Origin of the sequence: Micromonospora sp. LH3U1, assembly GCF_028475105.1 — a bacterium.
Lineage (GTDB): Bacteria > Actinomycetota > Actinomycetes > Mycobacteriales > Micromonosporaceae > Micromonospora.
In genome coordinates, this window is sequence record NZ_CP116936.1 from 2,402,186 (window position 1) to 2,458,514 (window position 56,329).

Below are 56,329 nucleotides of genomic sequence, written 5' to 3' on the forward strand. Positions count from 1 at the left end.
TCCGGTTCCCCACGTGATGTCCTTTGAAATCCCGCCCGGCGCTGCCGGCGGTTGTCGGTTGGTCGACCGTCAGAGCGGCACGTCCTGTAGGTCCGGTCGGGCCTGATCAACAGCCCAGCGGAGCCTGGCGGCGTGCATCGCCCGGATCATGTCCGGCCAACTGGGCGGCCGATAGCCGGTGGCGTGCGCGAGGGCGTCCGCGTGCATCGACCGGTCGCAGGCGAACTCGTCGTCCGGCACGATCTCGCCGGGCCACGTGTACACGTCGGCGATCAGCCGGAGCAGGTCGTACTTCGCGATCGGTTCGGCGGCCACGTGGTACAGCCCGGTCAGTTCCGGACGGGGCAGAATCACCGTGCGCAGCAGGCGGGCGAATTCGACGGTCGTGACGCCGCTGTAGATGGCTCTGGTGAAGCCGCGCACCCGCCCACGCTGCGAGAGAAACCAGTCCAGCAGGGAGCGGTTCGTGGAGAGCTCGTGTCCGATGATCGAGGTGCGCAGTGTCAGCGCCGAAGCCCCGGTCGCCTCGCCCAGCAGCTTGGACCGTCCGTAGAGGTCGGGCGGGTCGGGCAGGTCGTCCTCGACGTAGCCGCCACGCCGGCCGGAGAAGACACAGTCGGTGCTGACGTGGATCAGGCGGCTGCCGAGGTGCGCGCAGGCGTCGGCCAGCAGATGGGGAAAGAGTGCGTTGAGCGTGACCGTCTGCACCGCGTCCTGCACGTCCGGCCGTTGCTTGATCACGCCCACGCAGTTGACGACGACGTCCGGCCGTAGGTCGTCGATGAGCTGTCGGACCTGTCCGAAGCGGGTCGCGTCGACGGCCGGGGTGATCCGGGTGAGCAGACGCTGGGGGTACGACCCCGCTCGGTCGTCGATGCTGCGGGCAACGCCGTGGACGTCAAGGTCCGGATCGTCGCTGAGCTCGCGCAGGACCGCGTGGCCGAGCATGCCCGTGACGCCGACGACGAGGACCCGTCGCACCGCTCGCGGCTCCTCGTGGGGGTCGCTGCGTCGACGCGGCACCAGGTCCGGTCGTCTGCCGCCGGTACCGGTGCTCATGCCGTTACGACCGCCGCCGCGGCGGCCTCGACCTGCGCGCGCACCTCGGGCAGCGTCAGCAGCAGCGACTCGATCTCCGGTACGGACAGCCGGCGGGCGTTGTGGGAGTGGAAGTCGGCGAGGTTGCCACCGTCGACGTCCCCCTCCTCGAAGTAGAGGGAGTAGTTCAGGTCGCGGCTGTCCACCGGCACCCGGAGGAACTCGCCGAGATCCTCGACGTGGGCGAGTTCCTCGCGGCTGGCCAAGGTCTCGTAGAGCTTCTCGCCGTGCCGGATGCCGAGCACGTTGAACTTCGCCGGCACCCCGAACAGGTTGCACAGCGCGGTGGCCAGGTCGCCGATGGTGCAGGCGTCGGCCTTGCGGATGAAGACGTCACCCGGCTGGCCGTGGTGGAACGCGTGTTCCACCAGGTCGACCGACTGGGCCAGTGACATCAGGAAGCGGGTCATCGACGGCTCGGTGACCGTCGGTAGTCCGCCCCGGCGGATCTGGTCGATGAACAGCGGAATCACCGAGCCGCGCGAGTACATGACGTTGCCGTAGCGCACACAACAGACCCGCGTCCGGGCCGCGGGGTTGTTGCGGGAGTGCGCCTGCGCGACCTTCTCCATCAAGCCCTTGGTCATGCCCATCGCGTTGACCGGATAGACAGCCTTGTCGGTGCTCAGCAGCACCAGCGCCTCGACGCCGACGCGCTCGCATGCGTCCACCACGTTCGCGCTGCCGAGCACATTGGTGCGGACGGCCTCGAGTGGGAAGAACTCACAGGAGGGAACCTGCTTGAGCGCGGCCGCGTGGAAGACGAACTCCATGCCCCGGGCGGCCTTGAGCACGCTGTCGTAGTCGCGGACGTCACCGACGTAGTAACGGACCCGGTCATCGCCGAGGCGATGCCGCATCGCGTCCTGTTTCGACTCGTCGCGGCTGAGGACCCGTACTTCTGCGGCGCCGGCGTCCAGCAGCCGGGAGACCATCGTCTGGCCGAAGGATCCGGTGCCACCGGTGATCAGAAATCGCCTGTCCGAAAGCGAGGAAACCACATCTTCTCCTGAATGTTTCCCGTCCGGCCATCGTCGGGAAATCGGATTCTCGTCGAACGCGACGATACAGTCGCATAAGAGGCGCCGTGAGCTCTTCCATCAAAGGGAGATCGAGTCATGTTTCGCTTCCATTGTCGACTCGCGAATCGGATTAAATGTGAAAGTCGGAGTTGGCGATCGGGAAGGTGATATGCGTACTGCATGCCAAAAGTTGCTCTCCACGCGGCGCAGTCGCGCGCCGATGCCTCCGGCCCGGCGACCGGCCGGAAAAAGCTCTCGGCCGTCACGACCCGACGAACCTACGATCGCTGGAAGCGGCTTTTCGACGTCCTTGGCGCCCTTCTCGTCCTGCTGCTCGGCGCACCCCTGATGGCCGTGGTCGCCCTGGTGGTGCTGGTGGCGCACGGGCGCCCGGTGCTGTTCCGACACACCCGGCCAGGGCTGCACGGTGAGCTGTTCGACGTGGTCAAGTTCCGCACGATGCGTCACCCCGACCCCGCCCGAGGTCTGGTGGACGACGCGGATCGCCTCACCCGGGTGGGCCGGTGGCTGCGGGCCAGCAGCCTGGACGAGCTGCCCGAGTTCTGGAACGTGCTGCGGGGCGAGATGAGCGTGGTGGGTCCCCGCCCACACCTCGTCCAGTACCTCAGCCTCTACAACCCGGAACAGGCCCGACGGCACGAGGTGCGACCGGGAATCACCGGGCTGGCCCAGGTGCGCGGCCGCAACGCGCTGGACTGGGGCGCGAAGTTCGCCTACGACGTCGAGTACGTCGACCGACGGTCGTTCCTGTTCGACCTGAGGATCGTCCTGGCCACGGTCTGGGTGGTGCTCAGCCGCCAGGGAATCTCCGCGCCGGGCGCGGCCACCTGGCACGAGTTCACCGGCAACCCGCCGGTGCAGGCGCCGGCCGGTGACGACGACTCCGCGCACCGGCGATGAACCGCGTCCTGCTGCTGGGCGCCGGGGGATTCCTGGGCCGGCACATCCGCCTCGGGCTGGCCGCCCACACCACGGTCCGGTCGATCACCCGCGCGGAATGCGACCTGGTCCGGATGGAGTTGCCGGATCTGATCGCGTTGGTGGCGCGGGAGCGACCGGACGTGGTGGTGACCGCGGCGGGTCGGATCGTCGGCTCCGGGTACGACTTCGTGCAGGCGCACGTCGTGACGACCGCGAAGCTGATCGAGGCGGTGGCCGCCGCCGCACCCGCGGCCCGGCTGATCCGGATCGGCTCGGCGGCCGAGTACGGTGCGGTGCCGCACGGCCTCGCCGTCAGCGAGGAATACCCGGGAATCCCCGTGAGCGAGTACGGGCTCAGCCACCTTGCCGCTACCCGGTTGGCGGAGCTGGCGGGCCGGGCCGGCCGGGTCGACACGATGGTGTTGCGGATCTTCAACCCGGTCGGGCCGGGGATGCCGCCGGGCAACGTGCTCTCCCGGGTGACCGCGATGGTGCGGTCCGCGGTGGCCGCCGGAGCGGACGACATCGCGGTGGGCCTGCACGACACCTACCGGGACTTCGTCGACGTGCGGGATGTCGCGGCGGCGGTCCTCGCGGCGGCCCGCTGCCGGCCAGGGCCGGAACGGGTTTTCAACGTGGGCAGCGGGAGAGCCGTGGCAACGCGTGACGTCGTCCGGCTGCTGGCCGACGTGGCCGGCTTCCCCGGTGGGATCCGGGATGGAAGCTTCGCGCCGGACGCCAGCCGATCCGCCACGGTGGCCTGGATGTGCGCCGACATCGAGCGCGCCCACCGTGTGCTCGGATGGGCTCCGGTGTGCGACCTCAGTGAGTCACTGGGCACGCTGTGGCAGGCCGACGGCGAGCCGTCCGGACGCCCCGTCGCTGGCACAGCGGCGAGGTGAGGCCGATGCGGATCGGCCTGCTCACCCAGTGGTTCGAGCCGGAGCCGGGCCCCGCCGCGCTCCCCGGGATGCTCGCCACGGCCCTCGCCCGCCGAGGGCACGAGGTCCAGGTGCTCACCGGCTTCCCCAACTACCCGACCGGTCAGTTGGCGCCCGGCTACCGGATGGCCCGCCGCCTCGACGAGGCCGACGGGACGACGCGGATCCGCCGGGTGGCCCTCTATCCCAGCCATGACCGTTCCGCGCTGCGGCGGATGGCGAACTACGGCTCCTTCGCCGTCTCCGCGCTGGTGTCCGGCACGCCGGCGCTACGCGGACTGGACGCCCTGTGGGTCGGGAACTCGCCGATCAGCGTCGCCCTGCCGATGTGGTTCACCCGGTATGTGCAGCGGGTGCCGGTGCTGCTGCACGTGCTGGACCTGTGGCCCGACAGCGCGCTGGCGAGCGGCTTCCTCGGCACCGACCGGGTGTCCCAGCTGATCGAGCGAGGAATGGCCGGCTGGTGCGGTGGGATGTACCGCAGCGCCGCCCGGGTCGCCCATGTCTCGCCCGGCGCCGCCGACCTGCTCGCCAGCCGGGGTGTGCCCAGGGAAAAGCTCGTCCACATTCCGGTGTGGGCCGACGAGACACCGCGTACGGGCGCCGCGAACCTGCGAGCGGAACTGGGGCTCCGCGAGGACCAGGTGGTGCTGGTGTACGCCGGTACGCTCGGCGAGGCGCAGGGGCTCGACTCGCTGATCGACGCCTGCGCCCGGATCAGCGACCCCCGGTTGGTCTGCCTGATCGCCGGCTCCGGCACCACCGAGGATCGGCTGCGCCGCCGGGTCGAGGAGGTGAATGCCACAAATGTGCGCTTCCTCGGGCAGCTACCCCGGGACCGGATGCCCGCGCTGATGGCCACCGGCGACGCGCACTACGTGAGTCTGCGACGCGGCGGCATGTCGGCGTACACGATGCCGAGCAAGGTGCAGGCCACCCTCGCCGCCGGGCGCGCGCTGCTGGTCGCCGCGGAAGGGGACGCCGCTGCCGTGGCACGTGACAGCGGTGCGGGGATCACCGCTCGGCCGGGCGACCCCGACTCGATCGCCGATGCCCTGCGGGAACTCTGCGAACTGGGCCGGGAGAAGCTTGAACTGCTCGGTCAGGCCGGTCGGGTGCACTACGACCGGGTCTTCTCGGTCGCCGCCGGTGCCGAGCGGGTCGAGCGGGCACTGGGCGAGGCGGTGGAGATCCACCGGCGGCGATGACCACCCGCCGCGCTCGGTGTGGGGTCAGCGCCAGTCGTCGCCCGCCGTGAGGCGCGCGCCGAGCAGCGCCTCCAACGGCATGGATTCGCCGTCGCGGCCACCGCGGCCGATCACCAGCGGGGGCGGGGACGGTTCGGGTGCGGCGCCGAACAGCAGCGAGCGCAGGCTGGCCGGCACGGTCAGCAGGTAGAAGTGCCCCCGGGTATCGACCGCGCGGGTGCGGGCCCGATCGATGTACCAGCCGGCGAGGCCGGTGCGGTAGCGGTACCGGCCGTCGTAGGACGTCACGGTGAGCCGCACCGTGCGCAGCCCGCGCCCGGCCGCTTCGGCGGCGAAACGCGCGACCAACTCGGCCGCCGTGGCCTGCTCGCGGGCGCGGGCGCGGGCATCCGCGTCGGCGTGTGCGCGCACCGCCCGTTCCCGCCGCCCCCGCCAGTCCTGGTCGTCCCGCTCACCCACGAGGCTGACGGTACGCGACCCGCTCAGAACCCCCGCCGCCGCGCGAGCCGATTTCGCCGTCGCTGTCGCTGCTCCCGGTCGGTCATCCGCAGATCGTGGACAGTTTCCGTCAGCCGCCAACGGAAACTGTCCACGATTCGTAGGGTGCCGGCGCCCGACCAGTCGGTCAGGCCAGTCCGGCGCGGCGCAGGGCCTCCGCCATGGCGTCGTTGGCCGGTGGGGGAGCGCTCTGCCGCTGCTGCCGGCCGCGCCCGCCGCGTTCGGCCTGCCCGCCGCGACCACCCTGCCCGCTCTGCCCGCCGCGACCACCCTGCGGTCCGCGCTGCGCCGGGCCGCCGCGCCCCTCCTGGCTGGTCCGGCCACCACCATCACCGCCGGCGGCCGGCTCATCATCGAGGCGCAGGGTCAGCGAGATGCGCTTACGGGGTACGTCGACGTCGAGCACCCGGACCTTGACCACGTCACCGGACTTCACCACCTCGCGGGGGTCCTTCACGAAGGTCCGGGACAACGCTGAGACGTGTACCAGGCCGTCCTGGTGGACCCCGACGTCGACGAACGCGCCGAACGCGGCCACGTTGGTGACCACGCCCTCGAGCACCATGCCCGGCGTCAGGTCACCGATCTTCTCCACCCCTTCGACGAAGGTGGCGGTGCGGAACTCCGGGCGGGGATCGCGGCCCGGCTTCTCCAACTCGGCGAGGATGTCGGTGACGGTGGGCAGGCCGAACCGGTCGTCGACGAAGTCGGTGGCCCGCAGCCCGCGCAGGATCCCGCTCCTACCGATGACCGAGCGCAGGTCCTGGCCGGTGGTGGAGAGGATCCGGCGCACCACCGGGTACGCCTCCGGGTGCACGCTGGACGAGTCCAGTGGGTCGTCGCCGTCGGGGATCCGCAGGAAGCCCGCGCACTGCTCGAACGCCTTCGGCCCGAGCCGCGCCACCTTCTTCAGTTCGGTACGCGACCGGAACGGCCCGTTGGCGTCCCGGTGCAGCACGATGTTCTCGGCCAGCCCGGCGCCGATCCCGGAGACCCGGGTCAGCAGCGGCGCGGAGGCGGTGTTGACGTCCACCCCGACCGCGTTGACGCAGTCCTCCACGACCGCGTCCAGCGACCGGGACAGTTTCACCTCGGACAGGTCGTGCTGGTACTGGCCGACCCCGATCGACCGCGGGTCGATCTTGACCAGCTCGGCGAGCGGGTCCTGGAGCCGCCGGGCGATGGAGACCGCGCCGCGCAGCGACACGTCCATCCCGGGCAACTCCTGCGAGGCGTACGCGGAGGCGGAGTAGACCGACGCGCCGGCCTCGGAGACCATCACCTTGGTCAGGTTGAGCTGCGGGTGCCGCTTGATCAGGTCAGCGGCCAGCTTGTCGGTCTCCCGGGAGGCGGTGCCGTTGCCGATCGCGACCAGCTCCACCCCGTGTGCCCCGGCCAACCGGGCGAGGGTCTCCACCGACGCGTCCCACTGCCGGCGGGGCTCGTGCGGGTAGATCGTGTCGGTGGCGAGCACCTTGCCGGTGGCGTCCACCACGGCCACCTTCACACCGGTCCGCAGGCCCGGGTCCAGGCCCATCGTGGGCCGGGTGCCGGCCGGTGCGGCCAGCAGCAGGTCACGCAGGTTCGTGGCGAAGACCCGCACCGCCTCCTCCTCGGCCGCCTGCCACAACCGCATCCGCAGGTCCGCGCCGAGGTGGATGAGGATCCGCGTACGCCACGCCCAGCGGACCGTGTCCGCCAGCCACCGGTCGGCCGGACGGCCGGCGTCGGACACCCCGAACCGGCCGGCGATGGCCGCCTCGTACCGGCTCGGACCGGTCGGGACGGCGTCCGCCGCACCGGCCTCCTCCGACTCCATGGTCAGGTCGAGCATGCCCTCCTTCTCGCCCCGAAACATGGCCAGGATCCGGTGCGAGGGCAGCTTCGGGTACGGCTCGGAGAAGTCGAAGTAGTCGGCGAACTTGGCGCCGGTGGTCTCCTGACCCTCGCGTACCCGGGAAGCCAGGCGCCCCCGCGACCACATCTGCTCGCGCAGCGTGCCGATCAGGTCGGCGTCCTCCGCGAAGGTCTCGATGAGGATCGCCCGCGCGCCCTCCAGCGCCGCGGCGGCGTCGGCGACGCCCCTCTCCTCATTGACGAACCCGGCGGCGGTGGCCCGTGGGTCCTGGCTGGGGTCGGCCAGCAGCGTCTCGGCCAACGGCGCCAACCCGGCCTCGCGGGCGATCTGCGCCCGGGTCCGTCGCTTCGGCTTGTACGGCAGGTAGATGTCCTCCAGCCGGGACTTCGAGTCGGCGGCCATGATCTGCGCCTCGAGGGCCTCGTCGAGCTTGCCCTGCCCGCGGATCGACTCCAGCGCCGCCGCCCGCCGCTCGTCCAGCTCGCGCAGGTAGCGCAGTCGCTCCTCAAGGGTGCGCAGCTGCGTGTCGTCGAGCAGGCCGGTGGCCTCCTTGCGGTAACGGGCGATGAACGGCACGGTGGCGCCGCCGTCGAGCAGGTCCACGGCCGCCCGCACCTGACGCTCGGCCACGCCGAGCTCGTCGGCGATCCGCTGATGAACAGACTGGGTCACGATCTCGATCCGCCTTCGACTCGATCCGCCTTCAAAGAGCGGGTACCGCCTGCATTCTGCCGGGCGGCCCCGGCCGCTGTCGCCGCGCCCGGCCGGGTTGATCCGTCTCGGCCGGCGGCGATCCCGTCGGGCCTGCGCTAGCGTGGCGATCATGGAAACTGCTGCGGAGCCGCGCGCCCGGCGGCTCTTCGGCGGCAGCGCCCGGGCCCTCGGCGACCTCACGGCCAACCCGTTCCGCGCCGACCGGGACCGGATCGTCGGCTCGCCGTTCTTCGCCCGCCTCGGCGGTGTCACCCAGGTGATCAGCCCGGTCGGCTCCGGGCTGCTGGTGCACAACCGACTCACCCACAGTCTCAAGGTCGCCCAGGTGGCCCGAGCGGTCGCCGAGCGGCTGGGCGCCGACGAGCGCTCGCGGGACCTGCTGGACAAACTCGGCGGCTGCGACCCCGACGTGGTGGAGGCCGCGGCGCTCGCCCACGATCTCGGCCACCCACCGTTCGGGCACCTGGGGGAGCGGGTGCTGGACCGGCTGGCCCGTCAGCGCCTCGGCCTCGCCGACGGTTTCGAGGGCAACGCGCAGTCGTACCGGATCGTCACCAGCACCGAGATCCGTGGCGCGGCCACCACCGGGCTGGACCTGACCGCCGCGGTCCGCGCGGCGATGCTGAAGTACCCGTGGACGAGACTGGACTACCCCGACCCGCACCCACGCACGATGGACCCGCCGCCACGCGGAGCCACCCCGCCACCGGACGACCCGGAGAGCGGCTCGTTGAAGTTCGGCGCGTACCGGACCGAGCTCGACGACCTGCGGCAGGCCCGGGAGCCGTTCGCCGGCCGCATCCCGGACTGGCAGCAGACCGTGGAGGCGTCGGTGATGGACACCGCCGACGACATCGCGTACGCCATCCACGACGTGGAGGACTTCTACCGGGTCGGTGTGCTCCAACAGGGTTCGGTCTCCGCGGAGTTGATGGCCTGGCAGCGCGAGAGCGGGCACTTCCGGGCGATCACCGACGCGGCGCTGGCCACGGCGGCCCGGCGCCCCGGCGCGGCCATCGAGCGGCTGCGTCGGCAGCTGCACCGCAAGGACGCCTGGATCGCCGACGACGACGCGTTCGCCGCCGCCGTCGAGCACGTCCGCGAGGAGTTGGTCGACGGGCTGCTGGCGATGCCGTTCGACGGCTCGATCGAGGCCGAGCAGTACGTGGCGCGGTTCTCCGCCCGCTGGTCCACCCGGTTCGTCCAGGCGATCACGGTGACCGACCAACCGTCGGTGCGCTCCGGGTACGTGCTGCTGGGCTGCGCGCAGTGGCACGAGGTGCAGGTGCTCAAGTTCGTCCACCACCGGTTCGTGCTCGCCCGCCCGGATCTCGCCCTGCACCAGCGCGGCCAGGCCCGACTGCTGGGCACCCTGGTCGAGGCGCTCTGGGAGTGGCTGCTCGACCCGGAGGAGGAGTCCCGACTGCCGCGTCGGCTGCACGACCTGGTCGAGTTGGCCGAGGCGGAGCTGCACCCGCGTACCCCGGACCGGATCGGTCGAGCCCGGGGGCGGGCCATCGTGGACTTCGTCGCGCAGCTCACCGACGGTCAGGCGGTGGCCATGCTGGACGCGCTCTCCGGTCGGTCCGGTGCCCTCTGGACCGACGCGTTCGTGCTCTGACCGGCCTGCCCCGTCAGGCGATGGCCTGCCACCAACCGTCGACGGCGGGCGGCTCGTCGACCACCACCCGCTCGCCGGGGCGGGGCACGGCGAGCCGCACGTCGCGGGCCTTCGCCTCGGCCCACAGCCGGTTGACCGGCTCGGACCAGTCGTGCAGGGCCAGGTTGAACGTCGCCCAGTGCACCGGGACGAACAGCCCGCCGCGCAGGTCGACGTGGGCGTCGACCGCCTCCTCGGGGAACATGTGGATCGTCGGCCAGGCCCTGTCGTACGCGCCGATCTGCATCAGCGTCACGTCGAACGGCCCGTGCTCGGCGCCGATCGCCGCGTACCCGTCGAAGTAACCGGAGTCGCCGGTGTAGAAGACCTTGCGTCGGGCCCCTGCCACCACCCACGAGCTCCAGAGCGTGCCGTCGCGCCGCAGCCCCCGGCCGGAGAAGTGCTGGGCGGCGGTGGCGGTGATCTCCAGCCCGGCGACCTGGTGCGACTCGGACCAGTCCAGCTCGATGATGCGCTCCGCGGGTACGCCCCAGCGGTCCAGGTGCGCGCCCACCCCGAGCGGCACCAGGAACGGTGCGGACTGCCCGGCGAGCAGCTCCCGCACGGTGGCCATGTCCAGGTGGTCGTAGTGGTCGTGCGAGATCAAAATGGCGTCCAGCGGGGGCAGCTCGTCGAGGCGTACCGGCGGCTCGTGCAGCCGGCGGGGGCCGACCATGCCCGAGGGGGAGCACCGCTCGCTCCACACCGGGTCGAGCAGCACCCGCCGGCCCTCGATCTCGATCAGCGTCGAGGCGTGGCCGTACCAGACGATGTTGAGCTCGTCGGTGTTGGCGGCCTGCGGTGCGCTGGGGCGCAGCAGCGGCACGGGTGCGGTCGGGCGCCGCTTCTGCTTGCCGAAGATCAGCTCGCGGAGCAGGTTGCGGCCCGGGTCGGCGACCATCGTCCGGGTGCCGGCCCGGTTGTGGAAGGTGCCCTCGCGGAACTGGGGCGACCGGGCCGCCCGTTCGGCCCGGGCCCCGCTGAGCCGGCCACCGAGCGCCGCGGGGATGTCCCGGGCGACCCAGGCCAGGCCGGCCAGCGCGGCCAGCCCAGCCGCGCCCCGCATCCGCCGTCCGAGTGACCGTTCGACGTCCGTGCTCTGCGTTCGTGCCATTGCCGTCCCTCCGCCGTGTCCGCTCTACACGGTAGTCACCCGGGCCGACCTGTGCCCCGGCGGTCGGCACGCCGGGTCGGTCGCCGGCAGCGGCGACCGACCCGGGACGGTTCGAGGCGTGGCCTAGCCGCCGTTGCTGGGGCGCCGGGCGGTGATCCGGAACGTCGTGCCCACGCCCGCGATCCGGTCCACCGCGGCCAGGAACCTGGGGCCCATGGCGGCCCGCGCCTGCACCGCCGGGTGGGTGGCGCCGAAGTCCTCCGGGTTGGCCTGCCCGTCGGCGAAGAGCGCGTAGGTGAGCACCGCCGCACCCGAGCGGTCGAAGATCACGCCGGCCTCGTGTCGGGCGTCGGCGTACCAGCCGGCCTTGGTGGCGATCCGCGCCCGCTCGTCGGAGGACATGGTGCGCCGGATGCCGTCGGTGAACGCCACCGGGGAACGCAGGATGCCCAGCAGGTACGACGTCGAGGCGGGGGAGAGCAGCGTGCCGCCGACCAGGGCGCGCAGCAGGTCGTGCGTCTCGCGCGGAGTGCTGGTGCCGAGGAAGAACCGGTTGGGGTTGGCCACCGGCTGGACCTGGGTGTTCGGGAAGCCCTTGGCGACCAGGATGGAGTTGATCTCGGCGGCCGGGGCGACCAGCCCGCACAGCCGCACCGCCGTGTCGTCCGAGACGGTCAACAGGTTGGCCAGCACGTGCCCGACGGTCACCAGGCTCGGATACGCGCCGTCCAGGCTGAAGATGCCGTCACCGCCCGGTACGACGATCGCCGCGCTCACCTCGACCTGCTGGTCCAGGGTGAGCAGCCCCCGGTCGACCTTGTCGAGCACGGCCGTGGCGACCGCGATCTTGTTGACGCTGTACGCCTCGATCCGCCGGTCCGCGTCGGCCGCCACCGCGACCACCGGCGGGCCGGCCGGATCAGCCACGCTGACGTACGCCTGCCAGTTGCCGCCGGCCTCGGTGCTGTGCTTGCTGAAGACGGTGGCGACCCGGCGGGCGGCCCGGGCGGGGTGGTCGGGGCGGCCTCGGTGGCCTCGGCGGCGCTCGCCGGGGCAGCGGCCCCGAGCACCGTGCCGGCGGTGGCCACCGTGCCCAGCCCGAGTGCCGTTCTGCGGTTCAGTCGCATGGTCAATCGTCTCCCCCATAGTGGCGCGCCGGAGCGCTTGCCGGACCACCACACTAGGCGAGTTGATCGATCCACAGTGCCCCCGAACAGTCCCGAACAGCTCCGAACAGGTCAGCCGAACCGTCGGCGCAGTGCGGCACCGACCGCGCCAGCCGGCCCGGACACGAGTTGCCGCAGGTCGGGCAGGTGACCGCCGCGTACCGACTCACCGGCCGGGTTCGGGGCGAAGACCGAGCCGTCGTTCGCGGCGACCGACCGTCCACTCAGGCCGGCCAGCCGCATCAACGGCCCGACGAGGATGTCGTAGACGCCCGGCAGCACGGTGAACCCGACCCGCATCACCACGTTGAACCGGCCCACGGACACCTCCCGGCGGGGACGGTCCACACAGTTCACGATGGCCCGGGCCACCCGCTGCGGGCTGGCGACCGGCGGCGGAGGTCGCCCGACTCGGCCCAGGTAGTTCGCCGCCTGCTGGTACACCGGTGTGTCCACGCTGCCCGGGTTGACCAGACACAGCCGGATCTCCGGGCTGTCGCGCAACTCCTGCTGCACTGTGCGGACCAGACCCTGCAACCCCCACTTGCTCGCCACGTACGCGCTCATGTTTGGGGCGGTGATGTGGCCGAGCACCGAGCCGGTGAGGACGACCGTGCCGACCCCGGTGGCCCGGAAGTGCCGCAGGGCCACCCGCACCGAGCCGGCGGCGCCGAGCAGGTCGGTCCGCACCACCTGGTCGAAGACCCGCCCGGGCAGCTCGTCGAAGCGACCGTAGGCCATCACCGCCGCCGTGTGCACCCAGACGTCGACGCGGCCGAAGCGGTCGATCGCCGCGTCCGCGAGCGCGTCCAGCGCGCCCGGCTCGGTGACGTCGGTCGGTACGGTCAGCACGTCGGCCTCGGCGCACTCCGCGCGTACCTCGGCCAGGGTGCTGGTGGCGCGGGCGGCGAGGACCAGGCGGTCCCCGCGCTCCGCGAACGCCCGGGCTGTCGCCCGACCGATCCCGCTGGTCGCGCCGACGATCACCACCACCCGGCTCACGGTGCCCGCTGCAATCCTGACTGCGGGGCTCGCAACCCCGGCTCACTCCTCGCACTCATGGTTCGAGCACGACCTTGATGCAGCCGTCCTCCTTCTTCTGGAACATCTCGTACGCCTGCGGCGCCCGGGCCAGCGGCAACCGGTGGGTGCGCAGGTCCTCCACGCCCAGCGGGTCGTCGTCGCGGGCGAGCAGCGGCAGGATCTCGTCGGTCCACCGGCGCACGTGGCACTGCCCCATCCGCAGCTGAATGCCCCGGTCGAACATCTCCATCAGCGGCATCGGGTCGGCCTCGCCGCCGTACACGCCGGAGATCGACACGGTGCCACCGCGGCGGACCGCCTTGACCGCGGCGTGCAGAGCGGCGAGCCGGTCCATGCCGACCCGGTCGGTCATCGTCTGGGCCAGCTTGTCCGGCAGCAGCCCGACGGCGGCGTGGGCCAGCTTGCCCACTGGCGAACCGTGCGCCTCCATCCCGACCGCGTCGATCACCGCGTCCGGGCCACGCCCATCCACCAGGTCGATCAGCGCGCCCGGCACGTCGGACAGCTCGCGGACGTCGAGCACCTCGATGCCGTGCCGGCGGGCCAGCTCCAGACGCTCGGGCACCAGGTCCAGCCCGATCACCCGGCCAGCGCCGAGGTGGCGGCCGATCCGCGCGCAGAACTGCCCGACCGGGCCCAGCCCGAACACGGCCAGGGTGCCGCCGGGCGGGGTGTCGGCGTACTTCACGGCCTGCCAGGCGGTGGGCAGAATGTCGGAGAGGTAGAGGTAGCGCTCGTCGTCGCCGGCCTGCGGGATGACGATCGGGCCGAACTGGGCCTGCGGGACGCGCAGGTACTCGGCCTGCCCGCCGGGCACCGAGCCGTAGAGCGAGGTGTAGCCGAACAGCGCCGCGCCCTTGCCCTCGCCGGTGACCTGGGTGGTTTCGCACTGGGCGTAGAGCTGGCGCTCGCACATCCAGCAGCTGCCGCAGGCGATGTTGAAGGGCACCACCACCCGGTCTCCGGGCTTGAGTCGGGTCACCCCCGGCCCGACCTCCTCGACGATGCCCATCGGTTCGTGGCCGAGGATGTCGCCGGGCTTCAGGTACGGTCCCAGCACCTCGTACAGGTGCAGGTCGGAGCCGCAGATCGCGGTCGACGTGATCTTTACGATCGCGTCGGTCGGTTCCTCGATCCGAGGGTCCGGCACCTCCTCGACCCGTACGTCCCGCTTGCCCTGCCAGGTCAATGCCTTCATGTCGGTCTTCTCTCCCTCGGTCGCTGCCTTGACTGCTACCCGGGGGAAGGGCGTTGAACCGGTTGTCGGTGCTCGCGGTAGACGGGGCGCCGCATTCAAACGTCACCGAGGTTGATCGACTCGCCTTTCATGACGTCGGCCGATCACTGCGTCTCGGACACCCCGACTGCACGGATGTCGAGTGGATCTTGTCCGTGTCAGACGCACTCGACCGGGAGGGGGTGGTCGGAACGACCACCCCCTCCCGGTGGATCAGGTGCTGGTGCAGCTCAGCGTCGGTGGGGAACCGGGCGAGCCGTTCGCGATGAACCCGAAGGTGGTGCGGGCGCCGGGTGCGAGTGAGCCGTTGTAGCTCGCGTTGGTCACGGTGGCCGTGCTGCCGCTGGTGGTCAGGGTGCCGCTCCAGACCTGGCTGATGCTCTGGCCGCTGGGCAGCGTCCAGCTCACCCGCCAGCCGCTGGTGGTGCTGGCCCCGGTGTTGGCCACGCTGACGTCAGCCTGGAAGCCGCCCTGCCAGCTGTTGGTGACCTGGTAGGTGGCGGTGCACCCGCTCCCGCCGGGCGGCGGCGTGGTCGGCGGCGGGGTGGTCGGGGGTGGGGTGGTCGGCGGCGGCGTCGTGTCGCCGGTGATCCGGTAGGTCACCATCGACCGGGCCGGCACGGTGGCGTTGAACGCTCCGTTGCTGATCCCGACGGCCGACTGTGGGGTCATGCCGTTGGAGTTGTTGGTCAGGTAGCCGGTGGCGGTTCCGCTCGTCACGCTGTTGCGCAGCGTGAACGCGGTGGACTGCGCGCTGTTGCCGGCGTTGAGTGCGACGACCACCACCGAGCCGTCGGTGTTGCGGTACGCCGACAACCGCAGATTGCTGTCGGGGGAGCTGGCGCCGATCCGGGCGGCGCCGGGGCGGATGTAGCGGCTGTATCCGGCCATCGCCCAGAGCCGCTTGGACACGTTGTAGTTGCTGCCGTTGCCCTGGATGAAGGCCCGGGTGTTGTTGGTGGACACCCCGTACCAGTAGACGTATCCGTTGACGTTGCCCGCGGTGAGAGCGGTGTGCAGGGAGTTGGCGACGGTGAACCCGTCGATGCCGCTGCCGTCGTCCCAGTTGGTGTTCCACGAGCTGGAGCTGCCGCCGGGGGACCACTCGGACATCCAGGTGCGCTTCCCGCCCACCGAGAGCGGCGAGGTGGGCGCGCTGCTGTAGTGGTGGCCGGTGTGGGTGGTGACCCAGCGGTTCGCCTCCGAGTCAGCCATGATCGCCGAGGCGTAGGAGCGTTGGTCGTTCCAGCCCACCGGGTCGCAGCAGGCGAGCTTCAGGCCGGCCGCACCGGCGAGCGGCCCGATGATCTTGGTGAACTCGGCGGCCTGCGTTGGAGTGAACCGCATCGAGGAGTAGTCGGTGGTGTAGTTGGGCTCGTTGGTGAACCCCAGGTCGGTGATCGGGATGCCCTCCTGGGCGTAGTACCTGGTGTACTGGATCAGGTAGTTCGCGTACGCCCGGCGCCAGTCACCGCTGCCGCAGGATGCGCCCTGCAGGCCGCACAGCGAGCCTCCGTTGGCCTCGTCGCCGTTGGTCTTCATGTAGCCCGGCGCGCTCCACGCGTTGGCGTAGAAGCGGTCCACGCCATACTCCTGGGCCTTCTTGGACAGCCACACCTGGCCGTCGTCGTCGCCGTTCCAGACGTAGCGCGGGGTCGCGTTCGGGCCGCCCGGGTTTGTCGGCTGGATGGAGCTGCCGGTGGAGCTGATGCCGTTGCGCAGGATGCTCAGGCCCGCGCCGGTGCTACGGCTGAACAGCAGATCGAGCACCTGCTGCTGGTTGGTCGTGGACATGGACCGGATGACGCTGGTCCGGCCGAACGCCTCCGAAATGCCGAAGCCGTCGATCGGTTGGTAGCTGGTGGTGCCGTCGATGGTGGCGGTCGTGGCGGCGTACGCCTGGGGTTGGTGCAGCACGACGGCGGCGCCGGCGCAGATCAGGGGCACCGCCGCGGCGGCGAGCCAGCGTCTGGGGATACGGAGCATGGTGGTGGGTGCCTTCCCGTGCGCGCGGTGCCCGACCTGGGCCGGGGCACCCGCTGGGTGGTGGGTGCGCCTGCCGGCGACGGACGGCGGGGCGGACGGTGCGTCATGTCGCCAGACGGCAGGATCCCGTCAGTGTTATCGATAACATTTCCATCCGTCAATCGATGTACGGCGATTCCTGGAAGCGCTCCCACTACTTTCGCGAGCCGGACACACAAACGCCGAGACCGCCGCACCCCGATGGGGGGTACGGCGGTCTCGGCGCGGATCGTGGCGGGGGACCCCGCCGCCGGCTCAGGAGCCCGGGGTGTCGCCGCGGATGGCGGTCGCCTTGAGGTAGTCGCGGTTGAGTCGACCGATGGTGTTCAGCGGGATGCCCTTCGGGCAGGCCGGCGTGCACTCACCGGCGTTGGTGCAGCCGCCGAAGCCGGCCTCGTCGTGCGCGTCGACCATGCCGATCACCCGCGTGTACCGCTCCGGCTGGCCCTGCGGCAGCAGCGAGAGCTGGGTGAGCTTGGCGGCCGTGAAGAGCATGCCGGAGCCGTTCGGGCAGGCCGCCACGCACGCACCGCAGCCGATGCAGGCCGCCGACTCGAAAGCGGCGTCCGCATTGGCCTTGGCCACCGGGGTCGAGTGCGCCTCGGGCGCGCTGCCGGTCGGCGCGGTGACGTAACCACCGGCGGCGATGATCCTGTCGAAGGCGTTCCGGTTGACCACCAGGTCCTTGACGACCGGGAAGGCGCTGGCCCGCCACGGCTCGATGTCGATCGTCTCGCCGTCCTTGAACTGCCGCATGTGCAGCTGGCACGCCGTGGTGCCGCGCTGCGGCCCGTGCGCGTCACCGTTGATCATCAGGCCGCACATGCCGCAGATGCCCTCGCGGCAGTCGTGGTCGAACGCCACCGGGTCCTCGCCGGAGAGGATCAACCGCTCGTTGAGCACGTCGAGCATCTCCAGGAACGACATGTCCGGGGACACGTCGTCGACCGGGTAGGTCACCATCCGACCCTTGTCCTCAGGGCCCTTCTGGCGCCAGATGCGCAGGGTCAGGTTCACTTGTAACTCCGCTGCGTGGGGTGGACGTACTCGAACTTCAGGTCTTCCTTGTGCAGCACCGAGGGCTCGCCCTCGGCGGTGAACTCCCAGGCCGCCACGTACGCGAACCGGTCGTCGTCGCGCTGCGCCTCACCGTCGGGGGTCTGGTGCTCGGCCCGGAAGTGGCCGCCGCAGGACTCCTCGCGGTGCAGGGCGTCGATGCACATCAGCTCGGCCAGCTCGAAGAAGTCGGCGACCCGGCCAGCCTTTTCCAGCGACTGGTTGAGTTCCTCGCCGGTGCCGGACACCTTGACCCGCTGCCAGAACGCCTCACGCAGGGCGCGAATCTCGTCGATCGCCTTGCGCAGCCCGGCCTCGCTGCGCTCCATGCCGCAGTGCTCCCACATGATCTGGCCCAGTTCCCGGTGGAACGAGTCCACGGTCCGGTCGCCGTTGATCCCGAGCAGCCGCTGGACGCGGTCCTCGACGTCGGTGCGCGCCTCGACGGCCGCCGGGTGGCTGGCGTCGACCTTCTCCAACGGGCCCGAGGCCAGGTAGTTGGCGATGGTGGTCGGCAGCACGAAGTAGCCGTCGGCGAGGCCCTGCATCAGCGCCGAGGCGCCGAGCCGGTTCGCGCCGTGGTCGGAGAAGTTCGCCTCACCGATCACGAACAGGCCGGGGATGCTCGACTGGAGGTCGTAGTCGACCCACAGGCCGCCCATCGTGTAGTGCACGGCGGGGTAGATCCGCATCGGCACCTCGTACGGGTCCTCGCCGGTGATCCGCTCGTACATCTCGAAGAGGTTGCCGTACTTGGCCTCGATGGCCTTGCGGCCCAGCCGGTTGATCGCGTCGGCGAAGTCGAGGTAGACGCCGAGCTTGGTCGGCCCGACGCCCCGGCCCTCGTCGCAGACGTTCTTCGCGGCGCGGGAGGCGATGTCGCGGGGGACCAGGTTGCCGAAGGACGGGTAGATCCGCTCCAGGTAGTAGTCCCGCTCGTTCTCGGGAATGTCCCGGGGGGCGCGGTCGTCGCCCTTGGTCTTCGGCACCCAGACCCGGCCGTCGTTGCGCAGCGACTCGCTCATCAGGGTCAGCTTCGACTGGTGGTCGCCGGAGACCGGGATGCAGGTCGGGTGGATCTGCGTGTAGCACGGGTTGGCGAAGTACGCGCCCTTGCGGTGCGCCCGCCAGGTGGCGGTGACGTTGCAGCCCTTGGCGTTGGTGGAGAGGTAGAAGACGTTGCCGTAGCCGCCGGAGGCGAGCACCACGGCGTCGGCCATCTCGGTGCTGATCTCGCCGGTGACCATGTCCCGGACGACGATGCCCCGGGCCTTGCCGTCCACGATGACCAGCTCCAGCATCTCGTGCCGGGTGTTCATCTCCACGTTGCCCAGGCCGATCTGCCGCTCCAACGCCTGGTACGCGCCGAGCAGCAACTGCTGGCCCGTCTGGCCCCGGGCGTAGAAGGTGCGCTGCACCTGGGCGCCACCGAAGGAGCGGGTGTCCAGCAGTCCGCCGTACTCGCGGGCGAACGGCACACCCTGGGCCACGCACTGGTCGATGATGTTGACCGAGACCTCGGCGAGCCGGTGCACGTTCGACTCCCGGGAGCGGAAGTCGCCGCCCTTGACGGTGTCGTAGAACAGGCGGTGCACGGAGTCACCGTCGTTGCGGTAGTTCTTCGCCGCGTTGATGCCGCCCTGAGCCGCGATGGAGTGCGCCCGGCGCGGGCTGTCCTGGTAGCAGTAGGACTTGACGTGGTAGCCCTGCTCGGCCAGGGTCGCCGCGGCCGAGCCGCCGGCCAGGCCGGTGCCGACCACGATCACCGTCATCTTGCGGCGGTTGGCGGGGTTGACCAGCTTGGCCTCGAAGCGCCGGGTCTCCCAACGCTTCTCGACCGGGCCGGCGGGAGCCTTGGTGTCGGCGATCGGGTCGCCCTCGGTGAAGAGTTCCATGTCAGGACACCAATCCGGTGAGTACGGCGAACGGGACCGCCAGGTACCCGGCGCAGAGCACCACGGCGAAGATCAGCGCTGCGGCGCGCGCTCGGCGCTCACCGCGTGGCGTCTGCTGACCGAGGCTGCGGAACGCGCTGAACGCGCCGTGGCGCAGGTGGAAGCCCACCGTGACGATGGCGAGGGTGTAGAAGAGCGTGACGTACCAGCGCTCCGGCGCGAAGTCGGCGACGACGTTGCCGTACGGCTTGCTGGCGTCACCGACCGGGTTCAGCGTGCCGGTGGTGAGGTCCAGGATGTGGTAGATCACGAAGAGCAGGATGATCACTCCACCCCAGCGCATCGTGCGGGCCGCGTAGCTGCCGTTGACCTTCTTGCGGTGGGCGTACCTGACCGGGCGGGCGGCACGGGCACGCCGGGCCAGCACGGTGGCGGCCACGATGTGGGCGACGACGGCCACCACCAGCACGGTGCGCAGGATCCACAGGAACCAGACGCCGGGCAGTAGCGGCTTGCCGATGTCGCGCAGCCAGTGCGCGTAGTGGTCGAACGACGTTCCCCCCGTGAACACCTTCAGGTTCCCGAGCATGTGAGCGATGAGGAACAGCGCCAGCAGGATGCCCGTCACCGCCATGACGGCCTTGAGGCCGACGTTCGAGCGGATGGGCGACCGAGTTTTCGTGATTACCACATGACCGACGCTAGGAGCACTCTGATCAGTCGTCCAATGCATCAAACTCGCAGTGTTGATAGCCGTAAGCTATTTAGATGCAGCTCCATCAGCTCCGGTACTTCGTTGCGGTGGCCGAAGTACGACATTTCACCCAAGCCGCCGACATCGTCGGCATAACTCAGCCGTCTCTCAGTAAGCAAATTCACGCACTGGAGGCCGACCTCGGGGCGCCGTTGTTCGAGCGGCTAAGGGGCAACATCGCGCTCACCGCGGCGGGTGAGGTGCTGCTGCCGTTGGCCACCCGGATCCTCGCCGACGTGGAGACCGCGACCCGGGAGGTCCAGGAGTTGGTCGGGCTGCGCCGGGGCCGGGTCCGGCTCGGGGCCACCCCGAGTCTGGCCACCTCGCTCGCCCCGCCGGTGCTGCGCCGGTTTCGGGACGCGCACCCCACCATCGACCTTCGCGTCGAGGAGGGCGGGTCCCAGGACCTGGTGCGCGACCTTCTCCGCGGCGACCTCGACCTGGCCCTGATCATCATGCCGGCCGAGGGGGCCGACCCGGGTCTGCGCGTCGACCCGATCCTGCGCGAGAGCCTGGTGGTGGCCTCGGTGGGGGAGGTCCCGACCGCGTCGGCGACCGGGGAACTGCGCATCACCGACCTGCGGGACCAGCCGATGGTGATGTTCCGCGAGGGCTACGACCTGCGCGACGCCACCATCCAGGCGTGTCGGGAGGCGGGCTTCGAACCGACCTTCGCGGTGGATGGCGGCGAGATGGACGCGGTGCTCAGCTTCGTCGAGGCGGGGCTCGGCATCGCCCTGGTGCCGGGCATCGTGCTGGCCCGCCGCCCAGGCGTGCGGATCACCCCCCTCGCCCCGCCCGGGGTCCGACGAACGATCGCGGTGGCCCGCCGGCGCGACATCGTGCCCACCCACGCCGGCCGGGAGCTCCGCCGGATCCTGCTCGACTACGTCCGCGCCGCAGTCGAACTCCCCCCGGCGTCGAACCCGTCCCCACCCCGCCCACGGCCTCCCCCGCCCCGCCTCCCCTCCCCCCGCCGCCCCCGCCCCACCCCCGCCGCCCCGCCCGCCGCCCCCGCCCCACCCAGGCGCGTCGATCTAGGGCATATCGTCGCCCCTGGAGATCAATAAGCAGCGATCTGCCCTAGATCAGCGCGGCGAGGGGGCGGGGGAGGGAGGAGAGGGGAGGGGAGGGGAGGGGGAGGGCGGGGTTAGGGGTTTTCGGCTTCGTCCATTGCTCGGTAGATGCGCTGCTCTGAGACGGGGTAGGGGGTGCCCAGCGCCTGGGCGAAGACGTTCACCCGTAGCTCCTCGATCATCCAGCGGATCTGCCGGACGGCCGTCTCCTGCCGACGTGCCGGCGGGAGGGCGGCGAGCAGGTCGGCGTACTCCTTCTGCACCACCGCGACCCGGTCCTGCTGCTGGCGGTCCCGCTGCGGGTTGCCGCCCAGCCGGTCCAACCGGCGCTCGATGGCGGTGAGGTAGCGCAGCAGGTCGGGCAGGCGGGCGTACCCGGTTTCGGTGATGAAACCGGCGTGCACCAGCCCGGCGAGCTGGCTGCGGATGTCGGCCAGCGCGGCCACCACGGCGAGGTTGCGGGTGGCGCCGAGCCGCTGCTCGACCGCATACCCGGCGGCGAGGACCTTGCGCACCCGGTCCATCACCTCGACCACGGTGTCGACCAGGTCGGCGCGGACCTTCTCGCGCAGCGCCGCGAAACCGTCGGCGTCCCACGCCGGCCCACCGGCGGCACCGATCAGCCGGTCGATGGCCGCGCCCGCCGCGTCCTCGATCAGCTCCTGCACTCCGCCGTGCGGGTTGCGGCTGAGCGCCAGCTTCGCCTCGTTGTTCAGCCGCCCCTGCAGGAACCGCGCCGGGGACGGCACGGTGAGCCGCAGCAGTCGGCGGGTGCCGGCCCAGTGCGCCGCCTCCGCCTCGGCGGGGGAGTCGAACACCTTCACCCCGACCGCGGCGCCCTCGTCGACCAGCGCCGGGTACGCGGTCACCGCGTAGCCGGCGCGGACCTGCTCGATGGTCCGCGGCAGTGTGCCGATGCTCCACTCGCGCAGCCCGGTCCGGGCGATCTCCGGCGCGGCGGCCGCCACGACCTGGCGTACCTCCTGGCGGAGTTGGCGTTGCAGGGCCGGCAGGTCCTTGCCCTCGGCGACCGGCTTGTCCTCGTCGTCGAGCACCCGGAAGGTGACCCGCAGGTGGGCCGGGAGTTTGGCCGGCTCCCACGCGTCGCGGGGGACGGTGACGCCGGTCATCCGGCGCAGCTGCCGGGTGAGTGCGTCCAGCAACGGCTCCTCGCCGGGGGTGATCGCCGCCAGGGCGGCCCGGGCGAAGTCCGGTACGGGGACGAAGTTGCGGCGCACCGCCTTGGGCAGCGAGCGGATCAGCGCGATCACCGTCTCCTCGCGCAGCCCCGGCACCTGCCAGTCGAAGCTCTCCGCCGGCACCTGGTTGAGCAGCGGCAGCGGGATGTCCACGGTGACGCCGTCGGTCGGCGTGCCCGGCTCGAACCGGTACGTCAGTGGCAGCGTCACCCCCTGGGTCTGCCACTCGTCCGGGTAGTCGTCCTCGTCGACCCCCGGCCGGCCGTCGTTGACCAGCACGTCACGGGTGAAGGTGAGCAGGTCGGGCCGTTCCCGGCGGGTCGTCTTCCACCAGCTGTCGAAGTGCCGGCCGGAGGACACGTCGGCCGGGATCCGCTGATCGTAGAAGCCGAAGATCGTCTCGTCGTCGACCAGGATGTCCCGGCGTCGGGCCCGGCTCTCCAGCTCCTCGATTTCGGCGAGCAGTCGCTTGTTGTCCGCCCAGAACTGGTGATGGGTCTGCCAGTCGCCCTCGACGAGGGCGTGCCGGATGAACAGCTCCCGGCTCAGCGTCGGGTCGATCCGCCCGAAGTTGACCTTGCGGGAGGTGACCAGCGGGACGCCGTACAGGGTGACCTTCTCGTAGGCCATCACCGCGGCCTGCTTCTTCTCCCAGTGCGGCTCGCTGTAGCTGCGCTTGACCAGGTGCTGCGCGAGCGGCTCGACCCACTCCGGCTCGACCCGGCCGGCGATCCGGCCCCAGAGCCGAGAGGTCTCCACCAACTCGGCGGCCATCACCCAGCGCGGCGGCTTCTTGAACAGCGCCGAGCCGGGGAACAGCCCGAACTTCGCGCCGCGCGCGCCCAGGTACTCGTGCTTCTGGGCATCCTTCAGGCCGACGTGTGACAACAGGCCGGGTAGCAGCGACTGGTGCACCTTCGGGGTGTCGATCTCCTCCGGCAGGTCGGCACCGCCGCGGCGACTCGCACCTCCGGCAGCGTCCGTGTCGCCCGGGGTGTCGCGCGCCGGCCGCCCGCCACGCCGGTCACCCTCCTGCGGGGTACGCAGCACCTGGCGCAGTTGGCTGACGATGTCCTGCCACTCGCGGATCCGCAGGTAGTTCAGGTACTCCGCCTTGCACATCCGGCGGAACGCGCTGGAGGAGAGCTCCCGCTGCTGCTCCCGCAGGTAGCGCCAGAGGTTGAGGAAGGCGACGAAGTCCGACTCCTTGTCGGCGAACCGGGCGTGCGCCTGGTCCGCCTGGGCCTGCTTCTCGGCCGGCCGCTCGCGCGGGTCCTGGATGGAGAGCGCGGCGGCGATCACCAGCACCTCGGTGGCGCAGCCGTTGCGCTCGCCCTCGACCACCATCCGGGCCAGTCGCGGATCGACCGGCAGTTGCGCCAGTCGACGGCCCAGCGCGGTGAGCCGCTTCGCCGGGTCCGCCTCGGTCGGGTCCAACGCGCCCAACTCGTGCAGCAGGTTGACGCCGTCGGTGATGTTGCGCTTGTCCGGCGGGTCGATGAACGGGAACGCGGCGAGGTCGCCGAGCCCGATCGCGGTCATCTGGAGGATGACCGACGCCAGGTTGGTGCGGAGGATCTCCGGGTCGGTGAACTCGGGCCGGGAGAGGAAGTCCTGCTCGTCGTAGAGACGAATGCAGATGCCGTCGGACGTACGGCCACAGCGGCCCTTGCGCTGGTTGGCCGATGCCTGGGAGATCGGCTCGATCGGCAGCCGCTGCACCTTGAGTCGACTGGAATAGCGGGAGATGCGCGCCGTGCCCGGGTCCACCACGTACTTGATGCCGGGCACGGTCAGCGAGGTCTCCGCGACGTTGGTGGCGAGCACCACCCGGCGTGAGCTGTGCGCGGCGAAGACCCGGTGCTGTTCGGCGCTGGACAGCCGGGCGTAGAGCGGCAGGATCTCGGTGCCGAGCAGCGAGCGCTTGGTCTGCACCAGCTTGCCGAGCGCGTCGGCGGTGTCGCGGATCTCCCGCTCACCGCTGAGGAAGACCAGGATGTCGCCGGGGCCCTCGGCGGCCAACTCCGCGACGGCGTCGCCGATCGCTTGGACCTGGTCGCGGACGTTCTCCTCGTCACCGTCGCCGTCCTCCTCGCCCTCGGCGAGCTCGACGAGCGGCCGGTAACGCACCTCCACCGGGTAGGTGCGGCCGGAGACCTCGACCACCGGCGCCGGTACGCCCTCCGGCTCGTCGGCGGTCGGCGGCCCGGCGAAGTGCCGGGCGAACCGGTCGGTCTCGATGGTCGCCGACGTGATGATCACCTTGAGGTCGGGCCGTCGGGGCAGCAGTTCCCGCAGGTACCCGAGGATGAAGTCGATGTTGAGGCTGCGCTCGTGTGCCTCGTCGATGATCAACGTGTCGTACTGGCGCAGCATCCGGTCGGTCTGCACCTCGGCCAGCAGGATGCCGTCGGTCATCAGCTTGACCAGGCTGCGCTCGCTGACCTGATCGCTGAAGCGCACCTTGTAGCCGACCACGTCACCCAACTCGGTGCCCAACTCGTCGGCGATCCGGTCGGCCACCGTCCGGGCGGCCAACCGCCGGGGCTGGGTGTGCCCGATCAGGCCGTTCACCCCGCGCCCCAACTCCAGGCAGATCTTGGGCAGCTGGGTGGTCTTGCCGGAGCCGGTCTCGCCCGCCACGATCACCACCTGGTGATCACGGATGGCGGCGGCGATGTCGTCCTTGCGCTCACTGACCGGCAACCCCGCCGGGTACGTGATCACGGGCACCGCCGCCCGGCGGGTGGCGAGCCGCTGCTCGGCCCGGACCAGTTCGGCGGTGATCTCGGTCAGTGCCGCCTCCCGGCGCTGCGGGTCGCGCAGCTTGCGGGCACCGTCGAGGCGCCGCTGGAGCCGGCGCTGGTCGCGGAACATCAGTGGGGTGAGGCGGCTGTGCAGCTCGCGAACCGTGTCGGTCGCGGCGGATGCGGCTGGATTCTGCATGTCGTACGCAAGGATAGGCAGCCCGACGCCGTACCGCCCGTGGGTTACCGCCCGGCCGGTCCTTCGGCGGCCTCGGGACCTAGAGTTGGCGGCCGACGTCGAGCGCTGGGGGCCGGGATGGAGATGCGGGACACCGATCGGGCCTTGGTGCAGGCCGCCACGGCGGTCGCCAAGCTGCGCTGCCGCAGCCAGCACCACACTGTCGCGTCGGCGGCCCGGACCGCCGACGGGCGCGTCTTCACGGGCGTGAACGTCCACCACGTCACCGGGGGATCCTGCGCGGAGCTGGTCGTGATCGGCACCGCGGCGACTCAGGGCGTGACGGCCCTGGAGACGATCGTCACGGTCGCCGACCGGGGTCGCGAGATCAGCGAGCCGTGCGGCGACTGCCGGCAGGTGCTGCGGGACTACTTCCCGTCGCTGCGGGTGATCGTCGGCGAGGTGGACTCTCCGCGGGTGGTCGAGATCGGGGAACTGCCCGGCTGACGTCAGTCCCCGGAGGCCGCCTCCAGCATCGAGCGAGGCATCGGCACGCCCTCGAACCGCAGGTTGCCCTCCGGGACCAGCCAGCTCGTCACGTGTGCGACCAGGCGTCCGGCCCGAACGGCCGGGTCGTTGGCATAGAGAGTGCGCGCGTCGTCCGGGGCGATGGAGAGCACCACGAAGCCCCGCAGCTGGTCGTCGTCGGGGTGCAGGAACGGCCCGGTCGCGAGCACCAGCCCCTGCTCGACGAGCCCGGCCTGGTGGGCCAGGTGCGCGTCCTGCAACCGGTCGATCGCGTCCTGCGGCAGCTCCGGCGGGTCCGACGGCCGGACCAGGAGGACGACCGTGTGCTGGTCGAATCGCATGCTCACACCCTATGGCGCGAATCTTCCTCTTCTGGGTGTCATCTGCCATCTGTCCGCCATGTCATCGTCCGCGAATCTCATTCTCATATCGAGGGTCGGGAGCGACTGGGAGGTTCGGCATGGTCACCAGACGACTGCTGCTCGCGGCGGGTGCCGCCGGCGGCGCTGCGGTTCTCGTCCCGGGCGGGACGGCGTCGGGCCGGGCGCTCGCCGCGGCGGCACCGCTGGACGTCGGCGAGATCCCGAAGTACGTCGCGCCGCTGCGGATCCCACCGGCCATGCCGGCGGTGGCGAACGGACCGGAGCGCGACGAGTACGCGATCGCGGTACGACAGTTCCACCAGCAGATCCTGCCGCCGTCGTGGCCGCGCACCACCGTGTGGGGTTACGGCTCCATCGCCCACCCCGGCAGCTTCGGCTACCCGGCGCCCACCATCATGGCGCGGGTGGGTCGCCCGGTACGGGTGACCTGGGTCAACCAGCTCGTCGACGACCGGGGCGCCTACCTGCCGCACCTGCTGCCGGTGGACCCCACCCTGCACTGGGCCAACCCGGCCGGTGGCATCGAGCACCGGGACCGCCACGGGCAGTGGGACGGCAGCCCGCAGGGGTATCGCGGCCCGGTGCCCCAGGTGGTGCATCTGCACGGCGGGCACAGCTCTCAGGAGAGCGATGGGCACTCCGAGGCGTGGTACCTGCCGGTGGCCCGAGACCTGCCGCCCGACTTCGCCGTGTCCGGCAGCGCGTACCGCGATTTTCGGTCCCGGTTCGCCGAGCGGTCCGGCCTGCGCTGGGCGCCGGGCTCGGCCACCTTCGAGTACGCGAACGACCAGCGCTCCTGCACCCTTTGGTACCACGACCACGCGCTCGGGCTCACCCGGGAGAACGTGTACGCCGGGCCGGCCGGGTTCTACCTGCTCGGCGGTGGGGACGAGCTGCCGGCCGGAGTGCTGCCCGGCCCGGCGCCAGGCCGCGATGATCCGCCGAACGCCTCGTACCACGACATCCCGCTGATGATCCAGGATCGCAGCTTCACCGCGGACGGCGAGTTGCGCTACCCGACTCGGTACTCCGGCGGCGGCGACGGGCCGCCGACCTGGGTGCCCGGGTTCTCCGGCTCCACCATGGTGGTCAACGGCCGTACCTGGCCCACGCTGACGGTGCAGCGTCGCCGCTACCGCTTCCGGCTGCTCAACGCCTGCAACAGCCGGTTCCTGCTGCTCAGCGTGGCCGCGAACGCCACCGCGCGGCCGGCCCGGCCGGTGCTGCCGGTCTGGCAGATCGGCAGCGACGGCGGCTTCCTGCCGGAGCCGGTGCCGCACGAACGCGTGGCACTCGGCCCCGCCCAGCGGGTCGACGCGATCGTCGACTTCACCGACGTGCCGGTCGGTACCGAGCTGTACCTCGTCAACGAAGGGCCGGACGGGATGTACGGCGGCGGTCGGCCCGGGGTGGACTTCGACCCCGCCGACCCGCACACCACCGGGCAGGTTCTGTGCTTCGTGGTCACCGACGCGGCCGACGTCGACCCGAGCGTCCCACCGGAGCAGCTACGGCTGCCGTCACACCCTCGGCTCGGACCGGCCCAGCGGGTACGCCGGCTGTCGCTCAACGAGCGGAGGTCCGGCGGGTCGATGGTCATGCTGCTCGGCGTCCTCGACGAGCGTGGCCGGGGCCTGCCGTTGCGCTGGAGCGACCCGGCGACCGAGCAGCCCACCCTCGGCGACACCGAGGTGTGGGAGGTGCGCAACTTCACCCGGCACGTGCATCCGGTCCACCTGCACCAGGTCCAGTTCGAGCTGCTCGGCCGAGGGCGTTCGGGCAGGTCGCAGCCCGGCCCCGGGGACCGGGGGTGGATGGACACGGTGCTCGCGTACCCGTGGGAGGTGACCCGGATCAAGGCGCACTTCGACCTGCCGGGTCGCTACGCCTGGCACTGCCACCTCTTGGAACACGAGGACAACGAGATGATGCGACCGCTGAACGTACTGCCGCGCGGTGGTGCGGCGGCCGGGGACGGCGGCTCGTTGGGCGTGCCCCCGGAACCCGGGACGGTATCGACCGACGCCGGTTAGGCCACTTTCCGCAGGTCGGTTAAGGTTAGGCGAACCTAAGCTCGATCATGCAGGAGATTCGTGACCGCCCTCGCCAGCCGGCCGACCCGGAGTCGGGTCAGCACTCGCACCGGTCGCCGGGCAGCCGTCACCGTCGGGGCCGCACTGGTGCTGCTGCTCGCCGTGCTGGCCAGCTTCGCGCTCGGCAGCCGGCAACTCGGCATCGACCAGGTCTGGCACGCTCTCGTCGCGCCGGACGGCGGCGACGCCAGCACGATCGTCCGCGAGCTGCGGATGCCGCGTACCGCCCTCGGCCTCGCCGTCGGGCTCGCGCTCGCCGTGGCTGGCGTGCTGTTCCAGGCACTCACCCGCAACCCCCTCGCCGAGCCCCGCATCCTCGGCATCAGCGCGGGCGCGTCGTTCGGCGTGGTGCTCGCCATCTCCGTCTTCGGCATCGGAACGCTCGCCGGGTACGTCTGGTTCGGCATCGCCGGTGCGCTGATCGCCGGGCTGCTGGTCTTCGCCATCGCCACCCGGGCCCGCGAGGGCGCCAGCCCGGTCACCCTCGCCCTGGTCGGCGCGGCCCTCGACGCCAGCCTCGCCTCCGGGGTGTACGCGCTGCTCAGCATCGACGCCCGCACCTTCGAGGAGTACCGGTTCTGGGTGGTCGGCGGGCTGGCCGGCCGTGACCTGTCGGTCGTCGCGCAGGTGCTGCCCTTCGTCCTCGTCGGGTTGCTGCTGGCCGCCCTCGTGGCCCGAGGTCTGGACGCGCTGGCCCTCGGCGACGACGTGGCCCGCGGTCTCGGCCACCGGATCGGCCTGGTCCGCCTCGGTGGCGGCCTAGCCGCCGTGCTGCTGACCGGGGCCGCGGTGGCGGCGGCCGGGCCGGTCGCCTTCGTCGGGTTGGCCGTGCCGCACCTCGCCCGCGCCCTGGTCGGCGCGGACCACCGCTGGACCCTCGCCGTCTCCGCCCTGCTCGGGCCCGCGCTGCTGCTCGGCGCCGACATCATCGGCCGGCTCGTCGCCCCGCCCGGCGAAATCCCGGCCGGGATCGTCACCGCGCTGATCGGTGCGCCGCTGCTGGCCGTGCTGGTCCGCCGCGCCCGGGTGGTGACCGCATGACGACCACCCACCGTCCCTCCGGCCCCGCTGACCCGCCCGGCCCATCCGGCAGGTCGGGCCCCGCTGGGTCGCCTGGCTTGCTCGGCCCCGCTGGGTCGCCTGGCCCGGCTGGCTTGTCGGCCTTCGCGGTCGCCGTGTCGCCTGGGGCCGACCATGCCCGGCTGCCCGGGCGGTCGCTGCTGCGCATCGGCCCGGTCAGCCTGCTGATCCGCCGCCGCGCGGTGCTGGTGGCCGCCGTGCTGACCGTGCTGCTTCTCCTGGCGGTCGTGCTCAGCCTCTCGCTGGGCACCCCGTACGTCGCCCCGGCCGACGTGCTGCGCGCCCTCTCCGGCGCCGGCACCCCGTACGACCTCGTGGTCCTTGACCTCCGGCTGCCGCGGGTCGTGCTGGCCGCGGTGGCCGGCGCGGCCTTCGGCATCGCCGGCACGCTGATCCAGAGCGTGGCCCGCAACCCGCTCGCCAGCCCGGACGTCATCGGCATCACCCAGGGTGCCGGCCTCGCCGCGACCGTGGCCCTGACCAGCGGAATGGCCGCAGTGCTGGTGGCGCCCACCGCGCTGGTGGGCGGGCTGCTCGCGGCAGTGCTGCTGTTCGCCCTCGGTGCCCGGCACGGGCTGGCCGCGCAGCGGTTCGTGCTCGCCGGGGTGGCGGTCGCCTTCGCCTTCCGGGCGCTCACCGAGGTGGTCATGCTCACCGCCGACCCGATCGACGGGCTGCGCGCCCAGATCTGGCTGATCGGCACCCTGGCCGGCAAGGGCTGGACCGAGGCCGCGTGGATCGCCGGCACCCTGCTGGTGCTGCTGCCGGTGCTGGCCTGGGCCGGCTGGGCGCTGAACAGCACCGCCCTGGACGACGACACCGCCCGGGGCGTCGGGCTGCGCCCGGTGGCCCGGCGGATCGGCCTCGCCGGCACCGGTGTGCTCGTCGCCGCGATGGTCACCGCCCAGGTCGGCGCCGTCGACTTCGTGGCGCTGGTCGCCCCGCAGGTGGCCCGCCGGCTGGTACGCGCCGAACGGCCACCACTGATCTGCGCGGCGCTGCTCGGCGCGTTGTTGCTGGTGCTGGCCGACCTGGCCGGCCGCCGGCTGTTCGCACCCACCCAACTGCCCGCCGGAGTGCTGACCGCCGCGATCGGTGGCCCGTACCTGATCTTCCTGCTGCTGCGCGGCCGGCGGCGGTCGTCGTGACGCCTCTAAGGAGTCGTGTGATGCTCTCCACCCGCGACCTGGTCGCCGGCTACGACGAGCGGACCGTGCTCGACGGGCTCGACCTGGACCTGCCGACCGACGCGTTCACCGTGATCGTCGGACCGAACGCGTGCGGCAAGTCCACCCTGCTGCGCACGATGGCCCGGCTGCTCACCCCGCGCCGGGGAACGGTGCTGCTGGACGGCACCGCGATCCGCGACCTGCCGACCCGGGACGTCGCCCGGCGGCTCGGCGTCCTGCCGCAGAGCCCGCTGGTGCCCGAGGGCGTCACCGTGACCGACCTGGTCGGGCGCGGCCGGCAGCCCTACCAGCGCTGGTGGCGGCAATGGTCGTCGGAGGACGGCGCGGCGGTGGACCAGGCGATGGCCCTGGCCGACGTGACCGACCTCGCCGACCGGCCGGTGGACAGCCTCTCCGGCGGTCAGCGGCAGCGGGTGTGGATCGCCATGACGCTCGCCCAGGACACCGACGCCCTGCTGCTGGACGAGCCGACCACCTTCCTCGACCTGGCACACCAGGTGGAGGTGCTGGACCTCCTGCACCGGCTGCGCGTCGAGCGGGGCCGCACCGTGGTCGCCGTGCTGCACGACCTCAACCAGGCCGCCCGCTACGCCGACCACCTGGTCGCGATGCGCGACGGTGCCGTGGTGGCCGCCGGACCGCCCCGGGAGATCCTCACCGCCGACCTGGTCCGCGACGTCTTCGGGCTGGCCTGCGTGGTCGTGCCCTGCCCGGTGACCGGCGCGCCGCTGGTGGTGCCCGCGTACACCGGCGGCCCCTCCGCCCCGGTCACCCCGTCCGCCGATGCTGCCGTCCCGGCTATCGCCTCTGGCGACGCGGGTGGCTCGGTCGTCGCGTCCGCTGACGCGGGTGGTCCCGATTCGTCGACGGCGTCCGTGCCGGACGCCCGACCCGCCAGCGGCGATGCGGCCACCCCGCTCGCCGGCTCGTACCCCTCGAAAGGACTCTGATGCGTCGTCTCGTCGCCGCTCTCGCCGCGGCCGCCGCCCTCGGCGTCGGACTCACCGCCTGCGGTGAGAGCGACCCGGTCGCCGGCTCCGCCACCGGGGAGACCCGGGAGATCACCCACGCCATGGGCACCACCAAGGTCCCGGCCGAGCCGAAGCGCGTCGTCGTGCTCGACACCGACAAGATCGACACGGCGCTTTCGCTGGGCATCACGCCCGTCGGCGCCGCCACCGCAGGTGAGGCCAAGAGCTGGCCGACGTACTTCGGCGCGGACAAGCTCGCCGGCATCAAGGAGGTCGGGGTGCTCACCGAGCCCGACCTGGAGGCGATCAACGCGCTGAAGCCGGACCTCATCCTCGGCAGCAAGTTCCGCCAGGAGAAGTTCTACGACGAGTTGGCCGCCATCGCGCCGACCGTGTTCACCGAGAAGGTGGGCATCACCTGGAAGGACAACCTCCTTCTCGACGGTAAGGCGCTCGGCCGCGAGCAGCAGGCCAAGGACCTGCTCGGCGCGTACGAGAAGCGGGCCAAGGACTTCGGCGCCACCCTCGGCGACGCCGCCGCACGCAAGGTGTCGATCGTGCGGTTCCTGCCCGGCAACATCCGGGTGTACGGCCCGGACTCGTTCTCCGGCATCGTCATCGGCGACACCGGCCTGGGCCGCCCCGAGCGGCAGTTGCTCGCCAACAAGGAAGACAAGCGCTTCGACCTCGTCAGCCCCGAGCGGATCAACGAGGTCGACGGTGACGTCATCTTCGTGACCGCGTACGGCGACAAGGCCGCTGCCGAGCAGACCAAGGTCGCCGGCGGGACCCTCTGGAAGGGCCTCAACGCCGTCAAGGCCGGCAAGGCGTACCCCGTCTCCGACGAGGTCTGGATGACGGGCATCGGCGTCGGTGCCGCCAACAAGATCCTCGACGACCTGACGAAGTACCTCCCCGCCGCCTGACCCCCTCAGTGCCCCTGCCCCAACCGCACGGCGCCCTGCGCCGGCCGTGCCGGCGCCGGGTCGTGCGGGCCCGTGATCGCGCTCGATCCAGGAAGTAGTGGCCTCCATTGAAGGGGAGGCCACTACTTCTGTGTTCGAGCGCGATCATTGTGCCCAGGGCGAGCGGGATCGCGTCCGCAGGGCGGCCCTGACCTCTGCGAGGAATCCGTCGAAGTCATCCCGCAGGCGCCTGGCAGTCACGTGCAGCACGATCCACTCGTCGCCGAGAAGCCGGTTGAGCCGTCGGCGGTCCCGATGGAACTGCTCGGGATCGTTGTGCCAGAGCCCGTCATACTCCACCGCAACCTTGAACTGCGGCCAGGCCAGGTCAAGCCGGGCCACGAACCGGCCCTGGTCGGCTACGACCCACTGTGTCTGAGGCCTGGGCAGGCCGGCGAGCACCAACCGCACCCGCGTGCGGGACTCCTGGGGTGACTCCGCGCCAGCGTCGGCCAGATCGACCGCACGCAGCAGCGACCGCCAGCCCCGCCGACCAGCCCGACTGAGTGCGTACTCGCGCAGAGCTGGCACGTCGGTAAGCCGGCTGGCCAGCATGGTGTCGATGACGACCACCGCCTCGACCACATCAAGCCAACGGGCGAGATCCCAGCAGGTCCGCGCGGGGCTGGTCACCCTGAGCCCTGCCCTGTTCGCTGTGTCGCCGGGGTCGATCTGCCCATGGTGGACCCGCAGGCCGGTAGTCGCCCCGATCCGGGCTTCGTTGGGAACCAGCACGTCAACTGGCTCGCTCGGAGTCGGTGCCGCGCAGCCGTACAAGGCCGCTGCGGAGCGCCCCGCGATGGCCGCTCCGGGTGGGATCAACCAGCGCCCGACGGCGGCGCACCTGACCCTGTGTGTGACTTTGACCTGGGAATCGGCATAGACGTCCCGGAAGAGTGGCCGCCACGCTGAGCTACGCAGGTCGTTTCGGGTCAGCAGACCGCGCGAGACCGCGACTGAGCCACGGAAGACCCGACCACGCAACTGCGGCGGCCGTCGAGGAGCTTTCGGCATGGGCTCCAGGCTGGTCGATGACCCGCACGCGACGCTGCCCCTGTGGATAACCATCAATCGCACCTCGCGTCGGTGCACGCCGCTGTCCCCATGATCACGCTCAAACATGGATGTAGTGGCCTCCCGAGAACGCGAGGCCACTACATCCTGGATCGAGCGTGATCATGCCCGGCGGCGTCCCGGCGGGCAGGTGGGCAGGTGCGGGGGTGGCGGGTGGGTGGTCAGGCGGCGGTGGACCAGATGGCGCGGAAGGCGGCGGCTTCGCCGGACAGCCACCGTTCGATCTGGTCGGGCTTGGCGTCGCTGGGCATGCGGTGGGCCTGGCCGCGGCGGATGTCGACCAGGATCGGCTCGGCGTGCGGGAGCACCGCGTCCATGTGTCGGGCCATCAGGTGCAGGGTGGCGAGCACCGACTCCTCGCTCGGTGGGGTCTCGTCGAAGTGCAGGCGGATCGCTTCGGCGCGGCCGTCGGCGTGGCGTACGCCGAAGTGAGGGTTGATCTTGACGGGTAGGTCACCCAGCATCGCCAGGGCATCGCGGGTCTGGGCGAGGTCGACGGCTGCCGGATCGCCGAGGGAGTGCAGCCAGGCCGTGGCGCCGGGGACGAGCGCCTGGTAGAGCGGGCGCCATCGTGGCTTGACCACGTCGACCACCCCGGTCAGGTGCGTGCCGCCGGTGTGGAAGGCGATGTCGGCCTTGAGCGCCTTGACGAACTGGCCGTGCGGGTTGAAGCCGGACCTGCTGGCGCGCTGCTTGCGCAGCCCGCCCACGAAGGTCGCCTTGGTGGGGCCGGTGCGGTCGACGTAGCGGGTGAAACCGAGCAGTGTGGCGTAGGGGGTGAGGGGCGTGGAGGCGGGCACTGTCACGAGCGTCCTCCCAGGTCAGGAACTCGATTAGTACATACATTCTAATCGACGGGTCTGACATCGCCCAGCGAATCTGGGGTCCGGAGATGTGCGGTTTCCGGAGACCTGGGCTGCCGGCCGGCACTCACTCGGCCGGTCGAGGTTGTCGTCCGTGCCTCGGCGGCGTCGTCCCGGGCGTACGGCCGGTGTCGAACGACGGTCGGGGCGGGTCCAGGGTCGTCAGGGCGGCGGTCAGGCGGTCGATGCCGAACGCGAAGGCCTCGTCGAGGTCGCCGCCGAGGTTGAAGGCACCCGCCAGCTCCATGCTGATGAAGCCGTTTGCCCAGGCGGTGAACATGCGCGCGGCTGACAGGGCGTGCTCGGGCCCGGCGAGTTCCGCGGCGAGGCGTAGGGCGGGGGCGGTCGCTCGGGTGAGAATGTCGAGGCTGGGCCTGGTGTCTGCGGGGCCGCTGGTGAAGATCAGGTGGTAGCCCGCGGGTTGGGCGTGGGCGAACGCGCGGAAGGCGTGGGCCAACTCGGCGAGGTCTCGGCCCGGATCGCCGCTGCCGGCTACGGTGAGCTGCTCGCCGAGGTCGTGCACGGTTGCTTCGGTGACGAGCCGGATGAGGTCGTCGCGATTGCGGACCCGTTTGTACAGCGAGGGGGCGCGGACGCCGACCCGCTGGGCGACCGCCTGCATGGTCAGGCCCGGAAGCCCTTCGGACTCCAGGATCTGGCGGGCGGCCGCGACGATGTCGGCGAGGGACGTCCGGTCGGGAGTCGGCATGCGGGGGGTTCCTTCCGGGGTGGGCGACGCTCGTCACCCATGATAGCTATGGCGCTTAGGCATCATGGCTATGTATCGTAGCTATCAGGGAACGGCATCACCTTGGAGGAAACCATGAAGCTCGGGCCGCATCTGCACCGCATCGGCAACGACATCGTCGCCGCGTACCTCGTCGAGACCGACGAGGGCGTGACCGTCGTGGACGCCGGCCTCGCCGGTCACTGGTCGGAGCTGCTGGCGGAGTTGTCCGCCATGGGTCGCTCGCTCGCCGACGTCCGAGGTCTGATCCTCACCCACGGCGACACCGACCACATCGGCTTCGCCGAGCGGCTCCGGCGCGACCACGGCGTACCGGTCTACGTGCACGAGGCGGACGCCGCCCGAGCCCGCGGCGAGGTCAAGTCCAAGTCGCCCTTCGGGACCTTCAAGGTGGGTGCCGTGGCCAGCTTCCTGATGTACGCGGGCCGCAAGGGTGTGCTGCGCACGACGTACCTCAGCGAGGTGATCACCGTGCGGGACGGTCAGGTGCTCGACCTGCCCGGCGCTCCGCGCGTCATCGGGATGCCCGGCCACTCGCCGGGCAGCATCGCCGTGCACGTGCCGATCGCCGATGCCGTGTTCGTCGGCGACGCGCTCACCACCCGACACGTGCTGACCGGCCGGTCGGGCCCGCAGCCGGCGCCGTTCACCGACGATCCGGCCCTGGCACTCGCCTCGCTGGCCCGCATCGAGGACCTGCGGGCGACGTGGATCCTCCCCGGCCACGGCACCCCCTGGAACGAGGGTGCCGCTGAGGCGGTGCGCCGGATCAAGGCTGCCGCCCCGGCCGGGTGATGGCGGGCGTCAGAGCTGGCCGACGTCCGTGATCCGGACGACCGCAGCGCCGACCTCGTCGGAGGCCACCAGGTCGATCTCGGCGCTGATGCCCCAGTCGTGGTCGCCGTTGGGGTCGTCGAAGCTCTGCCGGACGGTCCACCGCTCCCGCCCCTGCTCGATCATGAGCAGTGCCGGCCCTCGGGCGTCCGGCCCGACGCCGATCGAGTCGTACTCCTCGAAGTACGGCGCAAGCGCGTCGGCCCACGCGTCGTAGTCCCAGCCGTCCTCGGCGTCCAACTCGGCGAGCAGGTCCCAGCGGCGCAGCGCGGCCAGCTCGACGCGGCGGAACAGCGCGTTGCGCACCAGCACCCGGAACGCCCGCGCGTTGCGGGTCACCGCCGGTGGCCGGTCGGTCAGGGCGGCGTGCGCCAAGGCCACCTCGGCCACGTCGGACGGGTTGCGCAGCCGCTCCCACTCGTCGATGAGGCTGGAGTCGACCTGGCGGACCAGCTCGCCCAACCACTCGATGAGGTCGATCAGCTCCTCGGTCTTGGCGTCCTCGGGCACGGTCTGCCGCAACGTCTTGTACGCGTCGGCCAGGTAGCGAAGGACGAGACCTTCCGAGCGGGTCAGCCCGTAGAACTGCACGTACTCGGTGAAGGTCATGGCCCGCTCGTACATGTCGCGGACCACGGCCTTGGGGGAGAGCTGGTGGTCGGCGACCCACGGCTGGCTCTGCCGGTACATCTCGTACGCGGCCTCCAGCAGCTCCGCGAGGGGCTTCGGGTGGGTCACCTCGTCGAGCAGTTCGAGGCGGGCCTCGTACTCGATGCCCTCGGCCTTCATCGCGGCCACCGCCTCGCCGCGCGCCTTGAACTGCTGCGCGGACAGGATCTGCCGGGGGTCGTCGAGGATCGACTCGATCACCGAGAGAACGTCCAGGGCGTACGACGGGGACTCGGCGTCGAGCAGATCGATGGTGGCCAGGGCGAGGGGAGAGAGCGGCTGGTTGAGGGCGAAGTCGAGCTGGAGGTCGACGGTGAGCCGGACCCGCCGGCCGGTCTCGTCGGGCTCGGGCAGCTCCTCGACCACCTCGCCGGCGCGCAGCGCGCGGTAGATGGCGATCGCCCGGCGGATGTGCCGGCGCTGCGCGGTGGCGTCCTCGTGGTTGTCGGTGAGCAGGTGCCGCATCGCGGCGAACGCGTCCCCGGGGCGGCTGATCACGTTGAGCAGCATCGAGTGGCTGACCTGGAAGCTGGAGGTCAGCGGCTCGGGCTCGGCGTCGACCAGTCGGTCGAAGGTGGGCTGGCCCCAGCCGATTGAGCCCTCCGGCGGCTTCTTGCGGACCACCTTGCGCCGCTTCTTCGGGTCGTCGCCGGCCTTGGCGAGGGCCTTCTCGTTGTCGATGACGTGCTCGGGGGCCTGCACCACGACCCGGCCGATGGTGTCGTAGCCGGCCCGGCCGGCCCGCCCGGCGATCTGGTGGAACTCCCGGTTCTTGAGCAGCCGGGTACGGACCCCGTCGTACTTGGACAGGCCGGTGAACAGCACGGTGCGGATGGGCACGTTGATGCCGACGCCGAGGGTGTCGGTGCCGCAGATGACCTTGAGCAGGCCGGCCTGGGCGAGGGTCTCCACCAGTCGGCGGTACTTGGGCAGCATGCCGGCGTGGTGCACGCCGATGCCGTGCCGGACCAGCCGGGAGAGCGTCTTGCCGAAGCCGGCGGTGAACCGGAAACCACCGATCGCCTCGGCGATCATGTCCTTCTCAGCGCGGGTGCAGACGTTGACGCTGGTCAGCGCCTGGGCGCGTTCCAGCGCGGCGGCCTGGGTGAAGTGCACCACGTACACCGGGGCCTGCTTGGTCTCCAGCAGCTCCTCGAGCGTCTCGTGCAGCGGCGTCATCGCGTACGAGAAGATGAGCGGCACCGGCCGCTCGGCCGAGCGGACGACGGCGGTCGGCCGGCCATTACGCCTGGTCAGGTCGTCGACGAAGCGGGTGGTGTCTCCCAGGGTGGCGGACATCAGGATGAACTGGGCCTGTGGCAGCTCGATGATCGGCACCTGCCAGGCCCAACCCCGGTCGGGCTCGGCGTAGAAGTGGAACTCGTCCATGATCACCTGGCCGACGTCGGCCTTCGCGCCCTCGCGCAGCGCCAGGTTGGCCAGGATCTCCGCCGTGCAGCAGATGATCGGGGCATCGGCGTTGACGCTGGCGTCGCCGGTGAGCATGCCGACGTTCTCGGCGCCGAAGACCTCGCACAGGGCGAAGAACTTCTCCGACACCAGCGCCTTGATCGGCGCGGTGTAGAAGGTCGTCCGGCTGTCCGCGAGGGCCGCGAAGTGCGCGGCGACCGCCACCAGGCTCTTACCCGAGCCGGTGGGCGTGTTCATGATCAGGTTGGCGCCGGAGACGATCTCGATGACCGCCTCCTCCTGATGGGGGTAGAGGTCGAGGCCGCGCTCCTTCGCCCAACCGGCGAATGCGTCGAAGAGGGTGTCGGGGTCTGCGCTTGTCGGCAGCGCGGCGGTGAGCGTCATAGCCTGTCCATGGTGCCTGGATCATGCCCTCGCGCGCCAACCCGGCTCCCGCCGGACCCCCGTCCGGGCGTCCTGTACGCCCCCCGGAACCCCCGTCCGGGCGTCACGGACGCCTCGCCGGACCGGCGGTCGGCCGTCGCGGACGCCCCGGCGGTCACCGTCGGCGGTAGAGCAGGTCGGCGACCGGCCGGCCGGCCGTGATCGCCCGCCGCTCGAACTTCGTCACCGGGCGGTGCGCCGGACGCGGCGCGAAGCCGCCGTACGCGTCCACCAGCCCCGGGTCCGCATCCAGGGTGTTCCGCATCGCCTCGGCGTACTCGGCCCAGTCGGTCGCACAGTGCAGCGTGCCGCCGGGCCGCAGCCGGGACCGCAGCAGCGCCACGTGCGCCGGCTGGATGATCCGCCGCTTGTGGTGGCGGGCCTTCGGCCACGGGTCCGGGAAGAAGATGTGCACGGCGTCCAGCACACCCTCGGGCAAGCCGTTGACCAGGGACAACGCGTCGCCCTGCGCCACCCGCACGTTGCTCAGGCCGCCGCGGTGCAGCAGGTCGAGCAGGTTCGCGATTCCCGGCGTGTGCACCTCGACCGCCAGATAATCTCGATCCGGGTCGGCGGCAGCCATCGCGGCGGTGGTGTCGCCCATGCCCGAGCCGATCTCCAGCACCACCGGCGCCCGGCGACCGAACAGGTCGGCCAGGTCGACGGGCACGACCGGCCCGTCCGGCACATCCAGGCCGTACGCGGGCCAGAGCCGGCTCAGCGCGTCGGTCTGCCGGTCGCTCATCCGACCCCGACGGGGGTGGAACGTGCGGATCGTCCGGCTCACGGGCGGGACGGCGGGGTCATGGTCGGTGGCGGTCACAGCGAACCGAGCGTACGCGACGCCGCCGGCGGATCGGATGTGATGTGCGACCGGAAATGAGAGGATCCAATTGGTACGGCAGGTCGGGTGCTCCGCTGCCCGACACGGCCGCACGGCGTCGAGAGGGGGCATCGTGACAGTGACCCGTGGCGGCGTGATCCTGTCCGTGGTGACCGTGCTCGCCGGCCCTCTGCTGGCCGCTGCCCCCGCACTCGCCGCGCCCCAGTCTGCCGCCGCGCCGACCTTCTCGGCCGCGACCGTGTCCGCGTTCCAGCCCGCCGGCCTCGTACGCCCGGCGGCCGGCGCTCTCCAGCCCGCCGCCGTCGCACCCGCTCCGCAGCCCGAAGGCCCGCCGGGTGGCGCACCGCAGCCGACACCGGCGGTGGACATCTTCGTCGAGGTGAGCCCCAGCACGGTGCAGCCCGGCTACCTGGTCGGCATCCGCGCCAGTTGCCGGGACAACTCGGTGGGCGCCACCGTTGTCTCCGACGCCTTCGGCGCGGTCGGCGTGCAGCCGCAGCGTGGGGTGCTCACCGCCGCGCCGATGGTGCGCGAGCGCACCCGCCCCGGCAACTACCGGGTCAAGCTTGAGTGCCGCGACGGCGAGACCGCCTCGACCATGCTCCAGGTGGTCAAGAAGGTTCCGGTGCAGCCCAGTCGCGGCCCGGCCACCGGCTTCGGTGGGGGTGCCGACGGCGGGGCCAGCAGCCTGCTGCTGCCCGGCGGCGCGGCGCTGACCATCACCGGGTTGATCCTCGCCGTGGTGGCGCTGCGGCGGCCGCGTCCGGTCCGTGGCGCTGCCCGCCGCTGAGCCCGCCATGGAGATCTTTCACCCCCCGCCGCCTGACCGCCCGTCGGTGGATGACAGTCGGCTGGCGGGTGATCGTTGGCCGCTGGACGACCGCCCGCTGACCTCCGATCGTCCGGCGGTGGCCGCTCGCCCGGCGACCGCCGTCGCGCCTCGGCGTAGCCGTCCCTCCGGCCGTTCGTCCGACCGCAGCCGCTGGTCGGTGCCGTTGGCGGTGGTGCTGGTGCTGGCCGGGGTCTTCGCGACCGGGGCGGGCCTCGGCCGCTCGGTCGGCCCCTTCGACCTGGCCCCGACCGGCGGTGACCGGCCGGCCCGCAGCGAGTCGGTCGCGATGTCGGCCAGTCGCCCGGTGCGCCTCTCGGTGCCGGCGATCAAGGTCGCCGCGCCGGTGGCACCCGTCGGACAGGCACGGGACGGCTCGATCGCCGTACCGCCGTTGGAGCGGCACAACGAGACCGGCTGGTACGACCGCGGGCCCACGCCGGGCGAGCCTGGCCCGGCGGTGATCGTCGGGCACGTGGACACCAAGACCGGCCCGTCGGTCTTCTACGACCTTGGCAAGTTGCACCCCGGCGACCTGATCGAGGTGGCCCGGGCGGACGAATCGGTGGTGGTGTTCCGGGTCGACACCGTGGAGCACTTCCCGAAGGACCAACTGCCCGGCGAACGGATCTACGGCCACGACGGGCCGCCCGGGTTGCGGCTGATCACCTGCGGTGGTCAGTTCATCGGCGGACGGACCGGCTACGCCGACAACGTCATCGCGTTCGCCACCCTGCAGTCCTCCCGCAAGCCCTGAATCCCACCCAGTCCACCGGCCTGCAAGATCGACACGGTGTCGGTGATGTCGGGGTGTCCCGCGGACTCAGACACCCCGATCTCACCGATCCCGAGTGGATCAAGCGTCAGGAGGCCTGGCTAGGGCTGGGGAACGTGCAGGGCGACCTCGAACTCCAGGAGGCTGGCGCCGGTGGCGACGGGCGGGCGCGGCTTTTCGCCTGGGGCGGTGGCGTGGGCGGCGCGCGACGGGCCGGCGGCCCAGGCCTGATAGGCCTCCTCGGTCTCCCACTTCGTGTAGACGAAGTAGCGGGTCTCGCCGGCCACCGGGCGGAGCAGCTCGAAGCCGAGGAAGCCGGGGGAGTTCTCCACCGCGCCGGCTCGGGCGGCGAACCGCTTCTCCAACTCCGCGCCGCCACCGGGCGGGACCTCGATTGCGTTGATCTTCACGACTGCCATCTGCCCACCCTAGCCACCACCAGCAGGCCGAGGCTCAGAACGTCTCGACCACCGGCACCAGGTCGGCGTCGACCACGATCGGGGCGTGGTCGGAGGGGCCCTTGCCCTTGCGGGCCTCCCGGTCCACGTACGCCGAGCGGACCGCCCGCGCGAACGGCGCGGACGCGTACACCAGGTCGATTCGCATGCCTTTGTTCTGGTGGAACATCCCGGCCCGGTAGTCCCAGTAGGTGTAGGGGTGTGGCCCCTTCATCGGGGTGGGCACGATGTCGCTGAGGCCCAGGTCGCGCAGCGCGGCGAGGGCCGCCCGCTCGGCGGGGGTGACATGGGTGGAGTGGGTGAAGAGCGCCGGGTCCCAGACGTCGGCGTCGGTCGGGGCGACGTTGAAGTCGCCGCTGACGGCCAGCGGGAGCCCGCCGGTCAACTCCGCCTCCAGCGCGTCGCGCAGCGCGGCGAACCAGGCCAACTTGTACGCGTAGTGCGGGTCGTCCGGCGTCCGGCCGTTGGGCACGTACACCGACCAGACCCGCACCCCGTCGCAGGTGGCGGAGATGGCGCGGGCCTCCGGGTCGGGAAAGCCGGGCTCACCGGCGAACCCGACCCGGACGTCGTCCAGCCCGACCCGGGACAGGATGGCGACCCCGTTCCACCGGCCGTCGCTGTGGCTGGCCACGGTGTAGCCCAACTCGCCCACCTCGGTCACCGGGAAGGCGCCGTCCGGGCACTTGGTCTCCTGTAGGCAGACGACGTCCGGCCCGGTGTCGGCCAGCCACTCCAACAGCCGGGGTAGGCGGGCCTTCACCGAGTTGACGTTCCAGGTCGCCAGGCGCATGCCCCCAGCCTGCCGCATCCGCCCCCGGGACGCCGGGTCAGTCAGCTGCCCGGGGTGTCGCCAGGACGGGTCTGCTCGGCCAGGAACCGTTCGAGTTCCGCGCCGAGTTCGTCGGCCGTGGGCAGCGGCCCGGCATCCGGGGCGAGCAGGCTCTTCTCGCCCCGACCTCGGGCGAACGCGTCGTACTGCTCCTCCAGGGCCTGGACCAGGGCTGCGGCGTCCTCGGTCTGGGCCACCTGCCGGTCGATCTCCACCCGAACCACCTCGGCGGCCGAGCGCAGTCCGTCGCCGGGCAGCAGCAGCCCGGTGCTGCGTGACACCGAGGCGAGCAGCACCTCGGCGGCGGCCGGGTACTCGGTCTGCGCCACGTAGTGCGGCACGTGGGCGGCGAAGCCCAGCGCGTCGCGGCCCTGCTCGCCGAGGCGGAACTCCAGCAGGTGACCGACGCTGCCGGGCACCTGGACGCGTTGCAGCCAGGGCTCGTACCCGCTGATCAGCTCGGGGCGGGTGGCGTGCGCGGTCACCCCGGTCGGCCGGGTGTGCGGTACCGCCATCGGGATCGAGTTGAGCCCCACGGTGAGCCGGACGTCCAGTCGGGCGGCGAGCCCGGCGACGGCGGCCACGAAACGCTCCCACTGCAGGTCCGGCTCGGGGCCGGTGAGCAGCAGGAACGGGGTTTCGTCGTCGTCGTGCAGGAGGTGCAGCTCCAGCATGGGCGCGTCGACGCTCTCCCAGTGGTCCTCGACGAAGGTCATCACCGGTCGTCGTGACCGGTAGTCGAAGAGCTGGTCGACGTCGAAGGTGGCGATCGGCCGGCCTTCCAGCGAGGTGAGCAGCTGCTCGCGCGCCAGCCGGCTGGCGTTGCCGGCGTCCACGAACCCGGTGAGGGCCTGGATCAGGACCGGTTGCCCGAGGTCGGGCAAATCGTCGGTGAGCTGGTAGAGCTCGTGTGGGTCGAGCACCGGTGCGGACCTCCCTGAAATGTGCCTGCGGGATGCCGACACGATGGAGGGCACCCGTTCGGGCAAACTACCCGCCATCCTGGTGCATTCCTGCGCGGGGCGATCCGTCGCCCGGGGGATGGACGTCCCCGGACTAATCATCTGATTACGCCGCCAGGCTGGTCCCGTCGACCGATCGGCCGAGGGCTGGTTCGGCCCAAAGGCCGAGTTTGTCGATCATGTCAGGCCGGGTGGTCCGATGTCCGGGCCTGTCGCCCGCCGTGTCCGCCTGCGTGCGGCGCCAGCTTCATCCGGTACGCGAGGTACGTTCCCCGGGCGCGTCGACCCGTCCCGGTCGTCCACCAGTACCGGCCCGATCTGTGGCGAGCACCACGTGATCACCGTGCGTGATCAGGGTTTCCACCTGCCTAGCCTCGGTTGATGCGTGACGACGGCACCCTCGACGACCCGTACGCCCCGAGCAGCCCCACTGCCGATACGGAGGATGGCACCTCAACCGAACGGACAACCGCCGCGAGTCGGCTCCGGGCGTACGCCCGGGACCTGACCGGCCGACGCCGGGCGCAGGTGGCGCTGGCGACCGGTGTGGTCTGCTGCCTCGGTTTGGCCGCTGTGGCGCAGGTCCGCGACGAGACCGCCGACGCGGCGACCCGGGGTGGCCCGCTCTCCAGCTCGGAGCTGGCGCAGCGCGCCGAACAGCAGCGTGCCTCCCGTGGTCTCGACCGCGCAGCCGCCCCGACCACCCCCACCGCTGCCCCGTCCGCGGTGGCGACCCCCGCCGACCCGGACACCACCGCGCGGGCCCGGAAGGTCGCCTCGGTCCCCCCGACCGACCCGGCGCCCGTCGCCGGGCTCGACGAGGACCAGATGGAGAACGCCGAGGCGATCGTCCGCACCGGCCGCAAGATGGGGGTCCCCCGCCGAGGTCTGGTGATCGCGGTGGCCACCGCCATGCAGGAGAGCAACCTCTACAACGTGGCCAGCGGTGTGCTGCCCGAGTCGCAGGACTACCCGCACCAGGGCGTCGGCTGGGACCACGACTCGGTCGGGTTGTTCCAGCAGCGCTCCAGCAGCGGCTGGGGCCCGGTGGGCCGGCTGATGGACCCCGCGTTCGCCACCCGGCAGTTCCTCGCCGCGCTGGAGCAGGTGCCGGGCTGGCAGCGGATGCGGCTCACCGATGCTGCCCAGGCGGTGCAGGTCTCCGCGTACCCCGAGCACTACCAGCAGCACGAATGGCGGGCCACCCGGGTCGTCGACGCCATCGTGCCGGCGGGGAGGTAGCCTTCCGCCCACTATGGACGGTCAGGGTTGAGGCTGTGGCGTCCCGGGTACATGTGTTGCGGGTTCGGGGTACACATGACAGAGGGATCATCGACAGGAGGACGCCATGTCACTGATGCAGCGGATCACCACGTTCCTGAGATCGCCGAAGGGGCAGCAGCTGGTCGAGCGAGGTCGTCGGGAGATGGCCAAGCCCGGCAACCAGCAGAAGCTCAAGGGTCTCGCGGCCCGGCTGTCCAACCGCCGCCGCTGACCGCCCCATCGGCCGCCCTGTCCGCCGTTCCCACCCCTGGGGAGACCCGGTGACCGACACCCCGCCCGTCGGCGGCCAGCCCGCCGCCCCCACTCCTCAGCCGTCCGTCGGCCTGCCGACCGGGCCGGCGGACGCTCCCGAGGGCCCGCCGGCCCGTCTCTGGGACCGGATGCGCGGCGACCCGCAGTACGCGCCGGAGCACCTCGCCCTCGAGGCGGTGCGTCGGCTCGGGCCGGAAGCCGTGCAGTGGGCCGTCCGGGCCCGCACCGAGCAGCCGGGGGTGTCGGCCGACGCCCTGGCCGACCAGGCGGCCCGCAAGTTCGTCAACCTGGCCCGTCTGTCCGGCGCGGTCTCCGGTGCTGCCGGGCTGCCCGGCGCCGTGATCGATGTGGGCGTGCTGGCCTGGACGCAGGCGCGGATGGTGCTGCACATCGCCGCCGCGTACGACGTCGACCCGGTGCACAGCGACCGGGCCACCGACCTGCTCGTCCTACAACGCGTGCACAAGGTCGCCGAGAGCGCCCGGCTGGCGCTCGGCGTGGCCGCCGGCCGGGAACGCGCCGACGCGCTCTTCGGTCTGGGCGGACAGCGCCCGCTCGGTCGGGTCATGTTGCAACTCGGCATCCGGCTGGCCCAGATGGCAGGTGTCCGGGCCGCCAAGCGGATGGTCGCCAAAGTCGTCCCCGGGGCGGCCATCGTGCTCGGCACCTGGGCCAACTCGTCGGCCACGAAGGACCTCGCGCAGCGTTCCCGCGCCGTCTACCGCTCACGGGGCACCGCCGTTCCGGAGCCCCGCCACCCCTGACGGTCGCCTCCGGGTTGGTCAGTTGGCCATGCCGGAGGCGCGCCAGGTCACCTCGGCGAGCCGGCCCTGGCCGGTGGCGTTGGGGTGGAACCAGTCCAGCGGGTTGAGCAGATCCAGGGTGAACCGGATCTTGTGCGCCGCGCCGCCGTCATGGCGGCAGCGTGAGCCGTACGCCCGGCAGGCCGCCACCAACTGGGCGTTGTACGCGTCGATCCGATCCCGGACGGCGGCCCGGCGCGCCCGGTCGACGGGTGCCGTCGAGGTCGCCTCGGCCAGCAGGGCCGGGCAGATGCCTCGCCGCCACGCGCGTGCCGCCCGGGGGTCGTCGTGCCCGATCTCCCAGAGCCGGTAGAGGTCGGGGATGCTCACCACCAGCACCCGGGCCTTCGGCCGGCCGGTCCGCAGCACCCGCAGGCCCCGGTCGACGTCCGCCCGGAACTGGGCGACCGGCGTCATCGCGTCCACCCCGCCTCGGCACACGTCGTTGGCGCCGATCAGCACGGTGACGTAGTCGGCGCGGTCGCGTACCGCTGCCTGGGCCTGGCCTTCGAGGGCGTCCGCGCGGGCGCCGGGACGGGCGTGGTTGTACGTCCGGTCGCGGATCGCCGAATTCTGGTCGAGCAGTCGCCGGTAGTGGCTCTGCACGCGCAGGCCGTCCCCGGTCGACCAGGAGTTGCGCTCGCAGGAGGTGAGCACCAGGCAGGAGGCGAAGCCGGTGCTGATCGAGTCGCCGAGCGCGGCGATGCCACCCGGCCCGCTCGACGGCGGGGTGCTCGCGGTGGGGCGGGGTGTCGCGGAGGTGCCGCCCTCGCAGGCCAGCGCGACGAGCGCCGCGAGACAGGCCAGGGCGGCGACCCAGCGTCGAGGCATGACATTCCCCGTTCCCGCAGCAGAGAGCGACAGCGCGGTAACTCTATGCGTAGGACGGGGCTTTCCGGGAAGTTGCTGTCGGGTATGCGGCAGAACGCCGACGCTGGTGGCGGCGGGGTGTTACAAGCCCCGCCAGGGTGCCGCCTGGCCGTGCAACCACCAGTGCAACGCCCGGGTGATCCGGGGCAGCACCAGATAGGTCATCAGCGGGGTCAGGCAGAGCGTCATCAGCAGCACCCGCGCCGCCAGCGGCACAGCGTCGAGGAAACGGCTGGTCAGCAGGGTGGCGGTGAGGCTCAGCGGAAAGAACGCCAGCCAGATGGTCACCGCCTGCTTCCACCTCGGCGGCGACGCGGGCGGAATCGGCTCCACCAGGTCCACCGAATGCTCCAGCGGCGGGTCGAACCAGCCCTCGATCCCGGTACGCCGCTCGACCCGGGTGTGCTCGACGATGCCCTGCGCCGAGCTGAGCCACCAGTGCCGCTGCGGCGACTCCTCCCACCGGTGCAGCGTCTCGGCGTCGGCGAAGCGGTAGAGCATGTGCCACTCCGGCGAACCGGGGCCGCTCTGCACCCAGCCGGCGCCGAGAAACCCGGGGAATGCCTCGGCCAGCGCGGTGCCGGCCCGCATCCAGGCCACCATCTCGCTGGACCGCCCCGGATCGACACGGCGGGCGATGGCGACGGTCACCGGCACGGCGAAGGTCATTGACATGCGCCCATCCTGCGGTCGGCGGGGCCCCAGCGCGAACGGATGTGCCAGAGCACACCGCGCCGAAGGGTGTGCGAGCGCGCGGCGCCGGTTAACCCGTCCGATCGGGGGTAGGTCGGGGAGTATGACGAGATCGCAGCCCCGGCGCGCCCGTGGCACGGTCGGCCACGCGAACAGCGCGCTGAACCTCCGGCTCACCCTGGCCAGCTTCGGGCTGGTGATCATGGTGCTCTTCGCGGTGCTGGCGTTCTGGGCCGGCATCGCCTGGCTCGGCGTAATCTGCGCGATCCTCGCCGTGGTCGCCGTGGTCGACCTGGTCGTGATCCAGCGCCGCCGCGCCGCCCGCCACCGCGAGGAGCCGGGCGTCAAGCACTCGTTGTTCGAGTGACAGGAGGACGAGATGCCCCACATCGCCACCACCAACCCCGCCACCGGTCAGGTGCTCAAGACCTATGAGGCGATGTCCACCGAGCAACTCGACGCTGCCATCGAGCGCACCGACCTCGCCTACCGACAGCTGCGGGAGACCACCGTCGACCAGCGCGCCCGGTGGATGAACGCCGCGGCCGACCTGCTGGACGCCGAGCGGGACGAGATCGCCCGGATCATGACCACGGAGATGGGCAAGACGTACGTCTCGGCGCAGGCCGAGGTGACCAAGTGCGCCGCGGCCGCCCGCTTCTACGCGGACAAGGCACCGGCATTCCTCGCCGACGAGCCGGCCGACGCCGACGCGGTCAAGGCGACCCGCGCGTTCATCCGCTACCAGCCGATCGGTGTCGTGCTCGCGGTGATGCCGTGGAACTTCCCGCTCTGGCAGGTGATGCGCTTCGCCGCACCAGCGCTGATGGCCGGCAACACCGGTCTGCTCAAGCACGCCTCCAACGTGCCGCAGACCGCGCTCCTGCTGGAGGACGTGTTCCGCCGGGCCGGCTTCCCCGAGGGGGCCTTCACCACCGTGCTGGTCGGCTCGGACGCCGTCGAGCGGATCCTCAGCGACCCCCGCGTGCGCGCCGCCACGCTCACCGGCAGTGAGCCCGCCGGTCGGTCCATCGCCCAGATCGCCGGGCGGGAGCTGAAGAAGACCGTCCTCGAACTCGGCGGCAGCGACCCCTTCGTGGTGATGCCCTCGGCCGACGTGGATCGGGCCGCGGAGGTGGCCACCACCGCCCGCTGCCAGAACAACGGCCAGTCCTGCATCGCCGCGAAGCGGTTCATCGTGCACACCGACGTGTTCGACGCCTTCGCCGAGAAGTTCGCCGCGAACATGGCCGCACTGCGGGTCGGCGACCCGATGGACCCGAACACCGACGTGGGACCGCTGGCCAGTGAGCGTGGCCGTGACGAGGTGCACGCCCAGGTCCGCGACGCGGCGGACAGCGGCGCGACCGTGCTGTGCGGCGGCGAGCCGCCGCCCGGCGACGGCTGGTTCTACCCGCCGACCGTGGTCACCGACCTCACCCCGCAGATGCGGATGTGGTCCGAGGAGGTCTTCGGCCCGGTCGCCGGCCTCTTCCGGGTGTCGTCGTACGAGGAGGCGATCGAGGTCGCCAACGGCACCAGTTTCGGGCTCGGCTCGAACGCCTGGACGCGAGACGAGGCCGAGCAGGAGCGCTTCGCCACCGACCTGGACGCGGGCAACGTCTTCATCAACGGGATGACGACGTCCTACCCGGAGTTGCCCTTCGGCGGTGTGAAGAACTCCGGCTACGGGCGGGAGCTGTCCGCGCTGGGCATGCGGGAGTTCTGCAACACCAAGACGGTCTGGGTGGGCGAAGGCGCCGCCTCGGCCGGCGCGGGCGCGCACGCCGAATAGTTCGGGGCGCGGCACGCGTCAGCCGGCGCCGTCGTGGGTAGGAGGTGTGCCCATGACGTCGTTCGGGTTCCACGCCTCGCATGAGCAGATTGGTCCGCGCGCCCTGTTGGAGGCGGTGATACACGCCGAGCGGGCCGGCTTCGACGCCGCCATGTGCTCCGACCACTTCTCCCCGTGGAGCGCCCGGCAGGGCGAGTCCGGCTTCGCCTGGTCCTGGCTGGGTTCCGCGCTGCAGGCCACCGGCATGCCGTTCGGCGTGGTCAACGCACCAGGCCAGCGGTACCACCCGGCGATCATCGCGCAGGCGATCGGCACCCTCGGCGCGATGTACCCGGGCCGGTTCTGGGCGGCGCTGGGCACCGGCGAGGCCAGCAACGAGCACATCACCGGCGACCCGTGGCCGCGCAAGGACGTACGCGCCGCCCGGCTCCGGGAGTGCGTGGACGTGATCCGGGCGCTGCTGGCCGGCGAGGAGGTCAGCCACGACGGCCTGGTACGCGTGGATCGCGCCCGGCTCTGGACTCGCCCCGAGCAGCCTCCCGCGCTGGTCGGCGCCGCCGTCAGCGTGGCCACCGCCCGTTGGTGCGCCGAATGGGCGGACGGCCTGATCACCGTGAACGCCCCGGTGGAGCACCTACGCGAGATGATCGACGCGTACCGGGACGCCGGCGGGCGCGGGCCGCTGCACCTGCAGGTGCACGTCTCCTGGGCGCCGGAGCAGGCGCAGGCCGAGGCGCTCGCGTACGACCAGTGGCGCAGCAACGTCTTCGCCCCGCCGGTCTGCTGGGATCTGGAAACGGTCGAGCACTTCGACGTGGTCTCCTCCGACGTTCCGAAGCAGCGGATCGCTGAGGTGGTGAACATCTCGGCCGACCTGGGCCGGCACGTCGGCTGGCTGGAGGAGTACGTGGAGTTGGGCTTCGACCAGATCGCCCTGCACCACGTCGGGCAGGAGCAGCGCGGGTTCATCGACGCGTTCGGCGCGGAGGTGCTGCCGAAACTGCGCACGACTGGCTGATCGAGGTCCGGATCGGCGGACCCCTAGGCTCGTACCCCATGGAAAGCCTGTTTCCGGTCGTCGTCTTCCTGGCGATCGCCACCCTGGGCGCCGCGCTGGCCCGCAGGCTCGGCCTGCTCGCGCCGATCCTGCTGGTCATCCTCGGTCTGGGGCTCTCCTTCGTGCCGGGCGTCCCGCACGTGGAGCTCGACCCGGAGCTGGTGCTGATCGGCATCCTGCCGCCGCTGCTCTACGTCGCCGCGCTGGAAACCTCGGTGCCGGCGTTCAAGAACAACATCCGGCCGATCCTGCTGCTCGCCGTCGGCCTGGTGCTGTTCACCGCGTTCGTGGTCGGGTTCGTGCTGCACCTGCTGCTGCCGCAGTTGCCGTTCGCGATCTGCCTGGCCCTCGGCGCGGTGGTCGCCCCGCCCGACGCCGTGGCGGCCACGGCGGTCGCCCGGCGGGTTGGCCTGCCCCGCCGGGTGGTCACCATCCTGGAGGGGGAGAGCCTGGTCAACGACGCCACCGCGCTGGTGCTGCTGCGGGTCGCGACGATGGCCACCATCGGCTCGGCGGTCGGCACCGCCGAGGTCGCCATCGAGGTGTTGCGGGCCACCGGCGGTGGCATCCTGATCGGGGCGCTCGGCGCACTGGTCTTCGGCTACCTGCACCGGCGGATCACTGACCCGTTGCTCGACAACGCCCTGTCGTTGATCATCCCGTTCGCGGTGGTGTTCACCGCCGAGGCGGTGCACGCCTCGGGTGTGGTGGCGGTGGTCGTCACCGGTCTGGTGCTCGGCCACAAGCTGCCGCAGCTGCTGTCGGCGGCGTCCAGGTTGCAGGTCGGCGCGTTCTGGCGGCTGGTCCGGTTCCTGCTGGAGGGGCTGGTCTTCCTGCTGGTCGGGCTCCAACTGCGGGAGGTGCTGCGAGACCTCGACGAGCCGGCCGGTTCGCTCATCATGATCACCTTCGCGGTGCTCGCCACCGTCCTCCTGACCCGGTTCATCTGGCTCTTCCCGGCCACCTACCTGGCCCGGTTGGTCCCAAGGGTCCGGCGCCGGGACGCCAGGCCGTCACCGAAGTTCCCGATCATCATCGGCTGGGCCGGGATGCGGGGCGTGGTGACGCTGGCCGCCGCGCTGGCCCTGCCACTGACCCTGGCCGACGACAAGCCGTACCCCCGGGCCCTGTTCATCTGGCTGGCCTTCGCGGTGATCGTGGTCACCCTGGTCGGTCAGGGTGCCACCCTGCCGCTGGTCGCCCGCCGGCTGAAGCTGCCCCAGGACGACCCGGTGCAGGACGCGCTGTCGGCCGCCGGGGTGCAGCAACAGGCCAGCAGGGCCGCCCAGGATCGCCTCGACAAGCTGGCCGAGAGCGCCCCCGCGGCGGTGGTGGACCGGCTGCGCCGTGCGCTGGAGGACCGCAACAACCTGGCCTGGGAGCGGCTCGGTGGCACTGAGCGGGAAACGCCGTCCCAGGCGTACGGTCGGCTACGACAAGAAATGATCGACGCCGAGCGGGATGTGTTCCGGGCTGCCCGGGACTCCGGTCGGATCCCCGAGGAGGTGTTGGTGCGGGCCTATCGTGACCTGGACCTGGAGGAGTCGTTGCTGCGGGAGGTCGAGAAGTGAGCTGTCAGCACCTGACCGAGGCGGACGCGGTCGAGCCGCGCACCACCGAGGAATGCCCCGACTGCGTCGCCATCGGCAACGCCGACTGGGTGCACCTGCGGGCCTGCCTGAGCTGCGGGCACGTCGGTTGCTGCGACTCGTCGCCGTACCAGCACGCCACGAAGCACTTCGAGTCCACCGGCCACCCGGTGATCCGTTCGGTGCAGCCGGGCGAGACCTGGCGTTGGTGTTACGTCGACGAGGAGATCGGCTGACGGTCCCGACGACTGGTGACGGCCCGGCGTCAGCGTCCGGGCGAGCACTCAGCCGAGCCGATGGATGAGCAACTGCCCGGGCCACGGGTCGCGTCCCGGTCGCGCGAGCGTGAACGAGTCGGTGGCGGTGAAGCCGCAGCCCTCGTAGAAGCGGACCAGCGCCCGATCGTCGCCGCCGTAGCAGTCCACCCGGAGCAGACCCAGCCCTCGCGACCGGGCCAGTTCCCCGGCGTGCTCCAGCAGCCGCGCCCCGATCCCCAGGCCGGCGTGCTCCCGGTCGGTGACCAGCAGCCGCACGTAGAGCTCCGGCTCGGTGGCCGGGGGCACCTCGTCGGTGGCGGCGCCGACCACCAGAGCACCGACCGGGCGGTCGGCGCGCATCGCCAGGTGCAGGCCGCCGCCCGAGGCCCAGCCGTCGGCCTGGGCGATCCGGCGCGGATCCGTCGACGCCGGCTCGGTGCCCCACTGACCGGTTCGACCGCGCGCCGCCAGCCAGGCTGTCGCGCCGTCGAGTAGCCGCAGCACGGTCTTGGCGTCGTCGGGACCACCGGGGCGAATGGTGATGCTCTGCTCCTCGGTCATGCCACCATGCTGCTACACCCCGGACGGGTGGCCAGCGCCCACCGGGTCAGCGCCGGGCTGGCCAGGCCCACCACGGCGAAGAGCCCGCCGACGGCCAGCCAGCCGGGCACCCCACCGTCGAGGACCACCAGCGTCAGCAGGGCCGGGGCGGCGGCGCGGGCCAACACGGCGAGCATTCCGTCCGCTCCCTGGTAGGCGCCGACCGCGTCCGGCGGAGCGAGATCGTAGGCGAGTCCCGCCCCGGCGGTGCTGTGCCACAGGTCGCCAACGGTGTAGACGACGGTGGCGACAAGCAGGAGCCCGACCGCTGCGGTGGTGGGCAGGCTGGCGGTGACCGCGTACAGCAGCATCGCGGCGGCCAGCACCAGGCCGGCCCGGCGCATCTGCCGGGCCGCCGGGGCCGCGGTGTCCGCGCCCCGGCTCAGCCGCACCGCCAGCAGCACGGTGAGCAGCGTGTTGGTCAGCAGCACCGCCGACACGACGGGCGGGGGCGCGCCGATCTGGGTCACCGCCCACAGTGGCACCACCAGCGTGAGCACCGTCTGGTGGAGGAGGAGCACCGCCGACGCGCCGCTCACCGCGAGGAAACGACCGTCACGCAGCGGCCGCCCCCGAGGGAGGGCAGCGGCCGTCGGGGGACGCAAGGTCGGCGGAAAGGCCGGCAGCCGCAACAGCAGCGCCGCCGACACCAGATAGGTGGCCGCGTTGCCGGCCACCAGGATCTGGTACGCCAGGTGCGTGTCGGCTGCCAGCGCGAACCCGGCCAGCCCCGCCCCGACCGCGATGCCCAGGTTCGCCACCGCCCGCAGCGTGGCAAAGGCGTGCACCCGCCCCTGCGGGCCGGCGACGGCGGCGACCAGCGCGGCGCGGACCGCGAGGTTGCCGGAGGCCAGCAGCAGTTCGAGCACCGCGACGAGCAGGAACACCGGGAACGAGTCGACCACAAGGTACGTTGCGGCAACCACCGCCTGGAGCACCTGCAGGACGACTCGCAGCGTACGCGGGTCGCGCCGGTCGGCCAGGCCGCCGAGCGGCACGCTGGCGGTCAACCCGACCAGCCCTGCGACGCTGAGCCCGGTGCCCACCTGGACGGCGGAGAGCCCCACGTCCCGGGTGAGATAGAGAGCTGCGCCGGTCAGCCACAGTCCTGAACCGACGGTGTTCGCCAGCGTGGCGAGGGAGAGGGTGCGTAGCCGCCCGGGCGGCGGCAGCGGCGACAGGCCCCGCATCAACGCGCGGTAGGTAGGGCCGATGAGACGTCGACGAGCCGTTCACCCTCGGTGTCCCGATCGACCGTGCCCCCGATGACAGTCATGATGCCGACGGTAGGCAGGCCGGACGACGTTGGCGGTCCCGAACGACGCGAGGCCGGTCACACCGATCCCTGGCCCCGCCTCAAAGCGTGCACGCGAGAACGGCGCCATGCCCGCTGCGCGTTCCCGGGATCCGGTTGGTCTCGGGCTTCATGGCATGCCGCCTGAGTCGCTGGTGACGCCAGCGTTGCTGGCCTGCCCGTCGTCGCCGCCGTAACCCTTGCCGCGCAGGCTGCCGCGGCGCAGGCGGCGCTGGTGGTGCCCGCTCTCCCTGATCGCTTGGCGGGCTCGGCGCATCGTCTCGTCGGGTCCGCTGGCCGGGATACGACGCCTTCGCAGTACGAAGACCAACAGCGCGGTGACCAGCAGGGCTGCCGCCCCGACCAGGATCCACAGTCGACCATCCATGCTCGCGATGGTAGGTGCGCAGGTCCACCCGAGCTGGTGGCCTCCCATCTCTGGAAGGCCACCAGCTTTGCCGAGAGTCGGTCAGGAGAGCGAACAGGCCGCCCCGTTGACCGTGATCAGGCCCGGGTCGGGGTTGGCCCCGCCCGCGGTGGTCGCGTTGAAGCCGAACGTCACCGTGCCGCCGGGTGCGATCCGGGCGTTGTACGACTCGTTGCGTGCGGTCACCGTCGCGCCGGCCTGGGTGACCTTCGCCAGCCAGGCCTCACGGACGCGCTGGTCGCCGGTGAAAGCGAACCGCACGCTCCAGCCGTTGACGGTCGTGGCACCCGTGTTGTGGATGGTCAGCTGCCCGGTGAACCCGGTGCCGCCCTGCCAGGTGCCGTAGTTGCTGTAGCGCACCGAACAGGTGGTGGCCGGCACCGCGCCGGCGTCACCCTGGTCGGCCAGGAACGAGGAGATCCACGCCAGCGCCGAGTTCCAGTTGATGGCCACCTCGTTGGTGGCGTACGAGTTGATGTCGTCGACGTAGCAGAACATCGGGGCGCAGCCGGCGAGCAGTTGCGCCGCGAACGGATCCTGGAGGGCCGCGTTCGGGCCACCGGCGAGGGAGCCGGCGGGCGGTCGGGGCAGGGTCGGGTCGAGCTGGTGGCCGAAGATCCGGCTGTGCTGGTTCTGCGCCGCGTGTTCTCCCCAGCCCGTGACGTAGGAGATGTTCAGCGCGTTGCGGCCGAGCAGGTAGTCCATCGCCTGCACGGCACCGTCGCGGTAGGTGGCGTCGCGGGTCAGGTCGAAGGCGGTGGCCAGCACGACGGCGTTGTTGATGACGTTGCTGTTGCCACCCCAGAAGTAGCTGTTGGCGTCCCCGGGCATCGGCAGCCCGTACGCCTGCCGGCGCAGCTCGGCGAGGTACGCGTCGGCAGCCGCCGTCACCGAGGCGCGGACCCGGGCGAGATCGGCGGCGGGCAGCCCGTTCGGCACGGTGGCCAGGTCGAGGCGGCCGAGCGCGGCCGTGCTCTGCCAACCGAAGCCCCGCGGGTCGAACACGTCGCCGGTGTGGTGCGGCGAGGCGGTCAGGTCGGTCAGGTAGTTCTGCGCCCCGGTGCTCAGGTACAGCTCGACCGCCGCCCAGTAGAACTCGTCGGTGACGGCGGTGTCGTCGTACGCGCCGCCGCCGGTGCTGTCGTTGGGGCTGGCGTACACCGCGGGGTGGGCCTTGGCGGCGGTGTAGGCGGTCTTCGCGGCGGTGGCGCAGCGGGCCGCGAACGCCGCGTCGTAGGGGGCGTAGAGCCGCGCGCACTGGGCGGCGGTGGCGGCCAGGTTGAGGGTGGCCGCGGTCGACGGCGGGTGCAGCTCGCGTGGCTGCGGGTCGTCGTGCGGGGCGAGCGGCAGACCCGTCCAGTTCCGGTCGTGGATCTTGTGGTGGACCATGCCGGCGAGCGGCTTGCCGGCCGGCACCTGCATACGCAGCAGGAACTCCAGCTCCCAGCGGGCCTCGTCGAGGATGTCCGGTACGGCGTTGCCGCGCTCGGGCACCCGAAGCGTGCTGTCGGCCAGTCCGGCGCCGCCGGCTGCGGTGGCCGCCGTCTTGGTCCGCTCGAAGGTGCTCAGCAACTGGTAGGTGGCGATGCCGCCGTTGACCACGTACTTGCCGTGGTCGCCGGCGTCGTACCAGCCGCCGCGTACGTCCAGTGAGTAGTCGCAGACGCCCGGTTGGCACGGGACGCTGGTGTCGCCCTGGTTGGGTGCCACGCCGAGGTGCCCGGCGGGTCGGGCGTACTCGTCGCCGATGAGGTCGCCGTCGATGGCGATGCCGCTGCGCTGGGCGTAGAAGAACTGCAACGAGTCGGAGCGCAGTTGGTGGTAGAGGGTGCCGGAGATGTCGAACGGGTGGCTGGTCTCGCCGTCCACGGTCAGGGTCAGCCCGCTGCCGGGGGTGCGGTAGCTGGAGAAGTCGAGGGTCTGCACGTTCTGCCCGGAGGCGGCGTCCACGCCACGCGTGGTGGTGGTGCCGCTGGCCAGGACGGCGCCGCCGGCCGAACGCAGTTGCCAGGGCAGCGGCCCGG

The 56,329-nt window shown here is 71.7% G+C and carries 50 protein-coding genes and 1 pseudogene (2 of these 51 cut by a window edge); 22 read left to right on the forward strand and 29 right to left on the reverse strand.

Going from position 1 to position 56,329, the window contains the following annotated elements; translation table 11 throughout:
* The 3 genes in view from PCA76_RS10890 to PCA76_RS10900 are tightly spaced (at most 56 nt apart) and all read right to left on the reverse strand, a layout consistent with a single transcriptional unit that may run on beyond the window.
* Positions 1-13, reverse strand: partial view of an O-antigen ligase family protein gene (locus tag PCA76_RS10890; RefSeq protein WP_272617184.1) — the 5' end (the start) only. The gene continues 1,451 nt to the left of window position 1, outside the view; the window shows 13 of its 1,464 coding nt (coding positions 1-13); the start codon lies at positions 11-13; the stop codon falls past the left edge of the window.
* A 56-nt stretch (positions 14-69) separates the two neighbouring features.
* On the reverse strand, positions 70-1,059 hold the full coding sequence (locus tag PCA76_RS10895; protein ID WP_272617186.1) for a dTDP-4-dehydrorhamnose reductase family protein: 990 nt from the start codon (positions 1,057-1,059) through the stop codon (positions 70-72).
* Positions 1,056-2,099, reverse strand: coding sequence for a polysaccharide biosynthesis protein (locus PCA76_RS10900; protein ID WP_272617187.1), 1,044 nt, complete (start codon positions 2,097-2,099; stop codon positions 1,056-1,058). Before PCA76_RS10900 ends, PCA76_RS10895 begins: the two co-directional genes overlap by 4 nt.
* Before the next feature lie 201 nt (positions 2,100-2,300).
* Between PCA76_RS10900 and PCA76_RS10905 the strand changes: the two genes are divergently transcribed.
* The 3 genes from PCA76_RS10905 to PCA76_RS10915 are packed head-to-tail and all read left to right on the forward strand — an operon-like array spanning position 2,301 to position 5,211.
* Entirely contained in the window at positions 2,301-3,041 is a 741-nt protein-coding gene (locus tag PCA76_RS10905; RefSeq protein ID WP_272617189.1) for a sugar transferase, read from the forward strand.
* On the forward strand, positions 3,038-3,964 hold the full coding sequence (locus tag PCA76_RS10910) for an NAD-dependent epimerase/dehydratase family protein (RefSeq protein WP_272617191.1): 927 nt from the start codon (positions 3,038-3,040) through the stop codon (positions 3,962-3,964). Before PCA76_RS10905 ends, PCA76_RS10910 begins: the two co-directional genes overlap by 4 nt.
* A 5-nt stretch (positions 3,965-3,969) precedes the next feature.
* Positions 3,970-5,211, forward strand: a complete 1,242-nt coding sequence (locus tag PCA76_RS10915; protein ID WP_272617193.1) for a glycosyltransferase family 4 protein — start codon at positions 3,970-3,972, stop codon at positions 5,209-5,211.
* A 24-nt stretch (positions 5,212-5,235) separates the two neighbouring features.
* Here PCA76_RS10915 and PCA76_RS10920 read toward each other — a convergent pair whose 3' ends face one another.
* Together PCA76_RS10920 and PCA76_RS10925 are read right to left on the reverse strand one after the other, a co-directional pair.
* Complete coding sequence (locus PCA76_RS10920; protein WP_272617195.1) at positions 5,236-5,670, reverse strand: hypothetical protein; 435 nt, start codon at positions 5,668-5,670, stop codon at positions 5,236-5,238.
* Positions 5,671-5,836: 166 nt separating this feature from the next.
* Entirely contained in the window at positions 5,837-8,239 is a 2,403-nt protein-coding gene (locus PCA76_RS10925) for a Tex family protein (protein WP_272617197.1), read from the reverse strand.
* A gap of 151 nt (positions 8,240-8,390) precedes the next feature.
* On the opposite strand from PCA76_RS10925, the gene PCA76_RS10930 reads away from it, so the two are divergent.
* On the forward strand, positions 8,391-9,902 hold the full coding sequence (locus PCA76_RS10930; RefSeq protein ID WP_272617199.1) for a deoxyguanosinetriphosphate triphosphohydrolase family protein: 1,512 nt from the start codon (positions 8,391-8,393) through the stop codon (positions 9,900-9,902).
* 13 nt (positions 9,903-9,915) lie between these two features.
* On the opposite strand, the gene PCA76_RS10935 is transcribed toward PCA76_RS10930, so the two are convergent.
* The 8 genes from PCA76_RS10935 to PCA76_RS10970 form a co-directional block, all read right to left on the reverse strand.
* Complete coding sequence (locus PCA76_RS10935) at positions 9,916-11,055, reverse strand: MBL fold metallo-hydrolase (protein ID WP_272617201.1); 1,140 nt, start codon at positions 11,053-11,055, stop codon at positions 9,916-9,918.
* A gap of 123 nt (positions 11,056-11,178) precedes the next feature.
* Positions 11,179-12,201, reverse strand: coding sequence for a serine hydrolase (locus tag PCA76_RS10940; protein ID WP_272617203.1), 1,023 nt, complete (start codon positions 12,199-12,201; stop codon positions 11,179-11,181).
* 92 nt (positions 12,202-12,293) lie between these two features.
* Positions 12,294-13,223: an SDR family NAD(P)-dependent oxidoreductase gene (locus PCA76_RS10945; RefSeq protein WP_272617205.1), complete on the reverse strand. Its 930-nt coding sequence runs from the start codon at positions 13,221-13,223 to the stop codon at positions 12,294-12,296.
* Between the two features lie 55 nt (positions 13,224-13,278).
* On the reverse strand, positions 13,279-14,463 hold the full coding sequence (locus PCA76_RS10950) for a zinc-dependent alcohol dehydrogenase (RefSeq protein WP_272617207.1): 1,185 nt from the start codon (positions 14,461-14,463) through the stop codon (positions 13,279-13,281).
* 252 nt (positions 14,464-14,715) lie between these two features.
* Positions 14,716-16,488 carry a cellulose binding domain-containing protein gene (locus PCA76_RS10955; RefSeq protein ID WP_272617209.1) on the reverse strand — a complete coding sequence of 591 codons (1,773 nt, stop codon included), beginning with the start codon at positions 16,486-16,488 and terminating at the stop codon, positions 14,716-14,718.
* A gap of 294 nt (positions 16,489-16,782) precedes the next feature.
* The gene (locus PCA76_RS10960; protein WP_272617211.1) at positions 16,783-17,544 is read right to left on the reverse strand and encodes a succinate dehydrogenase/fumarate reductase iron-sulfur subunit; all 762 of its coding nucleotides are present in this window, start codon (positions 17,542-17,544) and stop codon (positions 16,783-16,785) included.
* Entirely contained in the window at positions 17,541-19,478 is a 1,938-nt protein-coding gene (locus tag PCA76_RS10965) for a fumarate reductase/succinate dehydrogenase flavoprotein subunit (RefSeq protein WP_272617213.1), read from the reverse strand. Before PCA76_RS10965 ends, PCA76_RS10960 begins: the two co-directional genes overlap by 4 nt.
* A 1-nt stretch (position 19,479) precedes the next feature.
* The gene (locus tag PCA76_RS10970) at positions 19,480-20,163 is read right to left on the reverse strand and encodes a succinate dehydrogenase cytochrome b subunit (protein ID WP_272619300.1); all 684 of its coding nucleotides are present in this window, start codon (positions 20,161-20,163) and stop codon (positions 19,480-19,482) included.
* 83 nt (positions 20,164-20,246) lie between these two features.
* Between PCA76_RS10970 and PCA76_RS10975 the strand changes: the two are divergent.
* Positions 20,247-21,179 (forward strand): annotated as a pseudogene (locus PCA76_RS10975) (LysR family transcriptional regulator); the annotation flags it as partial.
* Positions 21,180-21,382: 203 nt separating this feature from the next.
* On the opposite strand, the gene hrpA reads toward PCA76_RS10975, so the two are convergent.
* Positions 21,383-25,453 (reverse strand): ATP-dependent RNA helicase HrpA, encoded by a 4,071-nt coding sequence (hrpA, locus tag PCA76_RS10980; protein WP_272617215.1) that lies wholly within the window; start codon positions 25,451-25,453, stop codon positions 21,383-21,385.
* A gap of 123 nt (positions 25,454-25,576) precedes the next feature.
* Here hrpA and PCA76_RS10985 point away from each other — a divergent pair, with 123 nt between their 5' ends.
* A complete protein-coding gene (locus PCA76_RS10985) occupies positions 25,577-25,939 on the forward strand; it encodes a cytidine deaminase family protein (RefSeq protein ID WP_272617217.1) in 363 nt (120 codons plus the stop codon).
* A 2-nt stretch (positions 25,940-25,941) separates the two neighbouring features.
* On the opposite strand, the gene PCA76_RS10990 is transcribed toward PCA76_RS10985, so the two are convergent.
* Positions 25,942-26,301 carry a YciI family protein gene (locus PCA76_RS10990; protein WP_272617219.1) on the reverse strand — a complete coding sequence of 120 codons (360 nt, stop codon included), beginning with the start codon at positions 26,299-26,301 and terminating at the stop codon, positions 25,942-25,944.
* Between the two features lie 119 nt (positions 26,302-26,420).
* Here PCA76_RS10990 and PCA76_RS10995 point away from each other — a divergent pair, with 119 nt between their 5' ends.
* The 5 genes from PCA76_RS10995 (at position 26,421) to PCA76_RS11015 (ending at position 32,603) form a co-directional block, all read left to right on the forward strand.
* Positions 26,421-28,376: a multicopper oxidase family protein gene (locus PCA76_RS10995; RefSeq protein WP_272617221.1), complete on the forward strand. Its 1,956-nt coding sequence runs from the start codon at positions 26,421-26,423 to the stop codon at positions 28,374-28,376.
* A 60-nt stretch (positions 28,377-28,436) separates the two neighbouring features.
* Positions 28,437-29,477 (forward strand): FecCD family ABC transporter permease, encoded by a 1,041-nt coding sequence (locus PCA76_RS11000; RefSeq protein WP_272617223.1) that lies wholly within the window; start codon positions 28,437-28,439, stop codon positions 29,475-29,477.
* 113 nt (positions 29,478-29,590) lie between these two features.
* Positions 29,591-30,664 (forward strand): FecCD family ABC transporter permease, encoded by a 1,074-nt coding sequence (locus tag PCA76_RS11005; protein ID WP_272617225.1) that lies wholly within the window; start codon positions 29,591-29,593, stop codon positions 30,662-30,664.
* A gap of 20 nt (positions 30,665-30,684) precedes the next feature.
* Complete coding sequence (locus tag PCA76_RS11010) at positions 30,685-31,656, forward strand: ABC transporter ATP-binding protein (protein ID WP_272617227.1); 972 nt, start codon at positions 30,685-30,687, stop codon at positions 31,654-31,656.
* Positions 31,656-32,603, forward strand: coding sequence for an ABC transporter substrate-binding protein (locus PCA76_RS11015; protein ID WP_272617229.1), 948 nt, complete (start codon positions 31,656-31,658; stop codon positions 32,601-32,603). Before PCA76_RS11010 ends, PCA76_RS11015 begins: the two co-directional genes overlap by 1 nt.
* Before the next feature lie 144 nt (positions 32,604-32,747).
* Here PCA76_RS11015 and PCA76_RS11020 read toward each other — a convergent pair whose 3' ends face one another.
* From PCA76_RS11020 to PCA76_RS11030, 3 genes are all read right to left on the reverse strand, one after another.
* On the reverse strand, positions 32,748-33,275 hold the full coding sequence (locus PCA76_RS11020; RefSeq protein ID WP_272617231.1) for a hypothetical protein: 528 nt from the start codon (positions 33,273-33,275) through the stop codon (positions 32,748-32,750).
* Positions 33,276-33,877: 602 nt separating this feature from the next.
* Positions 33,878-34,522, reverse strand: a complete 645-nt coding sequence (locus tag PCA76_RS11025) for a hypothetical protein (RefSeq protein WP_272617233.1) — start codon at positions 34,520-34,522, stop codon at positions 33,878-33,880.
* A 124-nt stretch (positions 34,523-34,646) separates the two neighbouring features.
* Positions 34,647-35,288 (reverse strand): TetR/AcrR family transcriptional regulator, encoded by a 642-nt coding sequence (locus tag PCA76_RS11030; RefSeq protein ID WP_272617235.1) that lies wholly within the window; start codon positions 35,286-35,288, stop codon positions 34,647-34,649.
* A 114-nt stretch (positions 35,289-35,402) separates the two neighbouring features.
* Here PCA76_RS11030 and PCA76_RS11035 point away from each other — a divergent pair, with 114 nt between their 5' ends.
* Entirely contained in the window at positions 35,403-36,122 is a 720-nt protein-coding gene (locus PCA76_RS11035) for an MBL fold metallo-hydrolase (RefSeq protein ID WP_272617237.1), read from the forward strand.
* Positions 36,123-36,131: 9 nt separating this feature from the next.
* On the opposite strand, the gene PCA76_RS11040 is transcribed toward PCA76_RS11035, so the two are convergent.
* Both PCA76_RS11040 and trmB read right to left on the reverse strand, forming a co-directional pair.
* Positions 36,132-38,645, reverse strand: coding sequence for a DEAD/DEAH box helicase (locus PCA76_RS11040; protein WP_272617239.1), 2,514 nt, complete (start codon positions 38,643-38,645; stop codon positions 36,132-36,134).
* 154 nt (positions 38,646-38,799) lie between these two features.
* A complete protein-coding gene (trmB, locus tag PCA76_RS11045) occupies positions 38,800-39,507 on the reverse strand; it encodes a tRNA (guanosine(46)-N7)-methyltransferase TrmB (RefSeq protein WP_442930218.1) in 708 nt (235 codons plus the stop codon).
* A 130-nt stretch (positions 39,508-39,637) separates the two neighbouring features.
* Here trmB and PCA76_RS11050 point away from each other — a divergent pair, with 130 nt between their 5' ends.
* Both PCA76_RS11050 and PCA76_RS11055 read left to right on the forward strand, forming a co-directional pair.
* The gene (locus PCA76_RS11050) at positions 39,638-40,318 is read left to right on the forward strand and encodes a hypothetical protein (protein WP_272619304.1); all 681 of its coding nucleotides are present in this window, start codon (positions 39,638-39,640) and stop codon (positions 40,316-40,318) included.
* 97 nt (positions 40,319-40,415) lie between these two features.
* Positions 40,416-41,114 carry a class F sortase gene (locus PCA76_RS11055; RefSeq protein ID WP_442930252.1) on the forward strand — a complete coding sequence of 233 codons (699 nt, stop codon included), beginning with the start codon at positions 40,416-40,418 and terminating at the stop codon, positions 41,112-41,114.
* Between the two features lie 119 nt (positions 41,115-41,233).
* Here the strand turns inward: PCA76_RS11055 and PCA76_RS11060 are convergent, their stop codons facing one another.
* Genes PCA76_RS11060 through PCA76_RS11070 form a run of 3 tightly spaced genes read right to left on the reverse strand, consistent with a single transcriptional unit; the run spans position 41,234 to position 43,345 of the window.
* A complete protein-coding gene (locus PCA76_RS11060; protein ID WP_272617241.1) occupies positions 41,234-41,551 on the reverse strand; it encodes an antibiotic biosynthesis monooxygenase family protein in 318 nt (105 codons plus the stop codon).
* 34 nt (positions 41,552-41,585) lie between these two features.
* Positions 41,586-42,383, reverse strand: coding sequence for an exodeoxyribonuclease III (locus PCA76_RS11065; RefSeq protein WP_272617243.1), 798 nt, complete (start codon positions 42,381-42,383; stop codon positions 41,586-41,588).
* Positions 42,384-42,424: 41 nt separating this feature from the next.
* Complete coding sequence (locus PCA76_RS11070; RefSeq protein WP_272617245.1) at positions 42,425-43,345, reverse strand: proteasome assembly chaperone family protein; 921 nt, start codon at positions 43,343-43,345, stop codon at positions 42,425-42,427.
* 420 nt (positions 43,346-43,765) lie between these two features.
* Between PCA76_RS11070 and PCA76_RS11075 the strand changes: the two genes are divergently transcribed.
* The 3 genes from PCA76_RS11075 (at position 43,766) to PCA76_RS11085 (ending at position 45,684) form a co-directional block, all read left to right on the forward strand.
* Entirely contained in the window at positions 43,766-44,626 is an 861-nt protein-coding gene (locus PCA76_RS11075; protein ID WP_272617247.1) for a peptidase M23, read from the forward strand.
* A gap of 106 nt (positions 44,627-44,732) precedes the next feature.
* On the forward strand, positions 44,733-44,879 hold the full coding sequence (locus tag PCA76_RS11080) for a hypothetical protein (protein ID WP_167457721.1): 147 nt from the start codon (positions 44,733-44,735) through the stop codon (positions 44,877-44,879).
* 49 nt (positions 44,880-44,928) lie between these two features.
* Positions 44,929-45,684 carry an EcsC family protein gene (locus PCA76_RS11085; protein ID WP_272617250.1) on the forward strand — a complete coding sequence of 252 codons (756 nt, stop codon included), beginning with the start codon at positions 44,929-44,931 and terminating at the stop codon, positions 45,682-45,684.
* A gap of 18 nt (positions 45,685-45,702) precedes the next feature.
* Here the strand turns inward: PCA76_RS11085 and PCA76_RS11090 are convergent, their stop codons facing one another.
* Both PCA76_RS11090 and PCA76_RS11095 read right to left on the reverse strand, forming a co-directional pair.
* On the reverse strand, positions 45,703-46,554 hold the full coding sequence (locus PCA76_RS11090) for a GDSL-type esterase/lipase family protein (RefSeq protein ID WP_272617252.1): 852 nt from the start codon (positions 46,552-46,554) through the stop codon (positions 45,703-45,705).
* Between the two features lie 120 nt (positions 46,555-46,674).
* Positions 46,675-47,268 (reverse strand): antibiotic biosynthesis monooxygenase, encoded by a 594-nt coding sequence (locus PCA76_RS11095; protein ID WP_272617254.1) that lies wholly within the window; start codon positions 47,266-47,268, stop codon positions 46,675-46,677.
* A 121-nt stretch (positions 47,269-47,389) separates the two neighbouring features.
* On the opposite strand from PCA76_RS11095, the gene PCA76_RS11100 reads away from it, so the two are divergent.
* From PCA76_RS11100 to PCA76_RS11120, 5 genes are read left to right on the forward strand one after another with little or no spacing between them, the layout of a single operon-like run.
* A complete protein-coding gene (locus PCA76_RS11100; RefSeq protein ID WP_272617256.1) occupies positions 47,390-47,653 on the forward strand; it encodes a DUF6343 family protein in 264 nt (87 codons plus the stop codon).
* A gap of 12 nt (positions 47,654-47,665) precedes the next feature.
* A complete protein-coding gene (locus PCA76_RS11105; protein ID WP_272617258.1) occupies positions 47,666-49,081 on the forward strand; it encodes an NADP-dependent succinic semialdehyde dehydrogenase in 1,416 nt (471 codons plus the stop codon).
* A 52-nt stretch (positions 49,082-49,133) separates the two neighbouring features.
* Complete coding sequence (locus PCA76_RS11110; RefSeq protein WP_272617260.1) at positions 49,134-50,099, forward strand: TIGR03885 family FMN-dependent LLM class oxidoreductase; 966 nt, start codon at positions 49,134-49,136, stop codon at positions 50,097-50,099.
* 38 nt (positions 50,100-50,137) lie between these two features.
* The gene (locus tag PCA76_RS11115) at positions 50,138-51,709 is read left to right on the forward strand and encodes a Na+/H+ antiporter (RefSeq protein WP_272617262.1); all 1,572 of its coding nucleotides are present in this window, start codon (positions 50,138-50,140) and stop codon (positions 51,707-51,709) included.
* On the forward strand, positions 51,706-51,963 hold the full coding sequence (locus PCA76_RS11120) for a UBP-type zinc finger domain-containing protein (RefSeq protein WP_272617264.1): 258 nt from the start codon (positions 51,706-51,708) through the stop codon (positions 51,961-51,963). The genes PCA76_RS11115 and PCA76_RS11120 overlap by 4 nt, the downstream gene beginning before the upstream one ends.
* Positions 51,964-52,011: 48 nt before the next feature.
* On the opposite strand, the gene PCA76_RS11125 is transcribed toward PCA76_RS11120, so the two are convergent.
* The 4 genes from PCA76_RS11125 to PCA76_RS11140 form a co-directional block, all read right to left on the reverse strand.
* Positions 52,012-52,545 (reverse strand): GNAT family N-acetyltransferase, encoded by a 534-nt coding sequence (locus PCA76_RS11125; protein ID WP_272617266.1) that lies wholly within the window; start codon positions 52,543-52,545, stop codon positions 52,012-52,014.
* Positions 52,542-53,774, reverse strand: a complete 1,233-nt coding sequence (locus tag PCA76_RS11130; protein ID WP_272617268.1) for an MFS transporter — start codon at positions 53,772-53,774, stop codon at positions 52,542-52,544. The genes PCA76_RS11125 and PCA76_RS11130 overlap by 4 nt, the downstream gene beginning before the upstream one ends.
* A 234-nt stretch (positions 53,775-54,008) precedes the next feature.
* Positions 54,009-54,266 (reverse strand): hypothetical protein, encoded by a 258-nt coding sequence (locus PCA76_RS11135; RefSeq protein WP_272617270.1) that lies wholly within the window; start codon positions 54,264-54,266, stop codon positions 54,009-54,011.
* An 81-nt stretch (positions 54,267-54,347) separates the two neighbouring features.
* Positions 54,348-56,329, reverse strand: partial view of a glycoside hydrolase family 9 protein gene (locus tag PCA76_RS11140; protein ID WP_272617273.1) — the 3' portion only. The gene runs 628 nt beyond the window's last position; the window shows 1,982 of its 2,610 coding nt (coding positions 629-2,610); the start codon falls outside the window, past its right edge; the stop codon is at positions 54,348-54,350.

Excerpts from the sequence above, each read along its gene's own strand:
- PCA76_RS10895 (WP_272617186.1), bottom strand. The coding sequence starts at position 1,059 with ATGAGCACCGGTACCGGCGGCAGACGACCGGACCTGGTGCCGCGTCGA.
- PCA76_RS10905 (WP_272617189.1), top strand. The coding sequence starts at position 2,301 with ATGCCAAAAGTTGCTCTCCACGCGGCGCAGTCGCGCGCCGATGCCTCC.
- PCA76_RS10910 (WP_272617191.1), top strand. The coding sequence starts at position 3,038 with ATGAACCGCGTCCTGCTGCTGGGCGCCGGGGGATTCCTGGGCCGGCAC.
- PCA76_RS10915 (WP_272617193.1), top strand. The coding sequence starts at position 3,970 with ATGCGGATCGGCCTGCTCACCCAGTGGTTCGAGCCGGAGCCGGGCCCC.
- PCA76_RS10930 (WP_272617199.1), top strand. The coding sequence starts at position 8,391 with ATGGAAACTGCTGCGGAGCCGCGCGCCCGGCGGCTCTTCGGCGGCAGC.
- PCA76_RS10935 (WP_272617201.1), bottom strand. The coding sequence starts at position 11,055 with ATGGCACGAACGCAGAGCACGGACGTCGAACGGTCACTCGGACGGCGG.
- PCA76_RS10940 (WP_272617203.1), bottom strand. The coding sequence starts at position 12,201 with ATGGGGGAGACGATTGACCATGCGACTGAACCGCAGAACGGCACTCGG.
- PCA76_RS10950 (WP_272617207.1), bottom strand. The coding sequence starts at position 14,463 with ATGAAGGCATTGACCTGGCAGGGCAAGCGGGACGTACGGGTCGAGGAG.
- PCA76_RS10955 (WP_272617209.1), bottom strand. The coding sequence starts at position 16,488 with ATGCTCCGTATCCCCAGACGCTGGCTCGCCGCCGCGGCGGTGCCCCTG.
- PCA76_RS10965 (WP_272617213.1), bottom strand. The coding sequence starts at position 19,478 with ATGGAACTCTTCACCGAGGGCGACCCGATCGCCGACACCAAGGCTCCC.
- hrpA (WP_272617215.1), bottom strand. The coding sequence starts at position 25,453 with ATGCAGAATCCAGCCGCATCCGCCGCGACCGACACGGTTCGCGAGCTG.
- PCA76_RS10985 (WP_272617217.1), top strand. The coding sequence starts at position 25,577 with ATGCGGGACACCGATCGGGCCTTGGTGCAGGCCGCCACGGCGGTCGCC.
- PCA76_RS10990 (WP_272617219.1), bottom strand. The coding sequence starts at position 26,301 with ATGCGATTCGACCAGCACACGGTCGTCCTCCTGGTCCGGCCGTCGGAC.
- PCA76_RS10995 (WP_272617221.1), top strand. The coding sequence starts at position 26,421 with ATGGTCACCAGACGACTGCTGCTCGCGGCGGGTGCCGCCGGCGGCGCT.
- PCA76_RS11010 (WP_272617227.1), top strand. The coding sequence starts at position 30,685 with ATGCTCTCCACCCGCGACCTGGTCGCCGGCTACGACGAGCGGACCGTG.
- PCA76_RS11015 (WP_272617229.1), top strand. The coding sequence starts at position 31,656 with ATGCGTCGTCTCGTCGCCGCTCTCGCCGCGGCCGCCGCCCTCGGCGTC.
- PCA76_RS11030 (WP_272617235.1), bottom strand. The coding sequence starts at position 35,288 with ATGCCGACTCCCGACCGGACGTCCCTCGCCGACATCGTCGCGGCCGCC.
- PCA76_RS11035 (WP_272617237.1), top strand. The coding sequence starts at position 35,403 with ATGAAGCTCGGGCCGCATCTGCACCGCATCGGCAACGACATCGTCGCC.
- PCA76_RS11040 (WP_272617239.1), bottom strand. The coding sequence starts at position 38,645 with ATGACGCTCACCGCCGCGCTGCCGACAAGCGCAGACCCCGACACCCTC.
- PCA76_RS11060 (WP_272617241.1), bottom strand. The coding sequence starts at position 41,551 with ATGGCAGTCGTGAAGATCAACGCAATCGAGGTCCCGCCCGGTGGCGGC.
- PCA76_RS11065 (WP_272617243.1), bottom strand. The coding sequence starts at position 42,383 with ATGCGCCTGGCGACCTGGAACGTCAACTCGGTGAAGGCCCGCCTACCC.
- PCA76_RS11075 (WP_272617247.1), top strand. The coding sequence starts at position 43,766 with ATGCGTGACGACGGCACCCTCGACGACCCGTACGCCCCGAGCAGCCCC.
- PCA76_RS11080 (WP_167457721.1), top strand. The coding sequence starts at position 44,733 with ATGTCACTGATGCAGCGGATCACCACGTTCCTGAGATCGCCGAAGGGG.
- PCA76_RS11090 (WP_272617252.1), bottom strand. The coding sequence starts at position 46,554 with ATGCCTCGACGCTGGGTCGCCGCCCTGGCCTGTCTCGCGGCGCTCGTC.
- PCA76_RS11095 (WP_272617254.1), bottom strand. The coding sequence starts at position 47,268 with ATGTCAATGACCTTCGCCGTGCCGGTGACCGTCGCCATCGCCCGCCGT.
- PCA76_RS11100 (WP_272617256.1), top strand. The coding sequence starts at position 47,390 with ATGACGAGATCGCAGCCCCGGCGCGCCCGTGGCACGGTCGGCCACGCG.
- PCA76_RS11105 (WP_272617258.1), top strand. The coding sequence starts at position 47,666 with ATGCCCCACATCGCCACCACCAACCCCGCCACCGGTCAGGTGCTCAAG.
- PCA76_RS11110 (WP_272617260.1), top strand. The coding sequence starts at position 49,134 with ATGACGTCGTTCGGGTTCCACGCCTCGCATGAGCAGATTGGTCCGCGC.
- PCA76_RS11115 (WP_272617262.1), top strand. The coding sequence starts at position 50,138 with ATGGAAAGCCTGTTTCCGGTCGTCGTCTTCCTGGCGATCGCCACCCTG.
- PCA76_RS11125 (WP_272617266.1), bottom strand. The coding sequence starts at position 52,545 with ATGACCGAGGAGCAGAGCATCACCATTCGCCCCGGTGGTCCCGACGAC.
- PCA76_RS11130 (WP_272617268.1), bottom strand. The coding sequence starts at position 53,774 with ATGCGGGGCCTGTCGCCGCTGCCGCCGCCCGGGCGGCTACGCACCCTC.
- PCA76_RS11135 (WP_272617270.1), bottom strand. The coding sequence starts at position 54,266 with ATGGATGGTCGACTGTGGATCCTGGTCGGGGCGGCAGCCCTGCTGGTC.